Here is a 57671-nt window from a genome sequence, read left to right on the forward strand (position 1 = left end):
GATCGAAAAGCACGTCAGGAGGGAGAAATAATGCTGAACGAAATTGAAGAATTCAGGGCTTATACGGGCAAGCCCGTTTACAAATGCAGCGGCAAGCGGGACCTCTCCTTCCTCGGACGTTTCAGCTTTGAAATGATGAAGGACTTCACAGGTCTGAGCCGCGTGCTGACTATAATCGCCCGCGGATATATGTTCAGAAATGGTGCTCCCGATGTGGACTATGCACGGCGAGCTCTGTGTGCGTGGTGCAGTATCCCCGACAAAAAAACTGCCGCTCCGAAAGAGGCGTGGCAGTTCAAAACTGATTTCAGTGACCTTCATGAGGAGTTTCCCGAATTGGTGGATAAGACGGGAAAAGGCTGGTTTTACAGGCACGTTCACAAGGTCGAAAAGTTCATCACCAAGAACAGCGAAAACATGAGCAAGACTACTCTCTTCAACGCTGAGCCGTTGAAAAACAGATTTGACGCAGCATGGAGAGATAAGGTCAAGCAGTATCAGGTGTCACTCTATTCGCCCGAGACCAAAGGTGCGTGGGTACTGCGGTTTGATGATGTATTGGCGGACGCTCTGGAGCTCGGACCGCTGGCGGATAAGACAGTTTCCTTTTCTGATGATGAGAAGGCGCGTATACAGGCGCTTCTGCCTGACGGGCTGCCGTATGAGGTTGCGGAAAAAGTTATCGCTTACTGTATTGACAACAAGCCTGCTGATTCAGACTATGTTATCCTGCCTGTGTCCAACTTTGATGCTTACTTCGGAAATACCAGCTTCAGCCACAAGTGGCTCAATATGTTCCCTGACACTCTGCTTGAACGTGACAAGCAGTGCTTTGGGGTGTGTAGGGTGAAGGTTATTTTATAATAGCATGAACTATTATTCCAAGAATCTAAGTATATCCTTATAATCAGAATCAACCACTTGCTTGAAATTCACACATAATCTCGTTTTTAGCTGATTAATAAAAGAAGCTAAATTATCGTTTATGGTTGTAAACATATGATATGTGTTTTCAAGTGTGGTTTTCGCTTTCCCTTCCGGAATCTGGTCTATTTTTCCTTTATATTCTCTTGCTTTATTTGCCCAATATAGGTTATAATTGATACTGTCTGCATCATTAAAAATATGGGCTCCGCCTTGTTCTCTATTACAATATTTGTTTATATCGTCATCAGAAAGAACTATAAAAAGCAATCTATCCATATAATTGCGATCTCTCATAAGTTCACAAATTTCATACATACAATTCTTAGATTTTAAATATGCATCACTAATTAAGGATAAAACATAATCCTGTTCCTTAATCGTTTGCATATATTTCTCGATGCTATCTTTATATACTAATTCTCTGGTATCACGAACAATATTAATGCGCTTATTCTTAAATGGTAAGTCTCTATCAATGATATCGGCTATCTTACTGTCATTCCAGCAGTACGATAAAAATATATTTATATCTTTTTTTTCAACAGCTAAATGCGAATCATCGTCATAGTAATATGCTATGCCATTTAAAGCGACTTTATTTTTTGATGGCGATACGGTAATATAATCTATCTTTTCACCATATATACTACAATTTCCATATCTAATAAGATCACAATAATCCGGAAGCAATTTTTTTAGCTTTTCCGAAACGCCAGTTATATCATAATGTGAACCTTTTATTATGATTGAAACGCCAGTATCTTCTACTCCAAATACGATTGTTCCTCCATTTGAATTCATGAAAGAACATGTCAAACGTCCAAGATAATCTAAGTCTTTAGCAGGATAAACAAATACAGCATTCTTTATTTCACTATAGTCTTCTAAATACTTCATAATGACTTCATACATCTATTATTCCTCACTTATATAAATTCTTTAATGGGAAACATGTTATTCCTGTAGTTTTTAATAAGTCTTTTAAGGTGATTTGTTTAACACTTTTCCCGTCATCCGTCCATAATTCATATTCGTAATCATCTACTGCATCAAATTCGGCTTCTTCAAAGAAGATTACTTTATTATAATCTCTTGGTCTAACTATGATTCTTATGTCGTTACTTTCTTTTTTGGCAAAAAAAACGGTATTGGAGGCACGGCCATTTTTCCATTCTTCCAGTGTTTCACTCACACTATATTTGGGATTTTTCTTTAATTCATCGTAAACATTTCCGATACTTCTTTCAATCATCTCTTGAACTCTTTGTGCTGAATATGGACTATGAGAAGTTATGTGTTTGAGCAATTTCTTAGTTTCTTCTGGAAGTTCCTTATCTTCATTAAGCAGTTGGGCTAATTTTCCTATGCTTGAAATAATGGAGTCTAATTGATCCATGCTTAGATTGTTATTCTCCATAGCGGTTTCAACTTGATTGGCAATCTCTAATTTCTTTATTGTATCTTCTGGTTTGCATAATAAATGCTGTTTTTCATATATATCAGGGAATAATTGCTTTGCTTCTTCTGAATGCTTCAAAAACCAAATAATTAGTTTATTGAAAATTTGTTGCATTTCATTATCGCGGCTGTAATTTGTCTGACTGTTTTCTCTTGCTAATTCTTCTCTAATCTTACTACTGATTTTTTCAGCGATGTAATTGTTATTCCTTGATTCAAATACTGGGTAACGCATAAGATTTTTATTAATTAATTCTTCTTCCACATTACCACCTAAATTGCAAAGAATTTCTTTTAGTTCTTCATCTGTATCATCATAGTATAGATGGGTGAAAATATCATGCTCCTTAAATTCGTTTTTTTGATTCAAAAAAATCATCTTTTGACTGAAATCGTTTTTTTCTTGATTCCAACATAGTTTGTATAATTCATTAAGAATTAATGGCGTATCACTATTAATTTCCCAGTTCTTTATGCAGTTAAGCAACTTATTTAAAGTGAATACACTTTTTTCCATATTGTTAGGACAAACTTTTTTCCAGTTGATAAGCTCAGCTTCATTTGGAATTGGACAATTAACTGTTTTATGAACTAAAAACCAAAAGCCAGATGGATTTTGTTCGTAATATGGTATCAAAACATCATCAATGGAGTAAAATGACTCATCGCCATCTGGAGTTACGGCTTTAATTATTGGTGCTTGAAAATAAAGGTTTTGCACTTTTTTCTTATAGTTTAATAGTTCATTATCAATTAAGTCATCATCTATAATCTGACAAATATTAAATCCTTTTTCAACGTGATTCCTTGCTGCACCATTCAGTAAGTTTTCATATAGACTAAGAGCAGTGTTTAATATTCTAATATTACACTCTTGGTTTATTAGTATGTTATCGCGTTCTTTGGTTACATAAAAACTACTATCATTAATAATAATAGGAAAAGGAAAATTCTCCGTGCCAATCAACGGAAAAGCACAGAATAATTTGGGATGCCTTGATATATCATCGAAATAATGTTTTCCATCATCATTTCTTCCTAATAAACAAGCTATTGATGTTGAACCTTGAAATTCTACTCGAATAGTGATTGTTTTAAAACATTTATCATTTTCTCTATTAAAATTAATGTTTATTATTTTATAATTACTACATGATCTTACAATTCTTTTGTTTACAATAATATTGTTAAACTTAACAGTACCCAATTTATCTGAAAATGCGAGAACAAAAGGAATGGTGGACTCCCAGTCAGCATATGCTTCATTACATGCACGTTGAAATTCCTCTTTCGAAATACGTATTTCTGAATCATCATAATTATATTCAAAAATTGTATTATACAAATCATTGCCAATTTCTTCGTTATTCTCTAAATTATCAATATTATCAAGAGCTGTGCTGATTGAATTGCGAAGCTCATTATAATCTTGAGAACTACGATCTAGTAATATATTCAGTTTTCTTAACTTATTGTCATATGATTGATATGCACCTTTTATTCTGACTTTTGTAGCTAATAAATGTGTGGAAATAAAACCTGTACCAAATTTACCTGTTTTTTCTTCATTTGTCCTTTTGGCGGATATTTGAGTGAATAGATCAATTAAGTTTTCTTTATTGAAGCATTTTCCACTATGCATAAATGTTACATTAGACTCTGTAGAATTAATACAAACATTCACAGGTTTATCATCATAACAATCAGATGCGTTTTGAAGCAGTTCCCATACCCATCTTCTTCGATTTTTATTCTTATTAATGTCTGTATCATTAAAAATGGCTTCCATTTTTTCTGATATTGTATTAAGTGCAGAATCTAGTGTTTTTTGTTTATAAACGTCATTATCTGGCATTTTCTAATCTCCTTAATGAATTTCGAATAACGTTTAATTCAATTGAGCCTTCAAATCTTTAAAACTATCAAGTGCTCCTTGAAGATTTTCTATAATATCGTCCGCAAGTTCATCGGCAGGAGGCAGATTATCAAGGTCAGCAAGTGACTTATCTTTAATCCAGAAGATATCCAGACTCAACTTGTCTCGTTTCAATATCTTATCAATGCTGTATTTGCGGAAACGTCCTTCAGGATTATCTTCACTCCATGTTTCCGATCGCTCATATCGATTCTCAGGGTTATAGCATTTAATGAAGTCTTCAAGGTCTGCCTCTGTCATCGGATGCTGCTTTAATGTAAAGTGGATATTAGTGCGGAAGTCGTATATCCATACTTCTTTCGTCTGCATCTCCGGACTTGCCGGGCGCTTATCAAAAAAGATAACGTTAGCCTTAACACCCGGTTTATAGAAGATGCCTGTCGGTAATCTCAGAATCGTGTGTAAGTCCGTAGTTTCAAGCAGTTTTCTGCGGACTGTTTCGCCTGCACCGCCTTCGAAAAGCACATTATCAGGTACGACCACAGCAGCCTTACCGGTAGACTTCAGTATAGTATTGATGTGCTGAACAAAGTTGAGCTGCTTATTGGAACTTGTTGTCCAGAAGTCCTGACGATTATATACGAGATCTTCGTCCTCCTGTTCACCTTCCTCATTTGTAAAGGTAATAGAGGATTTCTTGCCAAACGGCGGATTAGTCAGCACATAATCATATCTCTCGCCCGAATCCATAAGAAGTGCATCTCCGAGAGTAACAGGGATATTACCATAAATATCGCCTATATTATGAAGATACAGATTCATCAGGCAGAGTTTGAATGTAGTAGGAACTATCTCATTACCATGAAAAGCCTCGGATTTGAGGAACTCCTTTTGCTCACGATCAAGAGAATAATTATCAGGATTAGCTATATAATCCTGTGCTGCGAGCAAGAAACCGCCGCTTCCGCAGCAAGGATCCGCAACAGTTTTCATTGGCTCGGGGCGAATACACTTTACCATAGCTTTTATAAGCGGACGGGGAGTGAAGTATTGTCCGGCACCGCTTTTTATATCCTCGGCGTTCTTCTGGAGAAGTCCTTCATAGATCTCGCCCTTGACATCAGAGGACATGGACACCCATTTCTCCTTGTCGATCATTGCAACGATGCGGCTGAGGATAGCAGCGTTGCTTATTTTGTTTGTAGCACCTTTGAATATCTTACCGAGGATACCGCCTTGTTCACCGAGTTTTTCAAGTATTTCACGATACTTGTCCTCAAGCTCAGCACCTTTCAGCAGGCTCATGTCATTCCAGCCGTATCCTTCTGGGATACCTGTATTGCGCTTATATGGCGGGCGTGAGTATTCATCGGACATTTTTAGAAATATAAGATATGTAAGCTGTTCCAGGTAGTCGCCGTAGGAAACGCCGTCATCACGTAAAGGGCCGCACATTCCCCATACTTTTGATATTATGGTTGATGAAGTTTCTGACATAATTTACTCCTGACTATTTTTTCGCATTTTTTCTAAATAATGTTTACTCAATTCAATTGTTTTCTTATAACACTTTTCAGAACCAATAACTTTTCCTTTAGAAGTCGATAAATAATTAAATTCCCACTTTGAAATCTCTTCATTAAATATGAACTGGATTTTATATGTTGGTTCGTCAAATATCGATTTGAATTGGTCAATGTTTTCATCAACAGATGAAATAACTTCAGTTGATAAAGCATGAAATAGTATATTAGTATCATTAGTTCGAATTATTAATTCTAAAATATAGCCTCTATTCTCTTTGAGAATATATGTTATTGGTCTATTTTTAGGAATAATTCGACTTGAGGCTAAGACTAAAAGTTCCTTAATTTTATTATATGTATTTGAAATATCTTCAGAAATATTATCCGATAATCTTTCAGCCGTTTTTTCTAATGTTTTCTTTCCGCACAAAACAAGAAAAGACCCAGCAACAAGATTAAGAACAATTTCAGGATCAGGAATTAGCGATTTTCGCATCATTACTTTGCATTCGACATCCTTTTTTTGTTCCAATTCTGTACAGACATCTTTAAAATCTTTATATTCAAAATTTACAGGGTCTAACTCGATTCTATTTTTTTCATACTCAAATGGCTCAGTATCTGCAAATGGTCTATTATCATATTCTGAAGAAGTAATATATACATTCCCAAGTTGAGAAATAGAGAGTCTTTCAAATTTCTCAAATGTCTCCTGCTGAACCATAACTGCAAATTCACCATCATCAAGTTCCACGATTTTGGCATTTATAGTCTTTCCAATAGGCATTAAAGTACTGTCATGTTCAATGCCAACTGATGGAACGTATTTTCCGTTATTTATTTGACTTGCAAAGTTTTCAAGAGCTTCTTTTGTCAATCTACAGTTATGACGATCTTCATGAGTTGTTGCACCTATTCCTTCAATAATCATTTTATCACTCCTTAAAGTTTAATAAACTCAAAAGCTTTTAATTATCAATAATTATTTAACTCACAGTAGAATTTTGTCTTTATTCATGAAGCTCTTTATGAGCAATCCAGAATGCTCTATCATGCTTTATAACCAGTATATCAATTGGACCGCCAACAGTTTTAACACAGTTTTGAAATGCCATAGTTTTTATTGTTACATCGATAGCATATTTAGCAAAATCAATAGCATCTTGCAGTGTAAAATACTGCCAATTGATTACATTTGAAGGTAAAGGAATATAATCATCCTGATTCTTTATGTACATAGGGGTTAATAACTTCGATAGAATTAAAAATTCACCATCCCATACAGCACCAGGTGAGCCTGAATTTATTTTTTCAATTACAGGAAGTCCCGCATTTTTGTTTTCGAGTTTAATATGATTAATAAATATTTTATAATCTTGATATCCCGCAACTAAAAAATGCAAATTCAAGCAAGGTGCAATAGAATCAAAAAAGGTGACTAAATCTTGCGATATTGTTTCAATAGTTGATTCCTGATTGGTTTTTTCAGAGATAAAATGTTCTATATATTTTGATATTGGAATTCCATTTATTGAACCATCTCCGCAAGTAGATATGCCTATTTTGTCATTAATTAAAAATGTTTTATAAGTTGTATCGGTTATTTGTGAACCCAAAGCATGTCTTATACTTCCATCAGGATATGCTTGAGTTAATGAACCAGTTGAACGGCTATCACTTGCCATGACTATACCTTCATATGTGTTTATTGCTATAATTAATGACATTATAATCCTCCTTCAAAAGCCTGTTTCAGAATGCTCTGCCTGAGAGCCTCGGCTTCCTGTAAAGCTGTATCTATTGTTTTTTCTATGCTGTCGCAGACGGACAGGCGGGATTCTATTTCTTGAATTACTTGAACCTGTTCGCTAATTGGGCACCATGGAAAAGGTAATTCCTGAATCATTTTTTTGTTTAGCACATCCATTGTTGCACCATGAGCTTTTTCTTTGTATAATGCCCTTAAATAACTACTCTCAAAATAATACTTAAAAAACATAGGCATCATTTTACTTTTATCCAGAGAAACCTTTATTAATCTTGGATTGATAATGCCAGGTTTACAATTATTGGATAGAACAAGTATTTTTCCGACAGTTCCTACAAGGCTAATAAGAACATCTTGCGGTTTAACTTTACATGTAATTAATTCCCGATATTTTTCTTCGCTTATGTAGTAATTTCCGATTTCTTCATCACCTGCTATAACTTGTTCTTGACCATATATTTTAAAACCATTTTTAGTATAGCACTCTTTTTTTAATGAAGAACCAAATGGACCTGCTTTTAATGCGTTTTTGTCTTTTTCGATTAAGTCATTTATATCTGTTTTTTTCCAATTATTATTAAGTTTATTCTCTTTTCTCCATTGTTTGGTCAATTCTCCTTCAAACGCCTCTTTCAGCACCGCCTGCCGATACACTTTCAGCTGTTCCTTAGTCTTTTTCAGCGTTTCAACGCCGCTGTCAAGCTGAGAGAAAAGCTCCTCGATTCGGGTAACTATGCGGTGTTGGTCTTCGAGGGACGGAACATACAACTCAAAAGACTTTAGTAACTCCTGATTAAGATGAGGAGTTCCAGTTCCTTTAATACTTGTATTGAGCTGTATATATTTTCCTTGAATAAAATGATAAATATATTCCGGAAGAACAGATTTATCAATATCTATTCTGGCAAGAGTAGAACCAACGTAACCTTTAACAGCTCTGCCTACCAATCCTGAACGAGAACCGTCGCAAACAATAAGCAAATCACCATATTCACAAGGTAGGCACTTCTCACCATCAGTATAATTATCAATTATTTTTTGCTCAAATGCTTTTATATCAACATAAGGCATAAGCCCTTTTTCAAGAACTTTTGAGATTAGCTTTGGCTTTTTTCCTTTACTAATCTGGATTATTTCTTCTATTTTTTTCATCATATAGTTATCCTTAGTTTTTTTCATGCAATTCAACTTCGGCAGTATTTATAGTTGTTGGAATCTTAAATTCTTGTTTCAAAGGATAAAGAAGCACTTCTTCGATGTTATTATTCAATGAATAATTATCACTTGAATCTATTTCAAATTGATAATTATACTCTTTCTTTTTATTTAGATAAGAAATGATAATTTTCAAATCATATTTACTTATTTCCCAAAAGAATTCGGTGGTTACCTTTTGTTTTGCTTCGTTATAAAAATCACTTGACTTATACTCCTTTTCGCATTCTTCGTAGTTTTTTTCACTGTTTATAATTGTTTTCACACTACTATATAAATCCTTGGTATTAAGGTTAATGCTTTTCCAACTTGACTGGAATTCATCTGAAAACTCTGTAAAAGCACACGAAATACTATTTTCAGGAATTCGAAAAGGGTGTGCAACTTCGGTAGTTTGTGTGAAATTGCCTATAAAGTTCTGATTGATCGGAGATATAAAACTCGACCATGTAAGATTCTTTTTCTTTCCGTCTTTTGTCCTTGTAATAACAGCGTCTATCCTTTTAATTGAAACAGGCTGGTTCATCGCTTCAATTACTCCATTTATTTTAATATAAGATCCGCTTCGGTTAAAGAAAATCATTGATTTTTCATCAGTGTAATACTTTATCTTAGGTTTTTGAAATACTTTCTTCCATATCATTTGAAAAAAAGGAATAAGTATTGCTACTACAGAAATAACAAGTGAAATTATTTCATATATTGTCATGATAATCCTCCTCTATGATGTCAAACCTCATCTACTCTAATTGATAATTATTCAAAACAGGAAATGAAGCCATAACAGATAAGACATCATCTTCTTGTAGCTTCAAGCCACTTTCTATTGCATTCATAACATCCAGTTTCAGTTTTAGGTATTAGTTTGTGGTTTAATCCCCAGCAATTTGAACAATAATGTATCTCCTCTGCATCATCTTTAAGAGTGATGTAGTTCTCTTTATGCATTATTATTCTGCTTTCTATATCATTAGCCTTTTTCAATTCTTCGTTTTCTTCTTTAAGCTTTCTTATCTCATCCTGCATTTCAAGAGCTTGTGCGCCTAAATCAAGAAGCTGTTTAATCAAATCTGCGTTATCAGCTTTTTGAGCAAGACCTATCGCATCTTTTATACCTTCATATAGTCCCATAATAATCCTCCTTTATGCTACCAATACCTCATTCATTTCTATCAAAATCTCTTCATAGCTGTCTCCGAAAACCTCATAGAATCTGCCGAGACCGCCTTTATGGTCAAAGGGGTTGAGGTCAAGGTCGTCGGGCTCAATGCTGAGAGAAGCTATGATATGGTCTTTTATAAGCCTGAGCCACTCCATTTGCTCCTCTGTGAAATGAACCGCACCTGCATTCCTGCGGAGAGTCCATTGCATGAAATTATAGTTGACCTTGTCCGCAAAAGGCTGCAAATTATCGGCATATCCCATTTCAAAGCGTATTATGGATATAAGATCAGTAAGTTGAGCCATAGTGCCACGCTTTACCTTATCAGGCTTCTTTATGGCGTAGCAGTCCCACAGGCGCTCGACAGTGATGCCCTTGTTTTTCAGCTTTTCATACAGCTTTTTCAGGCTTGCTATCGCCATAGGACGATTTTTGTAGCTCTCGTTATAAATGATACGGAGTGCAATAATCTCGTCCTTGTTTTCTTCTATAAATTCATGGAATGTCTGGATAGTCCTGTCAACGTTCTTTTCCTGCTCGGAATCAAAATCTGCGAACAGAACAGTGTCAAGGTTTACATTATCAATTATCTGCTCATGACTTCTGCGTATGTTTTCGATGAAGTCCCTTGTATCAGGATCATAGAAAGGCTTTACCGTGTCAGCGATCATTGCTTTCTTAGCTTCATTCAGCTGTTCTTCATCAGGTTCAGCGACCTGAAATGTGTCGACCGCTGTTTGTTTTATTACCTCTTCGTCAAAGGCATTGAGGAGAGCTTCAGCGAGTTTACCTGCAGGTGTTCCGACATTCTCCTCAAATTCCTTACGCTCACCCGGAGTCATCTGACTGTTAAGACGTACAAGACGATTGGCAAGAGATGTCAGAGTATCTTCGTCCTTTGATCCCAATGCGACATTGAGCATGAGCTCTTTCATAGAAACAGTAGGCTTACGTTCAAGTGTTCTTGTTTCAGTTTTCTTGGACTTTGTAACACCAACAGCATCAATGATAACAAAATGATCCTTATTCTCAGTCGCAGACGGTGATACCTTTTGGAGATCGTCCTTGCCGAGAGTTCTCGTTCCACGACCTTTCATTTGCTCGAAATAGTTCTTGCTGCGTACATCACGCATAAATATAAGACATTCAATAGGCTTGACATCGGTGCCTGTTGCGATCATATCAACGGTAACAGCTATTCTCGGATAGTAACTGTTTCTGAATTCTGCAAGAACAGTTTCAGGGTTGGAGGCTGAATAGGTTACCTTTTTGCAAAATTCATTTCCCTCGCCAAACTCTTCACGAACTATCTGTATGATATCATCAGCGTGGCTGTCTGTTTTGGCGAATATCAAGGTCTTCGGAACTTCCTTACGCCTTGGAAACAGCTTTGTATACAAGTTTTCCTTGAATGTCTTGATAACAGTCCTTATCTGGCTTGGGTTTACGATATCACGGTCAAGCTGAGTCGGCTTATAGTCAACATCTTCATCAAGCTGCTTCCAGCGTTTTTCTCTTGACATACGATTGCGTGACTCAATAAGCTGCTTCATTATATGAGCACCATTTTTGCCAACATTGGTCTCAATAAGGAATATATCTTCGCCGACATTTACACCGTCAATAATAGCCTGTTCCCTTGAATATTCACTTACAATATTCTGATTGAAATACGCAAAAGTGCGTTTATCCGGAGTTGCAGTTAGTCCAACAATAAATGCATCGAAGTATTCAAGCACCTGATTCCAAACATTATAAATGGATCTGTGGCATTCATCTACAATTATGCAGTCGAAAAATTCAGGAGGATATTTCTCATTATAAACTACTTCTTTTGGTGACTTCTTTTCCATTGAAGTCACTTCTTCAAGTGAGATCTCATCTATAGATTCATCAGTTTCTTCTCCGCTGAGAATGGAGTACATTCTTTGTATTGTACTGATACAAACTTGTACATCGGACGGTATGTATGAACTTTTTAGCCTGCGAACGCCATATATTTCTGAAAAAGAACGATTATCATCATTCGGACGATATGCAAGAAATTCACGTTCAGCCTGCTCACCAAGACTCTTGGTATCAACAAGAAAGAGAATTCGGTTCATTTTGCCAAATTTAAGCATACGATATGCTGCTGTTATTGCAGTAAACGTCTTACCTGCACCTGTAGCCATCTGAACTAATGCTCTCGGTTTATTCTCAGCTAAAGACTTGTCCAGAGTTTTTATAGCAGTAATCTGACAATCTCGAAAGCCTGCGCCATCGAACTCTGGGAAATGCTTCATATTGTTTCTGATAGTGTCGTTTCTTCTTATAAGACTGGCTAATGTTTCTGGTCTATGGAATGAAAACACTGTCCGTGAACGGTATTTCTCATCGTTGTAGTCAGTAAAGCGAGTGAGCTTATCTGTAGCTTCATAAGCAAATCTTATCTTGTACTCGCACTTGATCCACTTAAATGTGCTGTTGGCATAACGAGAAGACTGTCCTTCAACAGTTGTTATATTCTCTCCTTCTTCACTTTTCTTAGCCTCAATTACTCCGACTGGTGTTCCGTTTACGAAAAGTGCGTAATCAACAGGACCAGTATCTGTCGGAAATTCGCGTACAGCGACGCCGACAGCAGCATTAGGATTTAATCTTTTAACATCTTGAATTGTCCAACCAGAAGTTAGTAGCTTTTCATCAATTATTTTTCTTGCTTTCTGTTCGGGCGTCATAATTTCTGCACTCCTTTACAAAAAATTACAATTTACCAATTATAATTATAGCACAATTTGCTACAAATGTCAATTAAAATCTATAAACAGTCTTACAATAAAATATAAAAAAATTAATGTAAGTTCAACGATACCTGCACTTCGTTTTCATATTGAGTCATTATCAGTAGGAGTATTCCTGTATATATACTTAATAACAGACAGTTTATTGTCAACCAGCTTGATATTCAAGCTGCCTTTTATGCTATCATCAATGAAGTTATTTTTCGATGTTTCGTTTCTATAGTAATAATAAATCAGTGTTTTATCATTAACAAAGAGTTTTTCTGAAACAAGATTATACGGATCGCATTTTTATACTCGTATACTACAATATCACAAGAGAACATACAATTGCTATAGCTTTCGGTAATATTATATTGTCGAATAATACACTCTGTTTATGGAATGTTTGCCGAGAAATCTCTTGAAAAATAGGGCTAAGTATGGTATAATAGGTGTATCATCAGGAAATGAGGGCGAACCCTATGGATAATGAAATCATAAAATCTGAGAGCAATTCAGAGGATATATATACTTCCATACGTTCTTTTGTTATAACAGCGCAAAATAAAGTGTATGCCGCTGTCAATACTGCAATGGTAATTGCTTACTGGGAGATTGGCGAGCAGATATACAAGGCTTGCGGAGAAAATGACAGAGCTGAGTATGGCAAAAATCTTTTGAAGTACCTATCTGACAAACTTACCGCCGAATTCGGAAAAGGCTTTACAGAGCGAAATCTGCGTGCAATGCGTCAGTTTTACAGCTGTTTCCCGAATCGGCACACACTGTGTGCCGAGTTGAGCTGGTCGCATTATCGCATACTTATGAAGATAGCCGATAAGCCTGCCCGTGATTTTTACACAGAAGAATGTGCAAAATCAGCGTGGAGCGTCCGCCAGCTTGAAAGGCAGATCAATACGATGTACTATCAGCGGCTGCTTGCAAGCAAGGACAAGTCCTCGGTGGCAGCGGAAATACAAACCAGCACGCCAAAGCCAGAGTATGAGAAAGCGATAAAAGACCCGTATATCATGGAGTTTTTGCAGATAAAGCCCGATACTCATGTGTATGAGAGCGACATTGAACAAGCTCTGATAGACCACTTGCAGCAGTTCCTTTTAGAGCTTGGACGCGGCTTTTCCTTTGTGTCAAGGCAAAAGCGATTTACGCTTGACGGTCAGGACTTTTTCATTGACCTTGTGTTTTACAATTATATCCTCAAATGCTTCGTGTTGTTTGACCTCAAAACTGACAAACTCACACATCAAGATTTGGGACAGATGCAGATGTATGTCAACTACTACACAAGAGAACTTATGAACGAAGGCGATAATCCGCCTATCGGCATTGTGCTGTGTGCAGAAAAGAACGATGCTGTCGTGAAATACACTCTGCCTGAAGGCAACAACCAGATATTCGCTTCAAAGTATTTTACCTATCTGCCGACTGAGGAAGAATTGAAACGTGAGCTGCGAATCGATGAGTTTCATAAACTTGAAGAAGAGTAACAATATGATATATCATTTGTGAATACTACCGGCACTAAACGTAAGATTTGAACTCATGAGAACTCTTAAAAAATAATTCGACCGCAATAATTGATAAGGTTTATGCAACCGCTATATTTAGCAGAATTTGGGCAGCCGTAATCCGTGCAATAAAAAAGCAAGCAGCTATTCTTGATACAAGCTGCTTGCTTTGCTTTTATCTGACCGCCTTATAGCAATGACGTTTCACTTCTCGTTTATCGGGCTCGCAAATCAGTTCACCATGTTCGCACAGCGGTTTCAGCAGGTAGTCCCGGCAAAATCCTGCACCGAGATTGAGATGCTGTGCTATCTCGGTTATCGTTCTGCGAGTGCGGCAGTAGCGGAGCACTTCACGCTGATAGTCACGGACATTTGGTTTATCGCTGACAGCGTAGACCGCAAGGTACTCAAGCACCCATTCTTTCGGATATATCAGGCGATTGCCTAAGTTATAGTGACGCAGCATACCACAGTTTTTCAGGTTCAATACAGTAGCTCTGCCGACTCCCAGCATCTTCATTACGTCCTTTGTACCGAGTGCGTCAGGGTAATTTGAATACAGCTTTCGGAGCTTTACGACCGTCCTTATCTGTGCTGAAGTTAGCTCCCAATCGGTGTAACTTATGTCTTTCATTATACTTCCTCATTCCTCAGATTTTTTTGTTGCTGAAGCGGAATTATACATATTTCGTTAACGGTGTACACAAAAACCGTTCACAATCGTATCTAACACTTTTCTAACACTTTTGAGACTTTTTTTCACGATTTTTGCTCAGATGTTGCTATCAGTCAAATACGTTAACACAGGCATTAGCGGAGCTTCGATTGTTACACTTGGCTAAACACAGCCATTTATCGCCTGACAGGCTGATGCGTTCCGACACCAATTGGAATGTGCTGACACGTCCTGAAAAACGTCGGGCTCTGCTCCAAAACCGCGTGCCGAGGGTTCAAGTCCTTCTGCCCCTGCCAGAACGACAAAGCCTGTATTTCGAGGAAAGCACCGAAATACAGGCTTTTCTCTTACCTGTATGAAACAGTTTTAAATGCATTTTTGCAGATTCGTGTGCAGCAAAAAAAGGTGTTATGCACACGGAATGCACATGAAATGCACACGACGAAAGGCAGTATAACGATACGAAAGAAGACAGCTCCCGCGAGGGAGCTGATCTTTTTATAATGAATTAAATGGAAGCATTAGCAAAACGGGATATATACGTGTATTCAAGGAAAGGACAATTACGCAAACCAAGCTTCATGGTCTCAAGTATCTGAATAAGCTCGGATTCGCCTATCACATAAGGAACCATCGCATACATATATTTCAGGAAAGTTCTGCTGAATATTCCGTGTTCGTATGCGAACTTCTTGAATCCTTCAATGTCAATCATTTCCTCCGGTCAATATTATAGCACTGCATATCATAAATATCAACCATTCTGTACTTAAAAGGTTGACAACTAAAACTTAATAGATTACAACTCTTGTAAAATCACGCGTTTTATCGCTATTACGCTATATACCGAATGAATTGTCTATTACAGTATCTCACGGATGTCTTCAAGTCAGTTTCAAAAGTTTAATCATAAAAAAATATTTGAAACCTCTTGACAAATACCCCATGAGGGTATATAATGATATTTAAGAGATACCCTGTAGGGGTATATAAAGGAGTGATAATCATGAAAGATAAAGAATGTAACTGCTCATCAGAGCAGAAGGCTGAAGTTGTTTGCTGTGAGCGCAAGAAGAAACGAAGTGATGATGAATTCAAGTCTCTGATGAACCGTCTGAAAAGAATAGAGGGACAAGTTCGTGGAGTTGAAAGGATGCTGGAAAATGATGCCTATTGTCCTGATATACTTACACAGGTATCGGCTATAAACAGCGCACTGAACAGCTTTAACAAGGAGCTTCTCGCTTCACATATGAAAAGCTGCGTGGTCAATGATATTCGTGCAGGTAAAGACGAGGTCATAGATGAGCTTGTAACTACATTGCAGAAGATAATGAAATAATTTGAAAGGAGCTCAAATGGAGCAATATAATGTAACAGGGATGAGCTGTGCAGCTTGCAGTGCAAGAGTTGAAAAAGCAGTATCAGCTGTTCCGGGAGTTCAGAGCTGTGCGGTCAGTATGCTCACAAATTCAATGGGAGTTGAGGGCACAGCATCGGAAGCAGACATAATAAAAGCTGTTGAGAATGCAGGCTACGGTGCTTCAAAAAAGGGAGCACAAGCTAAAACAGTGGCAGCCAATGATGATATGCTGAAGGATACGGAAACGCCGAAGCTGAGAAAACGTCTGATAAAATCCGTGATAGTGCTTTTAATTCTGATGTACTTCTCAATGGGACACATGATGTGGGGATTCCCTGCACCAGCGGCATTTGATAATCATGTATTTTTAGGCGTATTCGAGATGCTTCTAGCTATCATCATCATGATGATAAATGCTAAATTTTTCACAAACGGCTTCAAATCACTTTTCAGTGGACATCCTAACATGGATACTCTTGTTGCCTTGGGTTCAAGCGCTTCATTCGGGTATTCTCTGGTCGAGTTGTTCATCATGATTCTTGCACAGGGCAACGGTGACCATGAGACTGTCATGAAATACGGGATGAATCTGTATTTTGAGTCTGCAGCCATGATACCCACACTTATCACAGTGGGAAAAATGCTCGAATCCATGTCAAAGGGACGGACGACCAATGCGCTGAAAGGACTTATGAAGCTTGCCCCGAAAACAGCCGTTCTCTATCAGGACGGCGAGGAGCATGAAGTTGGTATCGAGGAAGTCCGTGAGGGCGACATTTTTGCAGTTAAGCCCGGTGCAAGTATTCCCGCTGACGGAGTTGTTGTGTATGGAACATCTTCGGTAGATGAATCCGCACTCACGGGCGAAAGTATTCCTATTGACAAGGAAGAAGGCTCCGCGGTATCGGCAGCTACAATAAACAAGTCGGGCTATATCCGCTGCCGTGCTACGAGAGTCGGAGAAGATACTACACTCTCGCAGATAATAAAAACAGTTTCTGATGCAGCCGCTACAAAGGCCCCTATCGCCCGAATAGCAGATAAGGTATCGGGGATATTCGTTCCGGCTGTTATGGCAATAGCTACACTGACGCTGATCGGTTGGCTGATTGCAGGAAAGGAGTTCAGCTTTGCCATAGCAAGAGCAATATCCGTGCTGGTTATAAGCTGTCCATGTGCTCTCGGACTTGCAACTCCCGTTGCTATAATGGTAGGAAGCGGTGTCGGTGCGAAAAACGGTGTGCTCTACAAGACTGCCACTTCACTCGAAGCAGTCGGCAGGGCGAATATAGTCGCACTTGACAAGACAGGAACTATAACCGAAGGCAAGCCCGATGTTACGGATATTATCCCAAACGGCATCACCGAAAAGGAGCTTCTCACATACGCTGCGGCTCTTGAAGCAAAAAGTGAACACCCTCTTGCTAAAGCGGTAATTGCAAGAACAACTGGAATGACCATTCCTGAAGTCACAGACTTCAAGGCTCTTGCCGGAAATGGCCTTTCGGCTGTCCTTGACGGGGAAGTCCTCGAAGGCGGCAACTATAAGTATATCTCGCAGAAGTATGAGATTCCTTCGGACTTTACCGCAAAAGCTACCGCACTTTCCGACGAAGGAAAGACTCCCCTGCTGTTTGCAAAGAGTGGTAAGTTCATAGGTATCATCGCTGTTGCAGATACGATAAAAAGCGACTCGGCAGAGGCGATAAAAGAGCTGAAAGGCATGGGAATAAACGTGTATATGCTCACCGGCGACAACGAGCGCACAGCTAATGCCATAGGAATACAGGCAGGCGTTGACAATGTCATCGCAGGCGTTCTTCCCGATGGCAAGTCAAACAAAATATCCGAACTGAAAAAGCATGGCAAGGTCATAATGGTCGGTGATGGAATCAACGATGCTCCTGCTCTGACGACTGCTGATACGGGCATTGCGATCGGTGCGGGCGCGGATGTTGCCATAGATGCGGCAGATATCGTTGTTATGAAGAACAGGCTGACCGATGTTTCAGCGGCGATACGTCTCAGCAGAGCAACCATAAGGAATATTCACGAGAACCTGTTCTGGGCATTCATCTACAATGCCGTGTGCATACCGCTTGCGATAGGCTTGTACGGTATTGAAATGAAGCCTGCATACGGTGCGGCAGCTATGGCAATGTCGAGCTTCTGCGTGTGTATGAACGCTCTCAGACTTAACTTAGTCAAGATTCATGACGCAAGTCATGATAAGAAAATAAAAAACAAATACCAAAAATGGAGGAAAAAGCTATGACAAAGACATTAAAGATCGAAGGTATGATGTGTGGACACTGTGAGGCAAGGGTAAAGAAAACTCTTGAAGCAATCGACGGAATCGAGAGCGCTGCTCCAGACCACAACACAGATACCGCTGTTATCACACTCAGCAAAGATGTATCCATTGACGTTATCAAGGCAGCTATCGAAGCTCAGGATTATACGTTTATTGGAGAGGAATAAAAATGGGTAACGTTATTATCGTTGCTGTATTGGCTATGATTCTTATCTTTGCTTTAAAGAGTTCGCTCAAGCACCTGAAAGGTGAAGGCGGTTGCTGCGGTGGTGGTTCAACTATAAAAGAACCTGATAAGAAGCTTTCCGGAACTGTCATCAATACGAAAGTGTTCAAGATCGACGGTATGCACTGCGAAAGCTGCACAAGTCGTGTGAAACGTGCAATCAACAGTATTGACGGCGTATCTGCAAAGCTTGATCTCAGAAAGAAGCAGGCAGTTGTAAAGTATGATAAAGAAGTAGCCGATGAAACTTTGGTGAAAGAGATCGAAAATCTCGGATACAAGGTTATTGCAGTCCAATAAGCTGCGGCTATAATAAAAAGCCTTGCTCTTAATAATAATGAGAACAAGGCTTTATTTACGGACATTACAGGAGATGTGTCAATGGAGAAGATAAATGATATAACAAGCCAGATAGATAGCTATGTGTGGGGACTTCCGCTTATCATCCTCATTATGGCTTGTGGTATTCTGCTTACGGTAAGGCTGAAATTTCTACAGATTCACAAGCTTGGAAAAGCATTAAAGTACATGGTGAAGAATGAGGAAGACGGAAACGGTGAAGTCTCCAGTTTCGCAGCTTTGTGTACCGCACTTTCCGCAACAGTCGGAACAGGAAATATAGTCGGTGTAGCAACTGCTATTGCAGCAGGAGGTGCAGGAGCACTATTCTGGATGGAGCTTGCTGCATTTTTCGGTATGGCAACAAAATACGCTGAGGGACTCCTCGCTGTAAAATATCGTGTCAAGGACGAAAACGGAAATATTCTCGGCGGTCCTTTCTATTATATTGAAAATGGACTCGGTAAAAACTGGAAATGGCTTGGAAAAATGTTTGCACTGTTCGGGCTACTTGCCGGTATCATGGGCATCGGTACGATAACGCAGATAAACGGTATAACCTCTGCCGCAAACAATTTCTTCGATCCTCAGCAAAGCCATACGGTTTCAATATTTGGTATGGATTATACATGGACAACAGTAATTGCCGGCGCTCTCATAACTCTGCTGTCTGCACTAATCATTATAGGTGGCATCAAGCGTATTGCTACGGTTTCAGAAGTCGTAGTACCTGTCATGATAGTGGCATATGTGGGCTGCTGCATGACTATTATTTTCTGTCATATCACAGAGATTCCTTTGGCTATTGCTTCAATCATCAAGGGAGCTTTCAGCCTGAAAGCAGCTGCAGGCGGTGCGGCCGGTACTGTGATGATGTACGCAATGAAGAATGGTGTAGCAAGAGGTATCTTCTCGAATGAAGCAGGTCTCGGCTCAGCTCCCATAGCAGCAGCTGCTGCAAAGACCAATGAGCCTGTTCGTCAGGGACTTGTTACAATGACAGGTACTTTTATTGATACCATCATAGTATGTACCATGACCGGACTTGCAATAATCATGTCAGGCAGCCATAACACATCAGAACTTAAAGGCGTAATGATAACGATGGACGCCTTTGATTACGGTCTGCCGTTTAGCGAGAGAGTATCATCTTTCATACTGATGTCATGTCTGGCTGTATTCGCATTCACGACTATTCTTGGCTGGAACTACTATTCTGAAAGATGTCTTTCTTATCTTACAGGGGCAAATAAGAAGATCGCTTCGATATACAGATGGATCTACATCGCTGCTGTGTTTATAGGACCGTATCTTGCGGTTGAAGCTGTATGGAACATTGCTGATATTTTCAACGGACTCATGGCTATCCCGAATGTAATTGCGATTATACTTCTCTCAGGAGTTGTGTCTTCCGAGACGAAGGATTACCTGACAAGGCTTAAAGAAGGAAAGGTCAAAGAATGATAGTGTTAATTCTTCTGCTCCTGCAGGAACGATAAAGCCTGTAGAAAACAGTTTTAAATGCATTTTTGCAGTTTTGTGTGCAGCAAAAACAGGTGTTATGCACACGGAATGCACATGAAATGCACACGACGAAAGGCAGTATAACGATACAAAAAGGCCAGCTCCTCACGGAGCTGGTCTTTTATAATAAAGCAAGTACTACTGCTGTCAGAGCATTGAGAAGCGGAAGTCTGAAGAGAGATTTCTTTCTGCTGATTGACCTTTCTCCGGTGGTATGGTATAATTGACCTATATTACACTGGATAAGTATCTTGTAGGAGGCGCAGAAATGAACGAACGAAACGACAATATTGAGATCATCGGCGCACATGAAAACAACCTGAAGCACATCAGCGTAACCATACCGAAAGGACAGCTCGTGGTATTCGCAGGCGTTTCGGGCTCAGGGAAAAGCTCCCTCGCCTTTGATACGATAGCGGTGGAAAGCGCAAGAGAATGGCAAAGCTCCTATCCGCTGTTTCTGCGTAACAAGATGCCGCACTACGAACGTCCGAAAGTAGAGGAAATACGAAACCTCACACCGTCAATCGTTGTCGATCAGCGGGCTATGGGCGCAAGTTCACGCTCAACGGTCGGCACTGCGATCGACGTTGCTCCGCTTGTGCGCCTGCTGTTTTCCCGTATCGGTCAGCCATCGGCAGGCGGTTCAATGGCGTACAGCTTCAATCACCCGATGGGTATGTGTCCCGACTGCACCGGTATCGGTGAACAGCTCGTTCTGATCGAGGATAAAATGTTCGATCCGGACAAAACTCTTGCGGAGGGTGCTTTGCAGTTCAGTCAGTTCTCGGCGGGCTGGCAGACTTACCTGTATCAGAATAATCCGCTGCTTGATCCGCACAAAAAACTGCGTGACTTCTCAGCGGAGGAAATGGAGATACTCAGATACGGCGCAAAAGAGAAAGTGCAGGTCGAGATACGCTCCAACAACACGGGGCGTGTGGATAAGGTGGATTATGAGGGCGTTATCCCTCGTTTCTATCGGCTGTATCTTCGCCGTGACATCACAAAGCTCAAACAGAGTTTGCAGGACGAGATCATGTCCCTTGTTGAGAAAGGGCATTGCCCGACCTGCGGCGGTACAGGCTTGAATCCTGCCGCACTCGCTTCAAAGATCAACGGACGGAATATCGTGGACTATATGGATATGACAGTTACCGAGCTTCTGCCTGTGCTTGATGAGATCACCGAGCCGAGAGGGATTTCCCTTGCAAAGCAGATCAGGGCGTATATCCAAAGAATGATAGATGTGGGCATCGGATATCTTTCATTTTCAAGAAGAACAGATACGCTTTCCGGCGGTGAATTACAGCGTATCAAAATGGTGCGCAACCTCGGCAGCAGCCTTTCCAACATCACCTACATCTTCGATGAGCCGACTGCCGGACTTCACCCTGCCGATGCGGAGCGCATCGGGAAACTGCTCATTGATCTGCGCGACAAGCACAACAACGTGTTCATCGTGGAGCACAGCCGTCAGATGATAGAGCTTGCAGACCATATCATCGAACTTGGCGAAAATGCAGGAACACAGGGCGGCAGGATCGTGTATGAGGGCGATCTGAACGGCTTGAGATCTGCGGATACTCTGACAGCGCAGATGATACAGCAGAAGATGCAGCTCAACACCTCACCGCTGCAATGGTCAGAGGGCTTCCCGATAGAAAACGCCCATTGTCACAATCTGAAAAATGTGACCGTGACCATACCAAAAGGCGTTCTGACTGCCGTTACGGGCGTTGCAGGTTCGGGCAAAAGCTCGCTTGTATGCCATGAATTTGTACGCCGTAATCCCAATGCTATCGTCATCGACCAGAAAGCGATAGGCACTTCGATCCGTTCCACGCCTGCGACATACACAGGCGTTATGGATGAGATCAGAAAGCTGTTCGGCAAGGAAAACGGCGTTGCTGCGAGCTGGTTCAGCTACAATTCAAAGGGAGGATGTGCGGTCTGCAAAGGTACGGGACAGATCACCTACGATATGGCGTTTGCCGAGCCTGTTGTCGTTCCCTGTGAAGAGTGCGGCGGTCATCGCTATAACCCGACTGCGCTTTCCTATACCTACAAAGGTATGAACATCGAGGAGGTCATGAGCCTGACGATCGAGCAAGCTATGGACTTCTTTGACAGCAGGAAGATACGCTCTGCACTGCAAAGTATGATTGATGTAGGTCTTGGTTATCTCACCCTCGGTCAGCCCACAAGTACGCTTTCGGGCGGCGAGGTACAGCGTGTGAAACTCGCAAGCGAGCTGCACAAACAGGGCGAGGTCTATGTCCTTGATGAGCCGAGTACGGGACTTCACGGCAAAGATATCGAAAAGCTCCTTGCACTCCTGCGAAAGCTCGTTCAGAACGGCAACACGGTCATTATTGTAGAGCATCGCCTTGAACTCATCGCACAGGCTGACTACATCATCGACATGGGACCGGAAGGCGGCTCAAACGGCGGTCAGGTCATGTTCTGCGGTACGCCGGAGGAACTGCTGAAATGTGAACAGTCGAGAACGGCGGAGTATCTGAAAAAAGCAATGGCACTTTGATGCTTGTGGATGCAAAGGAAAAGAATTTCACGGAAACGACAGCATCATTAGTTCTGCTGATTGACCTTTCTCCGGTGGTATGGTATAATGGTAAAAACAAATGACCGAGGTGTTACCATGAAACGCAAGACTGCCAAAGAAATACTCGCCGAGTCCTTCCGTGAGCTTGCCGAGACAGTGCCAATAGATAAGATCACCATTAAGGATATCGTGTATAACTGCGATTATTCTCCCGCGACATTCTATCGCCACTTCAAGGACAAGTATGATCTGATCGCCTTTGATTACGTTCAGCGCACCTCGGAGATCATGGAGAAGGTCGGCAAGAATGGTTATGAATGGAAGGATACTCTGACAGATGGAATGCGCTTTTTTGATGAAAACAGAAAGTACATGAAAAATCTTCTTCTGCATACAAGCGGTATGGATTCATTCGTGCGGTATTTTGCAAGTGCCAATATCAAACATTTGTCCAACTGCATACTTCATAACTCGGAAATTACGGAGCTAACATCTGACCTTGTAATATATGTAAAGGTGTATGTGTTCGGAACGGTGCAAACTGCATGTGAGTGGCTGCTCGGCGAGATCGACTGCACTCCCGAACATCTTGCAAAACTGTTTGAAAATTCAGTTCCCGAACCGCTAAAAAAGTATCTGGATATAAAATGAGAGGATTTTGCCTGAATGTCTCATTATGAGATGTTCGGGCATTATTATAGCTTGCATCTGCTATGTTTTGAGGATATAATAGAATCATAGATTGCATACAGAATGACGATATGCGATAAATGAAACAGGAGGTATATATCATGAATGAAAAGCAGCAGATACTCGAAGCAATGAAGAAGGCAGGCGAACCGCTGAACGCAGGAAAGATCGCAGAGTTAACAGGTCTTGACCGCAAGGTCGTTGACAAGACCATGACCGCAATGAAGAAGGATGCTTCTATCGTATCTCTCGTGAGATGCAAGTGGGAGCCTGCTGAAAAGTAAGAACGATATGGGGCTGTCGGTCGGTTGTCGGCAGCCCTTTGCACAAAAATGATCTGGAAGGAGCTATATTATGGAAATCAAAGCAGTTAAATTCAGAAAAGACGGATTCTATTCTCAGCCATTCGTATTCGGCGGCGAGGACGGTGCAGATAAGTTTGACAAGAATATCCGCTATCGCGGCAGCTTGCAGAACTACCTGATTGACACAGGCGATGAAGTTATCCTTGTTGATACAGGTCTGCCAGCCGGAACACCCGAAGAAGTACCCGATGAGAACAGTCCTATCTTTACAGGCAAGGATATTTGCAGTTACATGGACGCTTTCAAGGCACTTGGCTACAAGCCCGAACAGGTCACGAAGATACTGCTCACACACAAGCACGGCGATCATTCGGGAGAACTGAGATCTTTCCCGAATGCTAAGATATATGTGAACGCCGATGAAGTTTCCGCCGATGAATTGCAGGGACTTGATAACATCGTGCCTGTTAACTTTTCGGACGGAGCGTATCACAACTTCCCCGAAAGTCAGAAGATCGCTGAGGGTGTTTATCTCATCAAGGCTAAGGGACACACCAACGGCAACAGCATTATTATAGTCGAAAGCGACGGGCTGTTCTATATGCTTCACGGCGATATTACCTATGTGGACGAAGCTCTCTATGAGAACAAGTTGTCCATAGTATTTGATGATCTCTCAGCGGCAAGAGAAACACTTGACCGTGTGCGTGAGTTTGTCAGAAACAATCCAACCGTTTACTGCGGTACGCATACGCCGCAGGGCTATGAGAACCTTGAAGCAAAGCGTGTTATGGATTTGGATAATCCCGTTCCGACAGTGCTTGCAGAGGTCGATTTCTCGGCACAGCAGGCAAGCGGCAAGTATATCTGCTCCATCTGCGGATATGTGTATGATCCTGCTGAACATGACGGCGTTGCATTTGAGGATTTGCCCGATGACTGGAAATGTCCAAGATGCAAGCAGGGCAAGGATAAGTTCAATAAGGCTTAACAGCCATGCATAAAAATCTTAGCAAAAGGTGGCTGAATGCCTATGAGTAATGAATTATCAGAAGTATCAACTGTAAACGATTCATCCAGAGAAAAGACCATTGTCAAAACAAGTATCATCGGAATCATAGCAAATGTGTTCCTTGCGGCGTTCAAGGCTGTGATCGGTATTATGACGCACTCAATTGCCATAGTTCTTGATGCGGTCAACAACATTTCCGATGCCGGAAGTTCGCTCATCACGATAATCGGTACAAAGCTTGCAGGCCGTGAACCTGATAAAAAGCATCCTTTCGGTTATGGTCGTATCGAATACCTGAGTGCGATGATTATATCTGTCATCGTATTGTATGCAGGTGTTACGTCGTTTATTGAATCGGTCAAGAAGATCATATCGCCTCAGACTCCCGAATACAATGTTGTTTCACTTGTAATAGTAGGAGTTGCCGTAGTAGTAAAGATCGTGCTTGGCAGATATGTGAAAAGCGTAGGCACAAAGGTCAATTCCGATTCCCTCGTAAATTCTGGCGAAGATGCAACACTTGATTCGATCATCTCTGCTTCTACGCTTGTAGCAGCCGTGATATTCATGATCTTCGGTCTGTCACTTGAAGCATGGCTTGGTGCAATTATTTCACTGGTTATTATCAAATCTGGCTTTGAGATGCTGAAAGATACGATCTCGCAGATACTCGGTGAACGCAGTGATCCCGACCTTGCAAAGAGCATCAAGCAGACAGTTACCGAGTTTGAGGGCGTTGAAGGTGCTTATGACCTCGTGCTGAATAACTACGGTCCGGATGCATGGAACGGTTCTGTTCATATCGAAGTTCCCGATACCTATTCAGCAGATCAGTTAGACCGCCTTATTCGTGAGATACAAATGAAAGTATACAGCCAGCATCAGGTCATTCTTACCGCAATCGGCGTGTATTCGATCAACACCAAAGACGATGAAGCAAAAGCCATTGAGCAGCAGGTTCGTGATATAGTATTCTCACACGAACACGTTTTGCAGATGCATGGTTTTTATCTGACAAGAGAGACTAACAACATCCGCTTCGATGTTGTAGTCAGCTTTGATGCCCCGAACCGCAGAGAAACATATCAGGCGATAGTTTCTGATGTTCAGAAAGCATTTCCCGATTATCAGTTACAGATTACTCTTGATACTGATTTTTCTGAGGAATAATGCACAAGACGAAAGACAGTATAACGATACAAAAAAAGGCCAGCTCCTCACGGAGCTGGTTTTCTTATTATAATAAATCGACTATCTCCTCATAGAAATCAGGTGTGATGTTCCGCATTGAGAAGTGAATAGATAGAGCATCCATCAATGTATTAGTGGTACGATGATGTTTTTATTTTATATGCTTTTCAAACCTGAACATTCCCGCAGGAAACTGAGGATCATCGCTATCAAATTCATTCGCAGGGAAATCTCCCGGATGATGCTTGTTGAGATATTCTACGATATGGAATCCGCAGCGGTTGACGTAGAAATGGATATTCCGTGTTTCAAAGTAGGGAGTGAATGTCTCCCAGACAGTTACCTCCGGATGCAGTTTCTCTATCGCACACCATGCCGCATATCCGATACCTTTGCTGTGGACTTCCGGCTTTATGAAAAGCAGTTCAAGGTCTCCGCGAGTGCCTGAAACTTTGATAACTGCGCCACCGACAATTTTACCGTCAGCAATGATGCGGTATGCTTCACCCGTATCAATGCAGGCTTCTATGGTTTTGCTGGAAATGATCTGCTCGTCGTCTTTGTCTTCAAAGTGAGCGTCCCGAAGGCCGAATTCCTCCATTGCACCATAATTGAAGGCTTCCTGATTATCCTTAATAAAATGCTCACGGTCTGATGTCTCCAACGGAACAAGCTTTACTTCTGTCATGTTTATATCTCCTTTTCTTTTTTATAGTAAAAATACGGTTGCCAGTTATAATCCAAGCCCATACCCTGCTCCGACTCCGACAACTGCCGCAAGCAGTATTATTTTTATCGGGTTCATCTTCTTAAATGCAAGAACAGCCGAAACTGCGAATAAGCAGAGGAATATCCAGAATGATACATCTGAAAAGTAGCTTAACTGCAATCCATTCGGGAAGAACACAGTTCTGCCGACCGAAAGAAATGCCGTACCGATCATTCCGACAACAGCAGGCTTTAAGCCAGACATCACGCCTTTGACCGCTTTGCTGTCTTTAAACTTCTCAAAGCACTTCGCAATGATAAGGATAATGATGAAAGACGGAAGTACGATACCAAGTGTTGCGATAACAGCTCCAAGGACACCTCCTGTCCTGATACCTACGAATGTAGCCATATTGACTGCAAGCGGTCCAGGAGTACTTTCGCTGAGAGCTACAAAGTCAACAAGCTCTGCCTGTGTAAGCCAGCTGTGCCGTTCAGCTTCATACTGTATCATAGCGATCATCGCATAACCGCCGCCAAAGGTGAACGCTCCTATCTTCAGAAAGGTCAGGAACAACTTAATCAGTATCATGGCTCTGCTCCTTTCTGTTCAGCAGCGACCAAATCAAGCCGAACAAACCGCAGCCTATGATAACAAATACAGCATCTATCTTTAGAAACGCTGTAAGGATAAACGCCGCACCCATGATAACGTAAGAGATCACTTTCTTCTTTGCTGATTTGAACATCATCCACAATGCTTTCAGTATCAATGCAAGAACGGCTGCACGAATGCCCATGAACGCATACTGCACAGCCTTGAAGCTCTTGAATTCATTCAGAATAAAAGAAATGAGCGATATGATAAGGAATGACGGCAGAACTACGCCGAGCGTAGCAACACAAGCTCCGATGAAACCATTTGTGCGATAACCAACAAAAGTCGCTGCGTTTATCGCTATCGGGCCGGGTGTCGATTCGGAAATTGCCACAATATCGCTTATCTCTATTTCATCAAGCCATTTTTTATTCGTGCAGACCTCACGTTGTATCAGCGGTATCATAGCGTATCCTCCACCGAATGTAAATGCTCCAATCTTCATAAAGGTAAGGAACAGATCTAGGTTTTTATTCATAGTTGATCACCATTAATCAGTATATCACGACAAACTGTACGTGTCAATTATTTCTGCCCTATGGTATATGAGTATACCAATAGACTACGGTCTATTGACATACCGAAAAACTGTGTCATATAAGTCGTTTTTTCACTTTTGAAATATTTCAGAAAAAATGAACACGTTATTGGAATATAAATTGAGCCGGTTATCCCGGCTCCTTCTTATTTATGTATACTTTTTCTCATAATCTCTGAGCCGACGATAGAATGTATTGGCTTGTAGTCCCATTTCTTTTTGAAACCATACAGCTGTAATAGCGCCAGACTTCCACTGCTCATACAGCTGTGCGAATTTCACCCAGTCTGTCGGTACTACAGATCTTGTTATCTTTACAGAGGGCATCTTCCCATCATCATTCGGTGAAGCCGCAATGGAAAGCTTACAGAGTCACAGGAAGGCTATGAGTCTCTTTTCCGGGATAAGAACAAGTATAACGCTATAATGAGTGCTCTTGCAGGAGTAATATACCGTGAGATGCGTAAACAGAATTTAAACAAGCAGTAATAGTGAACTACCCATCACGGGCGGTTATGTTTTATGTATTTACATTATATCGGTATTATGCTATAATAGGAAATATGAGAACCGAAAACCAGCTACATACGGCAAATCGGGAGATTATTGACAGAGATACCTATAAAAAGATCAAGAAGATGAACCGAGAGGAGCTTACAAAGTTCATTCTTCAGTATGAAGATGAGCCTCCCGGAGAAAAGGGCAAAACCATTGACTTCCCTGCTCTTGAGGCTGAACTCAGCAAGTTCAAAGGTATCGGCGGTAAGCGCCTTTAGGAGATAATGGCCGTTATAGTGTAATTTTAAGATATCAAATAGGAGCAATATTATGGACAGCGAATTAGAATTAATATTTTCCCTTGCGAATGAGAGAAAATACGACGAAACCCGAAAGACTATCGAGGCTCTTGACATATCTGCATCACGTAAAGCCACTCTTAATATGCAGATATGGCAGATGCAGCGTAATGCCGAATTTGCCGGTTACGATCCGGAAAGGATACCGAAATTTCCTGTTATCTCAATGATACTCGGATTTGTCCTGCTGATATCAACCGGCTTTCTCTTCAAAGGCTCATTGCAGGACTTTTTCTTTGTGATAGGACTTATCATGGTAGGAGCCATTCCTGCATATTACTGCATAAAAGAAAAAAACTTAATTGACAGCGTTACTCACAAGCGCGACAAAGAAGCGCAGATGTACGCCGAGGAGAACGCCGATATCAACTTTTCAAGACCTTTGCCAGCTCCGCACATTGTTTTGATGGGCATTTCGGCAGGTGTTTTGTTCATCATCGGACTATTAATGACAAATCTCTTCAATGGCACAGCTAAAGTACTGGCTGCAAGTATATTTTTCCTTACCGGCTTCATGCTCATGTATTTATGCTGTAAAAAGAACAGCAACCACAATGCAGCTGTCTCGTTTATGCTTCTCTGCGCGAGTACTTTTCTTATTCTTATCTACAGCCTTTTTTCACTTACCATAACTGACAGTGATACACTCAGCCGACTGGTATTTTTACTTCCTTCCTCAATCATACTTCTGTTCTTTCCTGTTTTTTTCAGGGTTGTAAAGCGTTTTCAATGCACTGAATCCTTAGAAGCCGAATGTATTGATATACTCAGCATAGGCGGCGGATACATTCGCAGCAGTCACCGTCCTCGTTATCATGCCATATGGAAGTATTCATATCACGGAACAGTCTATATCCACAAGGATATGGCTTCATACAAAAGCCCCATATACGGTGAGCACACGGAGCTCCGAATAGATCCGAACGCGCCGCATAACACATACCGTGGGAAATCGCCGATAATCAGTATATGTTTTATCGTTGCGGGGCTTTTTATTGCAGTTTACGCGTTAGCGCCGCTGATAGAGAAGCTGCCGTATTAAGAAAGGAATAACTATGGATCACAGAACTGTTTATATGCTGATACGGGAACTAAGTGATGGAGAAGCAAGAAAAGGCCTCATGACCGACGCAAAATTTGCTATGCTTACGCCCGACGAGCAGCTTAACGAAGTAAACAGGGCGGTAAATGCGGCTCATATCGACCGTTCACTTTTGCACATGGCTTATTCAACACCGCCGCAAAATGAAGAGAAAGCAAATTCTTCAAAAAAAATCATGATAATTACAGCCGTGTCAATGATAATCGGATTTATTATTATCTGCTCGGCTTTCTTTTTCCATGAATCCAACAGCGAGCTTGCAGGACTCATAGCTGCAGCAGGACTTATCCTCGCAGCAGGAGTTCCTGCTGTATGCTACGCCGTCGATAAAATACGCACCGAACTGGCACAAAAGCGTGCGAGAAATAATGCATCGTTTTCCAAATATGACGCAGACACCAACTTTTCCTCTGACACTCCACCCAAAAAAGTATTGTGGACAGGAGCTCTGGGTATCACAATGGTAATGGCTTCATTATTAACAGCAATCCAGCTGCGCGACAAGGCTTTCGGTTTAACATTCGGAGCTCTCATATTCGTCGGATTCGCTCTGCTGTCTGTTAGTTTCAAATGGAACAAAAAACGCGATACCGCAATAATACTCAATCTACCGTCGCTGCTCGGACTTTTTCTTCTGATGATCCGGACAGCCGATACGACAAAGCTTGATATAATCCCAAATTTCAGCGAAAAATGCACCAATGCATATTATATTATCATCGTGCTCATGCCATTGATATACAATATCGTCAAGCTGCTGCGATGCAGAGCAAAAGTTGACGCCAAGTGTATCGATGTAGAGGTCGTCAAGCTAAGACGCTATTCCAATAAAGACAATTACCGACTATACTGGTCATACAGCTACAATGAAAAAGGATATGTGCACAAGGACCTTATTTCACTCTGGGAAAAACATGTTGGCGACGATATAAGGCTTCGTATAAATCCAAAGGATCCACATGATATCCACAGAGTAAAACTGCCGTGTTTCTGTGTATTTACGATGATGTTCTGCACCATGCTGGCGTTGCTTGCTTTTTAAGCAGCGTCGTGAAATCCTGTCAACCGAATAGAATGATAATCAAAGCCTCCCTCGTGAGGCTTTGATTATATTAACTGTATTCAATTATAATGATAAATAATAACCAGCTCGATTACAGAGCTGGTTTTAGCTTGCAGCATTATCGTCTGTTCAGTCAATAGGCCTGCTTGGCGAGAAGCCTGGCTGGCGTGGATATATGAATCAGAAAATGGAGCTGCTGTTCGGTACGATGGGCACTTGTCTGCCCGGTGGTATCTTGTGGAGCTTATGGCAGCTTCCAATGGATCTGGCAGGCCGGCCTGACGGCGAAGGCGCACTTTCCGATTCTCTGATGATGTGCGGCGGAAGAATGCTCCTGCTGACGTGCTTCGGTACATTCCTGATGTGGTTCACGAAAATGACGGACAACGTATTTTCTGCGGTGGTGGCTCATTCCATGTTCAATCAGAGTCAAGGTGCTTTGGGTAGACTTCTCTCGCAGGGCAATATCCCCAAAAACGCATAACGGAAACAACGCTCTCAGTGTGCCTGAGAGCGTTATTTATTCCATTATAAGAGGCCTGTTCCGGCTCATTTACTCAGAACAGTGTTTTTGGCTCATGCTGATCCCCGGGATCATTTTAATTGAAGTTAATGAAGCTTGCGTCTACCCAGCCATAATAGTCATTGTCATCGGTATCATACAGTTCGTACCAGAGTATACCCTTTGAGTAGCAATAGTTAACGGCTGTTACATGCCAGCCATGATCCAGAGTCTTTCTTATGAGCTTTGACGGACCTCCGTCTACTACATAAGAAGAAGCAAATCCCGCGACCTCACCGTTGGAAGCATTTATAGTACCCCTTCTGTTGCAGGATACTACCTGCACTCTTTCATTTGTATTTGAAAGATACTGCTTATTGGCATAGCCGTAGTAAGTGGTCCCGCCTGCGGTGTAACTGATGTAACTCCATACATGGTTATGACCGTACTCATAAACGGTAGCTCCCTTGGGCATAAGCACGATGACCTCGCCGCTCATTGAAGGAGCAGCTCTCAGATTCAGCTCGCCCGACTCAATATTTATCCTGCATTCGCTGGTACCCTGACTGAACGAGAAATCACTGCCCGCAGCGCTGGGGTCATAGCTGGTATATTTATCTGTTTTACTCTTGTCAACATGAGTCTTTATCTCCGGTATATCTGTAACAGGCGTCGAAGAGAAGGCTACTTCCTTTCCGTACTGAGCCGTGATCTGTTCAAATTCTTCCTTTGTGATGGCCTGACCGTTATTTGTATAGTTCCATACTTTTGTATCAAGATTGAAGGTATTGACAACAACAGCTTCAAGTCCTTCAGTTCCGTTAAATCTGTAATAAGTGGTGCTTCCTTCACCGTTGCCTGAGATATTCGTCATACCGATGTAACCGTTTTCATAAACAAATATACCCTTGACAAGAGCTCCGCCCCAGAATGGCGTAAGCTCCGCTGCGTCTCCGCTGCGGATAGTATATATGTCAGGGCTGCCTGCCAGTATCACAAGCTCGGGTGTATTGTCTGAATTGATATCACACAAAGCGTATCCCACTTCGGATACGTCGAGGGCACCTTTGAATTTGACGGAATTGGAAGCTGTATACAGATTATCCTTCAGCACCTTGATATACTGCGGATATTTAGTTATATCCCCGGCAGGGTATTCCTTTACTATCTTCTGCACCGTAACGGCTGTGGTGGTGGCTGACGCCTCAGTAGCAACAGCGGAAGCCTCTGTGGTGACGGCTGCTGCGGTCAATGCTTCGGTGGTATCTGCCTGTGCTGTGGTATCAACTGAAGACCTTTTTCACTGAGCTTTGTTATATCTTCGCCGTCGAGCAGTATCTTACCCGAAGTTGCGGTATCCATACCTCCAAGCAGGTTGAGAGTGGTGGATTTTCCCGAACCCGAGGGGCCGAGAATTACCGTAAACTTGTCATCAGGTATTTCAAAGCTTATGTTATCAATTGCTTTTATCTCTTCTTCGCCCATATGATATATTTTGCTTACTGAATTGAATTCTATCATTATCATTCTCCTTACATGATATAAATAGCAAAAGTATACTTGTGTTATTGTTTTACTGCGCAGAATGCAAAGCATTCAGACAGCTTCAAAAAGCATGGCCCGCAGATGACCGCCGTATCCGTATGACACCACCGCCTGTTTCCTGCCTTTGGTGAAGCGCCCGTTTTTCTCGTACAGCAGGATATTACCGGGGATATCAGCGGACAGTCCGTGCGCAAGTTCGGCTATGGTACTTTCTTCATAACGGCACTCCAGGTGATTATGCTGTACGAATGCGGTTCAGATAACTCTGCGAACAGGGGATGCCCTGTGAGCCTTTGAAGTTCTCCATCAGTTCAGCGTCGGTAACAATCCCCGTATCGTCCAGAACAAATCTGAGCACAGTAGGAAGCTTCAGATCGGTTGTTTTAAGCCTTGCCATATTGCACTGCCATGCCGTTATGACTATTTCGCTGCCGATCTGATACATATCTATGGAAATGGTTCTCTGCGCCAGTATATCATCAAAGAACAGAGCATCAAGCTTAGCTTCAACATCTATAAGCCGCATTCTTTATTTCCCCGCAATATAGTTTATGAACTTTTCAGGGGTATCTATCTCTGTCATATCATCGGTGTCTACCTTTACTCCGAATTTTTCCTCGCATTCCGTAACAAGTGAGTAAAGACTCAGAGAATCCAGACCGAGAGCTTCAAAGCTCTCAGCCTCCTTTATTTCCTCATCTGTCCAGCCGTAGCGCTCAGACAGAAAACCCGTCAGCTTTTCTCTAATATCCATTCCGAAAAATCCTTTCTCCTTTTATTCCGCAAACAGTATCTGCTTATCCTCTGGTATACCGTTCACAGCCCATTCAGACAGCACCTTCTTGTCGATCTTTCCTGCAAGTATAGCAGGCATATCGCTAATGAGGTAAATATGATCCGGCAGCTTGTAATTGGCAAGATGCTGGAATACATAACGGTTTATATCATTGGTGCTCAGAGTCTCTCCTGCGCGTACAACAACAAATGCGATAAGCTCCTCTCCGAGAACGTCGTGAGGTCTTCCCACAACAGCAGCCGTCTGAACCTGGGGTATCTGAAGGATAACCTCCTCGATATCGCTGGGATAAACATTATATCCGCCTCTTATGACCATATCCTTGCATCTTCCTACAATGCTGATATTCTCCTTGTCATAGTATCTTGCAAGATCACCTGTATAGAGCCAGCCCTCGTCGTCGGTTATCTCGGCTGTCTTTTCCTCATTGTTATAATAGCCTGCCATTACATAGCCTCTTATGGCAAGTTCTCCGATCTCACCGTGAGGAACAGGCTTTCTGTTCTCATCAACGATCTTTATCTCAACTCCGGGGATAGGACGTCCTACGGTATTGCGGCGCACTTCCTCACTGTCGCCGTAACGGGTCATGGTGACTACACTGGTGCCTTCAATAAGTCCGTAAGCGTTCAGAAGATCACAGCCAAGTCTTTCTTCTATCCTCTTTGCAAGCTCGGGACTGCAAAGCGAGCCCGAGACAACTATTTTGTTGAGTCCGCTGAAGTCAGCAAAATTAATAGCTCTGCTGTTCAGCAGCATTGTCCACATGGTAGGCTGTGTATGGAAAATGGTCTCGTTCTTTTTGGATATCTCGCGAAGGATATCATTGGTATTAAAGCTGGATATCATCTTGAAACGAGAACCTGTAGCGAAATTAATGAGCAGACTGAGGAATCCCTGTGCGGAATAAAGCGGCGCAATGGAAAAAGGCTGATCGTTTTCATCGGTCCATATCTGCTGGGTATAGAGTGAGATCTTTGCTATATCCGAATGCCTCAGCATTACGCCCTTAGGCGTTCCTGTAGTACCGGAAGTATAGGATATCATGGCGATATCGCTGCCTGAGAGGGGGTCAAGCACTGTTTCCGTATCATCGACAGCGATCCTGTCAAAATCGGATCTTCCGCTCTCATCAGGATCGCACAGGATCACTCTGTCAATAGTGACGCCGTCATTTTCCAGCATTTCACGCAGCTGTGAAAAACGAAGCTTGCCCGAATGCTCCCGTGCGATAAAGTAACTTGCACCGCTGTCCTTGATTACCTTAACAGCTTCAGCAGGATTCCATCTGGTATTTATCGGCACAGGAACTGCTCCGATATAGAAAAGCGCAAAATAAGAAAGAATGTATTCCATACAGTTATCAAGAATTATCACTGTATGAGTTCCTTTTTTTATTCCTTCGTTGATGAAGCCCGCTGCAAGCCTGTGTACACGTTCCGTAAGGTCACTGTAATTATATGTAACATCGTCAAACGTAACAGCAGGCTGTGAAACATCTTTGCTGCATATCTCATCGAACAGCGTCCTGAGTGTAAGAGAAGCTGCACCTTTCATATTATTCACAGTATCCGCTATCATTATCGGTGAATCGAACAGCTTCAGATCCAGATCTTCAAGGTCGAAATGAACATCGAATTCCGTTTCTATCTCAAAAATAAGTGTGACGATATCAAGAGATGTCAGCAGTCCGCTCTGAGTGAACGACATGGTCGCAGGCACATCATTGATATCAGGAAATGTCTTTTTTATAAGCTCAACAACTTCTGTTTCTGTAATCAATTTCATGGTGATCCTCCAGTATCAGATATAAAGCGACATAAGCGCCATGCTTACACCATTTCCGAATCCGAAGATCACGATCTGCTGGCCGCTGCCGAGCTTTATCCTGCCGGATTCGATATTCTTTGCAATAGCAAGCGGTATGGATGAGCAGCCAATATTACCGTGATCGCCAATTATGTCAACAGTACGGTCAATGGGCAATCCGAGGACCTCGCAGGTCTTCAGAGTGAGATACTTTGTGATCTGGTGAGGGATAAAAAGCGCAACATCGTCGATGTTGATATTGAACTCCTTCATGGCCTTTGCATAGAATTCCGAAGCCTTGGCAAAATTCGTTTTTATCATTTGTCTGGATTCGTTCTGGAAATAAGCCATTTCAGGCTGATGAGCATAATGAGTTCCGCCACCCCAGAGAATACCGTCGTTCCAGAATTCGGAAGATGTACGGAATATGCTTTTGAGTCTGTCCTTATCGTCTGAACACTCCCTGGCAGTTACAACGATAGCACCGCCTGCGTCGCCGAGAGAGAAGGTAGCGTTAGCATTGGCTATCTCATGAGGATCGTTATACTTCATTCTAAGGTAACGGCTCAGTATCTCTCCAGAGCATATAAGAATGTTCTTTGCTCTCCCCGTCTCTATGTACATATTAGCGATCTCCACTCCTGTAAGGAATGCGTTGCAGGCATTTTTCAGGTCATAGCAGTTTGCATTGCAGCAGCCCAGATCCTCGCGTATCTTCATTGCGGTAGCAGGCTCAAGGAAATCGGATGTGATAGAGCAGAAAAGCAGAAGATCAATATCCTCGGGCGCCAGTCCCGACGATTCGATTGCCATTTTGCCCGCTCTTACGGCATAATCCGAGGAGTCCTCGTTATCCTCGGCAAACCCTCTTTCATTTACGCCGCTAAGAAGCTTTGACATTCCTCTGCGGATATTGAATTTCTCAAAATCCATCATAGTTTCGAGCTCCTCGCTTGTAACCTTACGCTTGGGTACAGAGTAACCTGCACCTATGATTTTCATACAATAATTGGCCATTTAAAACTTCCTTTCAAAATAATAATAGTACTATTAAGGCTAAAAGTAATACAGAGACTTCTTATAGAGATATTAAGTACATTGTTAGCACAAACTAATATTAGCATAAACAAACACTATTGTCAAACAGTATTTGAAAGTTCTCCCTTTTAAACAAATAACCGATGTTAACACTTTGTTATATGGTGCAAACTGATATAATGGCAAAGTTGAAAACAGTCACCTCATTTCGTGAGGATAACTGAATGATATACCGTGAATATAAATTTTCTCCGTAGTTTTTGTGAGAAATGTGCAAAAACAGACGTCTTTTTTGTCGCAAAGGCGGATTTTTTGCAACAGCCTGATATGATATAATGTAAGTATAAACGGCCCTGTACAGGGAGATAGGAGTGATGTAATATGAAAAAAGGAAAGCTGTTTGCATTTACGGCAGCTGCGGCCATGACTGTATGCCTTATGCCTCAGAGCGTTTCCGCTGCAGGACAGACAAGCGCTGATGTTTCGGTGATCGGACAGAACAAGACCGCAGCCGATAACTACTGCAACAAGCAGGACAACAAGGAATCCCCCTATGACAGCTCATACTGGATCCAGCCCACAAAGTGGATGTCGGATCCTATTTCTCCCGATGATTATGAGGGAAATGTCAGGCTGTGGTTCGATAAGTTCACTCTTTCCGCATCGGAAGCCAAAAGTCTGATAAGCGGCAACAAGACCGTGCCCGTAAAATTCCATGTAAAGGGTGCGGCAAAAAAGGCGTCGGTGCTCGCCTTCCATGTCATTTACGATACCAGACTGACTCCCGTAAATCAAGGCTCGTCGAAAAACTCGAAGATGAAAGCAGGCTATGCCATAGAAGGCAAATTTTCCAGTTTGGAAACTCAGATCGATAACGGCTGCATTTCATGGGCATCCAGCGCAGCAGATGACATTCTGTATGACGGAGTTATATTCAGCATGGAGTTCAGGCTCCCCGACAATGCAAAGGCAGGAGACTTGTACCCCATAGGTATAAGGTATGATTATGACGGCATAACAAGCGATCTGTTCTATAATTCGAGGCAGGATTATGAAGGTAAACAGATGATGACCTACGTTTTCAACAAGGGCATCGAAAACGGCTATATCAAAATAGAAGGCGGCGGTCTCGGCGACGCTAACAGCGACGGCAATATAGACGCTATCGACGCGTCGAGGATACTTGCCATGTACGCTAAGTTCTCGACTACTGGCGGAGGCTCTCCCACAACTCATGATTATGAGGTCTGCGATGTGAACCGCAATGGCAATATAGACGCGGTGGACGCTTCAAAGGTACTTGCCTACTACGCCTTTATGGGCGGCGGCGGAACAGGCACCTTCGAGGAATACCTGAAGAAAAAATAACAAAAAAACAGCTTCTTCATTACAGAAGAAGCTGTTTTGTTATTTCATTATAATGTATTTTTTAGGAGGTTATACACTAAATGCTTTCAGCTAAAAATTGTTTACCGATGCAACATCGTCCTTTGCTGCACATTCGGTCTGTCCCCCTTACGATAGAGCGGAGCATACCATGCATACAGGATATTCTGTTTTTCATTTTCACCGCTCCTTTCGTTTGGTGTGACTTTATTATATCACAGGAAAAGGAGCCTGTCCAATGCCAAAAATCCATTGCAGATTATAGAAAAAAGCTATATCCGACGCCCTTGAAAAGCTGATGTGTATATGCTATACTTATTAAACACACAGGAGGCCCTTACAGCCCGTTCCCTGCCAGACTTACGGTATATGCGGCATGACCGCCCTCAATATTGTATACGTCATATCCGCGGTCTTCAAGTATCTCGGCTACTTCTTCGCTTAGGTCGCCTGTTCTGCACAGGACGTAGACAGGCTTGTCCTTCGGCAGCTTTGAAAGTCCCACAGATATCTCGTCAAAGGGAACATTAACCGAGCCTTTTATACCGTTATTTTCAAATTCATCGCGGCTTCTTATATCGAGAAGAAGCACCTTTTCCGTATCAAGAGCGGATATTTCCGCTGCATTTATACTTTTCATATCAATTTCCTTTCGGGAGGCAAAAATGGCTTTGACAGACCAACAGCTCGAACGCTATTCGAGACATATCACATTAAAAGAAATAGGCGTGAGAGGACAGAAGAAGCTCCTCGCAGCAAAGGTGCTCATAATAGGTGCAGGCGGTCTCGGCGCCCCTGCCGCAATGTACCTTGCAGCCGCAGGTGTGGGAACTATCGGCATTGCCGACTGCGACAGCGTGGAGCTCTCAAACCTGCAAAGGCAGATAATACATACAACCGATGATATCGGCAAGCCAAAGGTGCAGTCCGCCGCCGAGACCATAAAAGCCCTCAATCCCGATGTTGATGTTATAACTTATCACGAATTTGTGAGCAGCAAGAACATCGCGGATATGATAGCGGACTACGACTTCATTATAGACGGCGCGGACAACTTCCCCACCAAATTTCTCATAAACGACGCCTGCGTTCTTGGGCATAAGCCCTTTTGTCACGCAGGAATCCTGCGATTTGAGGGACAGCTTATGACCTATGTCCCCGATAAAGGTCCTTGCTACCGCTGCATTTTTGAAACTCCGCCGCCTAAGGACGCAGTCCCAAGCTGCCGCGAAGCAGGAGTCATCGGCGCTATGGCCGGGATAATCGGTACAATGCAGGCTCTTGAAGCTGTGAAGTACATCACAGGTCAGGGTGAACTGCTTATCGGAAGTATGCTGATATTCGACGGGCTGAAAATGGAATGGCGCAAGGTAAAGCTGCCGAAAAGAGTACCGACCTGTCCGATATGCGGCGATAATCCGACAATAACCGGACTTTTTGACGAGGAACGGCAGGCTTGCTCACTTTGATGAAGTCAGATCATTTACGATCTCCCCTGCTATGAGCAGTCCTGCCACCGCAGGCACAAAAGCCGTACTGCCGGGGATATCGCGGCGTTCCGTACATTTGTGCTGAGCCCCCGGAGGGCAGATACAATGAGTGCGGCAGCTTATGGACATATCTTCCATAGGCCTTATGGGCTGCTCGTCAGAGTAAACTACTTTAAGCTTTTTCACGCCCCGCTTTCTCAGCTCATGGCGCATGACACGGGCAAGAGGACAGACCCGTGTATCATAGATATCTGCTATTTTCAGCCGTCCCGCATCAGTCTTATTGCCTGCGCCCATTGCGCTGATTATCGGCACTCCCAGGCTTTGTGAGCGCATTATCAGCTCCAGCTTTGCAGTTACGGTATCGACTGCGTCAACAACGTAATCATATTCATCGAACTGAAAATCATCGGCATTTTCAGGCAGGAAAAAGCACTTATGTATGCGGATATCCGCATCGGGATTTATCTCCTTCATACGTTCAGCCATGACCTCCGCCTTGTATTTGCCCACTGTTTTTCGTGTGGCTATTATCTGACGGTTCAGATTGGTCAGGCAGACCTTGTCATCGTCGATAAGGTCAAAATGTCCAACGCCGCTGCGCACCAGAGCTTCGCAGACGTATCCGCCCACACCGCCTATACCGAATACGGCAACTCTCGACTCCGAGAGCTTTTTTATTGCTTCTTCACCGTAAAGAAGCTGCGTCCTTGAAAACTGATTCAGCATTTATATCACCTGTAATCATAGTAATTTTATAGTTATAATATGATTATATAATCCATAAGAGCAAAAGTCAATAGCTAACGCACAGAAATCCTATTGACAAAGTATGTAAATTATAGTATAATATAAACATAGTAAACTGGTATGTATTCATGGAGGTGTTTGTTATGCAGGTACATATGTGTAAAATGAATATTTGTATAACGGGTCCCGCGCTTTCTGTGTCATAGGCTTTTTCTGCCTGTAAGCAAGCAGTCTGCCGCGGAGGCAGGCTATTTTTATTTACAGGAGGGATAGTATGAAAAGAATTGAAGTAATATCACTTGACAGGATAGGGCTCGTTGGCGAAATATCAAACGTCATCAGACGCCTGAACGGTAACATTGTAACTCATACAGCCAATGTGGTGACAGACGAAAAGAATACCCTCGTTTCGCATTTTACTGCCGATATTCACTTTGAGACCGCTTCAGAAGACGAAGCTGTTTCCCGCAGGCTTCGCAGGATAAAAAATGTGCGGCAGGTAAGAATTACAGATATCTGAGGTGATAGCTATGAATGAAAACATAAGAAAAGCGATATACGATAAATACATAGCTCCTACCAGAAAAGAGCGTCCCGACTATATCGGCGTTGAGATAGAAATGCCCGTTGTGAACCTCAGCGGTCAGCCTGTTGATGAGGCTGTTTCCATTGAAACTGCCGAAAGCTTCATAAAGAACTTCGGTTTTATTGAGTCGGGAAAGGATTCGGGCGGCAATATCACATCTGCAAAGCATGAGAAAACTGGTGATATCCTCTCCTTTGACTGCTGCTATTCAAATCTTGAATTGTCATTCGGCAAGGCTGTTGGACTGTTTGAAATAAAGGACAGATTTGAAAGATACTGCCGCTTTCTCAATACCGAATTTGCGAAGCACGGCTATACTCTCACAGGTATGGGCGTAAATCCCAATGCGGATATCAACCACAATCGGCCCATTCAGAACGAGCGCTACCGTATGCTTTACCACTATCTGCACTCCTATCCTCAGCATATCAACGAGGTGGCAATGCGCTTCCATGAACGTCCCGATTTCGGTACATTTACCAGCGCCTCACAGGTGCAGCTGGACGTAAGATATGACGAGCTCACAGACGTTATCAACGTTTTCGGACTCCTCGAACCCTACAAGGCTCTGTTGTTTGCAAACTCCTATCTGCCAGATTATCCCGATTTCCTCTGCGTGAGAAATATGCTGTGGGAGCACAGTATGCAGGGCTATAATCCTCATAATGTGGGAATGTTCGGCAAAAAGGTCTCAAGCATTGACGAGCTTATCGACTATATCGGTACGCAGTCCGTTTACTGCACTATGCGGGACGGCAAGTACATTGATTTCACTCCCCTGACTTTAGACGAGTTCTTCTCCCGCGGATCTGTTGAGGGCGAATACTTCGACGGCAAACAATATCAGAAGATAACATTTGTCCCGGAGATAAGCGACCTTGAATACCTGCGGACATTCAAATTCGAGGACCTTACATTCAGGGGAACTATCGAATACAGAAGCTCATGCTGTCAGCCCCTTTCGGAGGCTCTCACTGTGGCGGCGTTCCACACAGGTCTGAAGGAAAAGCTGTATGAGCTGAAGGAGATACTCGAAAACGACGACGTTATCTACTCTCACGGCTTCAGCGCCTTAGAGCTCCAGAAGCTGCTTTCAAAGCGCAGTCATCCCTATTTCATTGACGAAAACAAAATAGAAAAGCAGCTCACACGCATACTCGACCTTTCTGCAGAGGGACTGAAACAGCGAAAGCTCGGCGAGGAAACTCTGCTCGCTCCGCTGTATGAAAGAGCGCAGAGGCACACCAACCCGGCCAGAACAATGCTTGACGGAATAAAAAACGGCGTTCCCATGATAAACTACATTGAGCAGTACGCTGCTATATGAGGTGATATACATGATCACAAGCAAATATTATTACGGCGGAAAATTCGGCATTGAGCGCGAGACCCTCCGCGTTGACAGTCAGGGCAGACTTGCACAGACGCCCCACCCTTTTGGCAATGACGAGCATATCACCCGCGATTTCTGCGAGAACCAGACCGAGCTTGTAACACCTGTCTGTCATAGTGTTGACGAGGCTGTTGAAGCCCTCGGGAAGCTGGACAAAAAAGTCCGCAATGAGCTTGCAAAAAACGGCGAGAGCATATGGCTCTACAGCAATCCTCCCCACATTGACAGTGAGGACGAGATACCCATTGCCGACTTTACAGGCGACCATTCCTCGAAACGCGCATACCGTGAGGTCTTACAGCAGAAATACGGCAAAAAGCTAATGCTTTTCTCGGGAATACATTTCAATTTCTCATTTGCAGAGGAGTTCCTCCGCGAATTGAATACAAACAACGAGGATCCCGACGCATTCCGCGACCGGCTTTACCTGAGACTTTACAAGCAGCTTATGACCCATAGCTGGCTGATCGTGCTGCTTACTGCGGCAAGCCCGTACTATGACGCTTCCCTTGACAAGGAGGGAAAAAGTGGTATAATTATGAGTGAGTATTCGTCCCTGAGAAACAGCAAGCGCGGCTACTGGAACAAGTTCCTGCCCATACTCGACCACAGGAGCCTGAAGACCTTCACGGGCAGTATCAAGAAGCATATCGTGACAGGTTCGCTGTACTCCGCAAGCGAGCTGTATCTTCCCATACGTCTGAAACCAAAGGGCGTGAACAGCCTTGAAAATCTTGCGGCAAACGGTGTTGACCATATAGAGCTGAGAATGTTCGACCTCAATCCGTCAGCACCTCTCGGCATCGACAGCAGAGACCTTGAATTTGCACATCTTCTCATGCTTTATCTGCTTTCGCAGCCCGATTTTGATTTCACTCCCGAATTGCAGGAAAAGGCGGTACGGGACCATAAGAACGCAGCACTCCTTGAACCCGATACAAAGCTTTTAGAACAGGGACTTGAAGTCGCGGAAGAAATGGGAAAACATTTCTCAGGCAACGAAAAAGCCATTGAAATAATCACATTTGAAAAAGAAAAAATACTCGGCAGAAATCATTTCAGGACCTCAATCGTTTCGGCTTCTGCAAAGTAATTACATATCAGACAAGGCGGTGAAATAAATGTGCGAGCTTCTGGGCTTCACTTCAGAAAAAAATACGGATATATCGGACTATCTGCGTACTTTTTTTGCCCACAGCAGGAATAATCCTCACGGCTGGGGAATGATGTACGAAAGCGGCGGCAGAGTGATTCTGAAAGAACCTGTCTGCGCCAGTGAGAGCAGCTTTCTCGGCGATATAACAGATAGTCTTGCTCCGCAGAAAACCCTCCTCGCTCATATAAGATTCGCCACTGTCGGTTCTATAAACGAGAATAACTGCCACCCATTCACGGGAAAGGATATTTCGGGCAGAGAATGGACGCTTATCCACAACGGTACTATCTTCAACAGCAGACATAACCATCGTTATGCTGCCGTACAGCAGGGAGATACCGACTCAGAGCGCTTTTTTCTTTCGTTTCTTGACTATATGAACGAGCATATCTCACGCTCCGTTCCCAATGAACGCGAACGTTTCGACCTTGTCAACAGCTTCATTGTTGATAATGCTCCGCGAAACAAGCTGAACCTGATGATATACGACGGCGATATGCTCTATGTACACAAAAATCTGAAAAATACCCTTTGCTTCAAACGCCTTGAAAACGGCATGATATTCTCCACAAAGCCGCTTGATAACGGAGTCTGGATACCTTTTCCCATGGCTCAGGTCATAGCCTACAAGCAAGGACACGAGGTCTATCGCGGCGACCGTCACAAGGGTACTTTTGTACCGACTTTAGAGTATATCACGGCTATGGACGCAATGTATATATGAGACGGATAACAAATCGAGTTCTCTGCGTTCGTGGAAAGCGCTCTGAAACCGCCTGTCAATAACGGCTTCATGAGCATAGATACTCCGCAGAAGCAGATTTTATACTATCAAGACAAAAGGCCGGCAACACTATAGTTGCCGGCCTTTTTATTATACATAGTTTTGCTTGAGGAAATCCTTCAGACTCTTGTCTCCGTTTGTTGCGGTATATGCGTAATAGGCAAGGATACGGGAAGCGTCAACAGCGTTTATGTCCCCGTCCTTGTTCACGTCACAGTACTTATAATCATCCTCGGTATATTCCAGCTGATTTGTGGAACCCATTGCGTAGAGACTGAGAATTTTCGATGCGTCGATCGCGTCGATATTTCCGTCGCCGTTCATATCTCCGGGAGAACGCGCTCCCGAAACCACAACAACGATATCAAAGGAATCATGTCCGTAGACTTCAGAACCATCTTTGTTGGTGAGTCTTACTATTACGGCATATGTGCCTGCCTTTGACGTATCTACCTTTGAGCGGTCGAAGGTCACAACATATGTTTCCGAATTGCCGTCCAGAGTTCCGAGAACATACTCCTCGCTGAAAACGTCATCTGCTATATCAGATAAATAATGCTCTTTTCCTCCCAGTGTGTGAACCGCACCTGATTCATATTCTGCATAATAGTGGAATTTTGCATCTTCGTAGTTAACAGTCTCCCCTACATTGTACTCGGTCTTTTCGGGATCATTAAAGAATACGGAACCGAAAAATCTTGCGGCGTTTGAGCTCGTAGTTGCAGTGGTTGTGGTGGTGACAGCAGATGTGGTAGCGGTAGTCGTAGGCTTCTTTGTGGTGGTAGTTGCTGCGGATGAAGTTGTAACGCTTGATACCGGTATTGGTATTACAGGTAAAAGAATAACATCTGATGAAGTAGTTGTTGTAGTTGCGGCAGGAGCGTTTTTTTCATCAGACGCAGCTTTTCCCGTACCTGCGCTGTTCTCGGCCACAGCGGTAAAGCTGACGGGAGAATAATAGCTTGCTGTTTGAACTGTGCCAAATGACATTGCTATTGCCATTGCCGCAGCAAAGAATCTCTTTATTTTCATCTGGTAATCCTCCATAACAATTATAATGTATTAATTATATCACTTGCGTCCTTCCCTGTCAACCAAAGAGAAAGCTCTCTGCTGTTGCTTTGGCAATTGATAACTCACCTTCCCTGTATGCTAAAACAATTACCTTATAAACGTATCCCCATGACTATTGAAATTGCGGATCATAATATAAAACTTTTCATTTTTATGCCTGAAAGCCTGTTCCTGATTATATCATTTCGACAAAAAAGAACATTGACATACGCAAAAAAGTATAATATAATTATAATATATATAAGCCACTGCAATTATTGGAGGGGATCAACAAATGCTTGCAGCACATATTTCTAAAGATTTGAAACGCGAACAGTCAGTACAGGAGCATTGCAAGAATACAGCCGTGCTTTGTATGGAATACTGCGCTTTGTTCGGAGCTGAAAACATAGGATATCTTGCCGGATCATTACATGATACGGGTAAGCTTTGCACAGACTTCGACAGTTATATCAGAGGTGATACCAAATTCAGGCGGGGCGAAATAGACCACAGCTATGCAGGAGCAAAATACATTACCGAATTAGCCGGACATGAATACAGTGATATCGCCAGATTTATTGCAAGAGTAATCATATCTCATCACGGGCTTCATGACTGGATAGGTGATGATTGCAGAGATTACTTCAAACAACGAGTTTCAAATGATAAGAACTATGAGCAGATAAAGGACAATATCAGCAAAACAGCTACCGAAAACGATTATCTCGGCCATTTACAGAAAGCAGACTGTGAATACAAGGAAATACGCCGAAAAATAAAAAGCATATCCAGAACTCAGGAAGAAGCAGCGTTCTATATGGGAATGCTCGAACGTCTCGTCGAATCGGCTCTTATAGACGCCGACAGAACTGATACTGCTTCATTTATGACTGATACCGAGCTCCCCGAATTCTTTTCCGATCCCGGATCATGGCAGAAAATGAAGCGTAATATGGAGCAAAAACTAAACGGATTTGCTGATAAAACAGATGTTATTTCCGTCCAGAGAAGAAGTATTTCCGCCCGATGCGAAAGTTTTGCTTCTGAAAATGTGAAAATATGCAGACTGATAGTTCCAACAGGCGGAGGCAAGACATTGTCGTCTCTGCGTTTTGCTATCAATTACTGCATAAAACACGGAATGGAAAAAATAGTCTATACTGCGCCGTTTATGTCCATACTTGAACAGAACAGTGCTGAAATAAGAAGTATTGCCGAAGATGATAATTTTCTGGAACATCATTCAAATGCCATTGCAGAAAAAGCAGATAATTCAGAAGAACTGTCAGATTACGAACTGCATACTGAGCGCTGGGACAAGCCTGTTATTGCAACAACAATGATACAGCTGCTGAATTCAATGTTTTTAGGCAAAACGTCCTCTGTCCGCCGTTTTCATCGGATTGCAAAGTCGGTTATTATAATCGACGAGATACAGTCACTGCCTCTGAAATGCGTGAATATGTTTAACCTTGCAATTAATTTCCTGGCCTATATATGCGGTTCAGCTATCGTACTGTGTACGGCGACACAACCATCCACAGAAGATGTTCCGCACCCTGTGATACTTGATAAAGCAGAAAGTATCACAGGTGATTATAGTGCTGATTTTGAAGTATTCAAGAGAACCGAGATCATACCTGTCATTACGCCATACGGCTATTCCTATGAAGAAGCTTCCGATTTTTGTATGGATAAATTTGCCGAAGCGGGAAATCTTCTTGTTATCGTAAATACAAAATCAGCTGCTTTGAAGCTCTATAGGCTTTTAAAGGAGAGATGCGGCAGTGAAGCAGAGGTATTGCACCTCAGTACAAATATGTGTCCTCAGCACCGCCGTGAGAAGATAGAATATATACGTTCTATGCTTGATAAAAAGCCTGTGATATGTGTAACCACACAGCTTATAGAAGCAGGTGTGGATATATCATTCAAATGTGTTGTGCGTTCCCTTGCCGGACTCGACAGCGCTGTACAGGCGGCAGGCCGCTGCAACAGGCACGGCGAAAACAATGAAATATGCCCCGTATACCTTATAAAGCTTAAAGAAGAAAGGCTTGGCAATCTAAGGGAGATATCCAAAGCACAGGGAATAACTCAGATGATGACTGAGAGCGGAAGATATAACGACCTTTCTTCGCCGGCAGCAGTCTCGGATTATTTCAGAAAGCTTTATCTTGATGAAAAAAATGCTCTGTCCTATTCGGTGCCCGAAAACGAAACTCTGCTCAATTATCTTGCATTAAACAAAAAACGTTACGAAGCAAGTCCTCAGACAAGCTGCAAATACGAATCACAGGCTTTTAAAACGGCAGGAACGCTGTTCAGGGTCATTGATGACAATACACAGGACGTAATAGTTCCCTATAACGATAAAGCTATTGAAATAATACAAGAGCTGGAGAGAAATGAAGGAAGCTTGTCAGAACTGCTAAGAAAAGCGCAGAGATACACTGTCAGCATTTATAACGGAACAGAACGCAGATTATACGAAAACAATGCTTTACGGAAGATCGCAAACGACGTTATCATTCTTGATAAGACGTATTACAGTGACGAATTCGGTATTGACATAAACGGTGCCGAAAATGAATTATTGATATTCTGAAAGGAGGCTTGAGAATGTCAAAAGAAATCTACAGAAACACCGTAGAATTTGCTGTCCGCGGACGGTATGCACTTTTCTCGGATATCCTGACAAGGGCAGGAGGTGAAAAGTCAAGCTATCCCATTCCCACCTATGAGGCTCTGAAAGGTATCCTTCACAGTATCTACTGGAAGCCTACTATTGTGTGGATAATTGACAGTGTAAGGATAATGAATCCCATACGCACAGCAAGAAAAGGCATACGTCCAATAAAGTACGGCGGCGGAAACGACCTTGCGTATTACACTTATCTTGAAGATGTGTACTATCAGGTCAGAGCACATTTTGAGTGGAATATGAATCGTCCCGAGCTTGAAAAAGACAGGAATGAGCATAAACACCACAACATAGCAAAACGCATGATAGAACGCGGCGGTCGACGGGATATCTTTCTCGGCACAAGAGAGTGTCAGGGTTATGTCGAGCCATGCAGATTCGGCGAGATCACAGGCGCATACGACAACTGCGGCTCTATCCCCTATGGACTCATGTATCACGGCATAACCTACGCAGACGAAGCCGTCAGCAACGATGATAAGGATATGCTTACCGTAAGACTCTGGAATCCTGTTCTGGAAAACGGCGTTATTGAGTTCATACGTCCCGAAGAATGTACGCTGAAGCGTCATATCAGAAAAATGCCGATTAAGCCTTTCGGTGAGTTATATGATAACTTTACAGGACTTGATGAATTTGTCGGAGGTGATATTGGTGAGCTGGACTAATGAATTATACCAAATATACGAATATAACAGTAATCGTGAGTTTGAGCCTAATGAGCCTGTTATGCTGCCTGTAGCACATTCGACCGCCAATGCACAGATAGAGCTTACCATCGGATTTGACGGTAATTTCAAAAGTGCACGAGCCGTTGAAAAGTCCGAAGCGGTTACTGTTATACCTGCAACCGAAAACTCTGCCACAAGAAGCAGCGGCATATGCGCTATGCCGTATGCCGATAAGCTGATATACATAGCAGGTGATTACAGTCAATACGCCGAGGGCAAAAAAGCTGATAATTCAGGGCATTTCACCAATTATATGAATCAGCTGAGAGCATGGCTTGCAAGCGAATATTCTCACCCGTTTGTCAGGGCGCTGTATTCATATCTTGAGAAAAAACACCTTATCGCCGATCTTGTTGAAGCCGGAGTCATAAAAACTGACGAGACTACAGGCAAATTCAAGGACAAGGAAAAAATATCAGGAATAGCCCAGGAGGACTGCTTTGTCCGCATAGTCATAAACACTTCCGAAGACCGCATTGAGACCTGGAAGGACAAGTCATTGCAGGAGAGCTTTATTTCCTTCAATAGTGATCTGATGGGCGAAAAACAGCTTTGTTATGCGTCGGGAGAATATGCTGCCGCAACATATAAACACCCGTCAAAGATACGCAACAGCGGCGATAAAGCAAAAATAATGTCAACAAATGACGAAAGCGGTTTCACCTACAGAGGCAGATTTTCTGACAAAGAGCAGGCTGTTTCAGTCGGATATGAGTATTCGCAGAAGATCCACAACGCACTGCGGTGGCTAAGAGAAAAGCAAGGCAGAACTATCGACTCCCTGACTGTTATAGTCTGGGCAAGCGCAATGCAGGATATTCCCAAGTGCTCTGAAAGCCTTATAGACGATTCAGACTTTGATGATCTTCCTGCCGGAAAAGAGGCTGAAATACCTTCTACTGTGCCTAAATATATGGACCTGCTCAAAAAGAGGATATTTGGCGTAAGAGAAAAACTTGAACCCAATACCAAGGTAATGATAATGGGCCTTGACGCAGCAACTCCGGGAAGGATCAATATTTCGATGTATTCCGAGCTTGAAAGCTCTCAATATCTTGCAAATATCGAAAAATGGCATTCTGAAACGGCATGGCTGAGATTCAGCGGAAAACTCAAAAAGAAAATGGTAAATTCTTTCAGCGTCTACGATATTATCAAATATGCTTTTGGTACGGAGCAGGGAGCCTTTGTAGACTGCGACAAAAGAGTAATGCGGGATAATATCATCAGACTGCTTAATTGCATTACTAACGGCGCAAGGCTGCCCAGCGATATAGTTAACGCCTTGTACCAGAAAGCGTCAACTCCCCTTGCTTATGATAAAGACTATAATCACCGCGCAGTTCTCGAAACTGCCTGCGGTATGATACGCAAACAAAGAATCGAAAACGGAAAAGGAGATGTTTCAATGGCTTACGATCCGAGTATTAATGACAGAAGCTACCTTTACGGCTGTCTGCTGGCTATAGCTGACAAAGCTGAAAACGAAGCTTTTGATCCCGACGAAAGAAATGTCAGAGTGACAAACGCAAGAAGATACTGGAATTCATTTTCACAGCGTCCGTACACGACATGGTGCATAATCGAGGAAAGACTCAGACCATATCTTAATAAACTCGGAAAAGCACAGGTCAGGTACGGCAAATGGATCAACGAGATAACTTCAAAAATGGACGCAGCAGGCTTTGCTGACAACACTCGCCTTGAACCAATGTATTTACTTGGTTATCATAATTTTACCGAATATATGTATAACGGCAATACAAATAAGGAGGATTAAAAAATGGGAGTTTTACAGAATAAGATCGATTTCACACTGCTTATTACAGCAAAAAACGCAAATCCGAACGGTGACCCGCTCAACGGTAACCGTCCCCGTGAGAATTATGACGGTCTGGGCGAGATATCCGATGTTTGTATCAAGAGAAAGATACGAAACCGTTTGCAGGATATGGGCGAAAAGATATTCGTTCAGTCAGACGACAGATGCGATGACGGATTTGACAGCTTACGTTCAAGGGCAGACGCAAATGAGGCACTAAAGAAAATAAGCAACGGCAAAAATACCAACAGAGATGAGTTTGCAAGAACTGCCTGTGAAGAATGGATCGATGTCCGCAGCTTCGGTCAGGTATTCGCGTTTAAAGGCGATAATGTATCAGTAGGCGTAAGAGGTCCTGTTTCTGTTCAGCAGGCTGTAAGCATATCCCCTGTTGACATCGTAAGTATGCAGATAACAAAGAGCGTCAACAGCGAGGGCGGAAAGGAAGGCAAAGCTTCCGACACTATGGGTATGAAGCACCGCGTTGAATTCGGACTTTACGTCGTTAACGGCAGTATAAACTGTCAGCTGGCGGAAAAAACAGGCTTCTCCGACGAGGACGCCGAAAAGATAAAAAATGCTTTGCTTACTCTGTTTGAAAATGACTGCTCATCTGCACGTCCTGACGGAAGTATGGAAGTTTGCAGACTATACTGGTGGAAGCATGAGGGAAAGACTCCTAAGTATTCATCAGCAAAGGTACACAGACAGCTGGAAGTGAAGCTTAAAGACGGCGTCAGCCGCCCGACAAGGTTTGAGGATTACCAGGTATCCCTCAACGAGCTCGACGGGCTTGCCTGCGAAAAATACGAAGACCTGATATAATGTACAGCGAAGACGAATATCTCATGCTGTCGGGAGTTCAGCATTTTGTATTCTGCCGCAGGCAATGGGCACTGATACACATTGAACAGCAATGGGCTGAAAACTCGCGTACTGTTGAGGGAAACATCATGCACGAAAAAGTACATGACGCCGAGGCCCATGAAAAGCGCGGCGAGCTTGTAATAACCAGAGCTATGGCTGTCTCGTCTGCAAGGCTGGGCATTTCGGGCGAATGTGACGCAGTTGAGCTGAGAAAGTCAGAAAACGGCATAGGATTACACGGACTCGAAGGGAAATATACAGTTACTCCCGTTGAATACAAAAGAGGAGAACCCAAAGAAGACGACTGTGATGTCGTTCAGCTTACGGCTCAGGCGCTTTGCCTTGAAGATATGCTCTGCTGTGATATCCCCTTCGGTTACCTGTACTATGGCGGGATACGCCGGAGAGTCAAGGTCGTGTTCGATGATGCTCTGCGCAAGCGTACCGAAGATATGATAGCTGAAATGCACGATCTATACAAAAAGCAGTATACCCCGAAAGTTAAACGCAGAAAAAGCTGCAACGCCTGTTCACTGAAAAACATATGCCTTCCCGTCATTTGCGGAAACAAAAAAGCTTCTGATTATGTCAATGAAATGCTGAGCGAAACGGAGGATATATGAAAAAACTCCTTAATACTGTTTATGTGAATAATCCTGACAGATACCTGTCACTTGACGGCGAAAACGTTGTGATAAGTCAGGACGGCGAAGAAGTCGGCAGAGTCCCGCTGCATAATATCGATCGTATCATGACCTTCGGTCACGCCGGAGCAAGCCCTGCACTAATGGGCAAATGCGCACAGAATGGTATAGAGCTTGTTTTTATGAGCCGAAACGGTCGCTTTATTGCTCGCGTCGAGGGAGAAGTCAAAGGAAATGTCCTCCTGCGCAGACAGCAGTACCGCTATTCCGATAATAAGGCGCAAGCACTTGATATTGCAAAGAATATGATATCCGCAAAGCTTTTCAACAGCCGCTGGGTGCTGGAAAGAATGATCCGCGATCATGGTGAAAGAATAGATACGGATTTATTCAGCAGAAAATCCGAATTCCTGAAAAGCTCTGTAAATCAGGCCAGACGGAGGGAGTGGATTGAAACCTCATAATAGCAAATATAATCAATGTGGGTTCGAGTCTCCCTCCACACGGAGGGAGTGGATTGAAACGATATCGTCGGTTGTAACACCCATTCCCGCGCCTGTCTCCCTCCACACGGAGGGAGTGGATTGAAACAACCCCGTTGTATTGTCCGTCGGTTATCTTGTCAAGTCTCCCTCCACACGGAGGGAGTGGATTGAAACGGGTATACGCAAATTGTTATTGATACCAACAACGGTCTCCCTCCACACGGAGGGAGTGGATTGAAATAGGCAAAGCATATCAAATGAGAAACTGGACACAGGTCTCCCTCCACACGGAGGGAGTGGATTGAAATGTTGAATAGTCGCCGTAATAACATATCAAGACGGGTCTCCCTCCACACGGAGGGAGTGGATTGAAATACAAGCTTGGTCTCAAGCTGCTGCACACCGAAGTGTCTCCCTCCACACGGAGGGAGTGGATTGAAATACAAGACGGAGGAAGAGTTCATCGACTCTCATAAGTCTCCCTCCACACGGAGGGAGTGGATTGAAATGCCTTCATCACTCATCATTCCCAGAGGGTGAGAGTGGTCTCCCTCCACACGGAGGGAGTGGATTGAAATTCGGCGGAGTATGAGCTGATAACTCTACTCCCTACGTCTCCCTCCACACGGAGGGAGTGGATTGAAATCACTGTTGGATTTGAGCCTGTAGCTTCTGCTGTTGGTCTCCCTCCACACGGAGGGAGTGGATTGAAATGTTAACGGCGCTTACCTTATCACCGAGATTATAGTCTCCCTCCACACGAAGGGAGCTGATTGAAATCTTTGCTACATCATTGACACGCAGAAACGTCATAAAAGGCAAAACCGCCTCTTACAGGTATTATCCGTAAGAGGCGGCTTTTATTCTATCTTTATCACTTCATGCTTTCCAGCTCATGTATGAAGTTGCTATTCACTGCGCCGAGTGAATAGCAGATCTCCTTCAGGTAGTCCTGTATCTCCTCACAGTCTATCCATTCAAGGCAGTCTCCATCGGAATAGATCTCCAGAAGCAGAGGCTTACCATCGGTATCCTTTCCGATAAGGTATACAGTCTCCTGACCTGCATCACACATCTTCGGGATATATGGCGCCAGTTTATCGTCCTTATGCTTGTAAAGCTCCGATGACATTTTTCTTGTCCTTCCGACTATACTGTCAGCAAGACGCTTCTTCTCGGCGTTCCCGTTGTTCATGATACCGACAAGTGCGTCATACCAGTCTGTATTATCCTCATCATATAATCTGACGATCTCATCATATACATTCTTGTCAGTTTCTTTCACAGGATCTCCGAGGTACATATAGTAGCCTGTTCCGTTCTCGTCGTATACAGTTATATCCTGATGCACTCCCCATGCGTGGTTCTCATATACAACTGCAAGCATTGGCTTTGGATCCTCAACGATACCGCTGCTGTGCTCAGAGGCCTTTATGACCTCCTTCTTCAGCCTGATAAGATCGAATACATCGATAACACCATCGCCGTTGATATCGGCATTCTCCTCCTTGATCATCTCTCCCGTACCAAGCAGCCACTGCTGAAGTGCCACAACGTCTGAAATGCCCAGAACTCCGTCATAGTTGCAGTCGCCGGGGATAAGGGGATCGCACTCCTCACTGCTTATTATGCTTGCTTTAAGATCATTGTCAAATCTGAAGGAGCAGACTGCTTCATCCTTTGGCTCATATACATCAGTTCCGCCGGAGTAATGGAAGTCCACGGTTACTGTACCGGGGCGTTTGGCGCCAAAGACGGTTACCTGACCGTACACTCCGCCCAGAACATCAATAACGTTTGCGGATTCAAGATAATACTGGTACATCTGTTTTATGGAGGTCATGCCTTCCTGAGTGGGATCGATTCTGAAGTTTAGTCCCACAGAGCAGAATATCACGAACTCATCGTGTACGGATATGTTTCCGTTGGTCTTGATGAATTCCTGTGCCTCTGTAATACAGTCGGGCACCCAGCCGAAAAGATCGGTCTCGGTGATATTGCCTTCCTCATCGCATATGAAGCTGAGAGCACAGTCCTCGGGGTGAGAAACATCGTAATTACCGCGGAACTTGTTCCAGTAGACGTCGACTCTCGACGACGGCAGAGGCTTGAACACGTCAACACTGTAGCGGACGTCGGTCTTTGCATACTCCAGATCGCGCTCACTGAGGCCCAGATTCTTAATGGCAGCGATATACTCATCATAGCCTTCCTCATCGTTTCTTACAGCCTCGGGGAAAGTGAAAACTCTTGAATATACACGGCTGTCATAATAATCATTTACATCAAATTGATCGGAACCGATAAATCTTGTATACGGTCTTTCGGAACAGCCCTTGCCGTTGTTCACCATTCTTCGTACACAGCAGATATAGCCGTCCTCAACGTGGGTAGCGCCGTACTTATTGTCAAAGACAAGTGCCGACTTCAGATCTGTGGGCACCCACTCGGGGAGATCCTTGTGGTTCTCCACAAGGCACAGATTGTTATTGTAGTCTCTCTTCAGAGTGAAGCATCTTGTGTCGATATCCTCGGCCTTGGGCGTCATGCCGCGTGATACCGCAAAGTCGATATACACCTCGCCGTCAGTCAGGGGCTCGTAGACCGCTACCGTCCTCTCAGTGCGGAGGCCGTCAACCGGTTCTCCGAACATAACGGGAGAACGCTCCTCCACATTGTAGGTCATGAACGTCTTTACCTTGCCCACGCCGTGCTGCTCCATGAAGTACTTCTCACCTGCCGCACGGTTCACGTCTCCGCAGAAGATGACATAGTTGTTGAAGGCGCATATATTGCCGTGCTCCTTAATGAAAGCGTCGTACTCCTCCACCGAATCGGGCAGGAACCTGAACACATCGCGCTGCACCTTGTTCAGCAAGGATTGGTTATAGCCGAAGGTGTAGGTCTGCGAATCATCAATACTGAGGACGCCGTCCTCGTAATGTCCGCTTCTCAGGGTAACATCAAGGTCCTGGAACAGGGTGGTGTAGACCTCTACCCTGAAGTAGTTGTCCAGCTCCTGTGCGTCCTCGGATATGCCTGCGGCCCTCAGCCTTGCCATATAGGCCTCATAGGCCTCGGCGTCCTCCTCTGAGGGAGCGTCGGCGGGACTGAACTCCATATCCTTTGAAAAGGCATAGCTGAGCTCTTTGTTCTCCACGCACTTTCCCGAGCACACTATATCATAGAACAGATCGTCGTTATGGAGCGGCCTCTGCTGTACTACGCATATGTATTCGCCCTGAACATAGGTGGCGCCGTGCTTGTTGCTGAACTCCAGAGCCTCAAGGTAATTGTCAGGTACCCAGTCGGGGCAGTACCTTGCAGTTACGTTTTCGGCGGTAAGAGCTCCCGTATCGGGCGGGCTGACCACCGCGGCAGATGTGATGGCAGGAGAAGCTGCTGTGACCATGAGAGCAGACGCAGCCGCTGCACTGAGTATTTGTTTTAATAATTTCATGAATAAACCCTCCTCTCGGAAAAAAATCCGTTTTACATATATATTAACGTTTCAGAATGAAAAATGTGCGGCAGATTTTGTAAACAATCTGTGAATTTTTGCACTGAATACAGGAAAAAAATGTTAAACATCATCTTGACAATCCTACCAGTATATGTTATAATCCAGATATACAGTTTTATTGAGAAAAAAAGGTTTATACAATAGGGGGGCGATGTTTATGCTTAATTATTCAGCTAAAGCATATATAAAGGAATATACTGCCTTCCCGCTCACAAGGTACATAAAGGCACATTATGCCCACAGGGCGTAGTGTGCCTTTTTATATTTTTTTATAAGGAGAGATGTTTATATGAAGAAAATCTGGAAAAAAGCCACTGCGGCAGCTCTTTCACTTGCCCTTATGGCGGGAGCTGTGCCTGCAAGCCTGTATATAACGGCCAATGCAGACACTTCAACTGTTTACTTTGAAGGTAATCCTACAGATAGCTGGTGGGGAGAAGAGGAAGATATAATGCTTCCCGGCAGTATTATAAATGGTTGGAGAGCCACTGAGTGTACTTTTGAGAGCCCATACGATTCAGAATCCTTCGATGACCCATATTATTTCAAAGACTTTTATCAGGAAAATGATATCTGGATAGCTGAATTCTTTAAACTAAGATTTGACACGGAGTCAGGGGGATTAATCTATAGCAGTGGGAATGAAATGTTCACATTAGCATTCCCTATACCCGCAGATCATGAAAATGATACTCCTATAGGCATTTGCTGCGAAAACTTTGAGGAAGATAGTTTTCAACCTGATCCTGATGAATTTGACCCGTTGGAATACTATTATACATGGTCATTCAGCCTTGCATATGCTGAGCCTTTTAGAGCTGACTTTGATGCTAACGGCGGTACAGGCACAATGGATCCCATTACGGTAAACGAGGAAGGTTGTTATACTATTCCCGATTGTACCTTTACTCCTCCCGAGGGCAAGGTATTCGATTACTGGGACTGCGACGGCTTGTTCAATCCCGGCGATTATGTACAGCCCTATGAAAATCGCACCTACACAGCAATCTGGAAGGACAAGGAGGTAGCTTTCATAAGCAACTCCATGACTCTCGGCGGCGCTATCAGCCTCAACTTCTACGTTGATTTCGCCAACGTGCCCGATGAATACCTTGACGAAGCATACGTTGAGTTCTATGTTAACGGCGGCACCCAGACCGTTCCACTCAACAGAAACAAGATGAACAGCAAGAAAACAGCTTACTGCTTCACCTGTATGCTCAATTCTATCTCAATGGCAGATCAG

At 43.0% G+C, this 57671-nt stretch carries 49 protein-coding genes, 3 pseudogenes and 1 CRISPR repeat array (1 of these 53 running past the window's edge); of the genes and pseudogenes, 29 read left to right on the forward strand and 23 right to left on the reverse strand.

Going from position 1 to position 57671, the window contains the following annotated elements; translation table 11 throughout:
* Nucleotides 1-30 precede the first annotated feature (30 nt).
* On the forward strand, nucleotides 31-864 hold the full coding sequence (locus Q0Y65_RS03455; protein WP_297957091.1) for a hypothetical protein: 834 nt from the start codon (nucleotides 31-33) through the stop codon (nucleotides 862-864).
* Nucleotides 865-876: 12 nt separating this feature from the next.
* Here the strand turns inward: Q0Y65_RS03455 and Q0Y65_RS03460 are convergent, their stop codons facing one another.
* The 9 genes from Q0Y65_RS03460 to Q0Y65_RS03500 form a co-directional block, all read right to left on the reverse strand.
* The gene (locus Q0Y65_RS03460; protein ID WP_297957096.1) at nucleotides 877-1839 is read right to left on the reverse strand and encodes a TIR domain-containing protein; all 963 of its coding nucleotides are present in this window, start codon (nucleotides 1837-1839) and stop codon (nucleotides 877-879) included.
* A 10-nt stretch (nucleotides 1840-1849) separates the two neighbouring features.
* A complete protein-coding gene (locus Q0Y65_RS03465; protein ID WP_297957099.1) occupies nucleotides 1850-4240 on the reverse strand; it encodes a sacsin N-terminal ATP-binding-like domain-containing protein in 2391 nt (796 codons plus the stop codon).
* 33 nt (nucleotides 4241-4273) lie between these two features.
* The gene (locus Q0Y65_RS03470; protein WP_297957102.1) at nucleotides 4274-5758 is read right to left on the reverse strand and encodes a class I SAM-dependent DNA methyltransferase; all 1485 of its coding nucleotides are present in this window, start codon (nucleotides 5756-5758) and stop codon (nucleotides 4274-4276) included.
* A gap of 3 nt (nucleotides 5759-5761) precedes the next feature.
* Nucleotides 5762-6718, reverse strand: coding sequence for a hypothetical protein (locus Q0Y65_RS03475; protein ID WP_297957105.1), 957 nt, complete (start codon nucleotides 6716-6718; stop codon nucleotides 5762-5764).
* Nucleotides 6719-6797: 79 nt separating this feature from the next.
* On the reverse strand, nucleotides 6798-7514 hold the full coding sequence (locus Q0Y65_RS03480; protein WP_297957108.1) for a hypothetical protein: 717 nt from the start codon (nucleotides 7512-7514) through the stop codon (nucleotides 6798-6800).
* The gene (locus Q0Y65_RS03485) at nucleotides 7514-8734 is read right to left on the reverse strand and encodes a restriction endonuclease subunit S (protein ID WP_297957111.1); all 1221 of its coding nucleotides are present in this window, start codon (nucleotides 8732-8734) and stop codon (nucleotides 7514-7516) included. The genes Q0Y65_RS03480 and Q0Y65_RS03485 overlap by 1 nt, the downstream gene beginning before the upstream one ends.
* Nucleotides 8721-9479, reverse strand: a complete 759-nt coding sequence (locus tag Q0Y65_RS03490) for a hypothetical protein (protein ID WP_297957113.1) — start codon at nucleotides 9477-9479, stop codon at nucleotides 8721-8723. The genes Q0Y65_RS03485 and Q0Y65_RS03490 overlap by 14 nt, the downstream gene beginning before the upstream one ends.
* A gap of 86 nt (nucleotides 9480-9565) precedes the next feature.
* Nucleotides 9566-9901, reverse strand: a complete 336-nt coding sequence (locus tag Q0Y65_RS03495) for a hypothetical protein (RefSeq protein WP_297957116.1) — start codon at nucleotides 9899-9901, stop codon at nucleotides 9566-9568.
* Between the two features lie 12 nt (nucleotides 9902-9913).
* Nucleotides 9914-12652, reverse strand: coding sequence for a type I restriction-modification enzyme R subunit C-terminal domain-containing protein (locus tag Q0Y65_RS03500; protein WP_297957118.1), 2739 nt, complete (start codon nucleotides 12650-12652; stop codon nucleotides 9914-9916).
* A 527-nt stretch (nucleotides 12653-13179) separates the two neighbouring features.
* Between Q0Y65_RS03500 and Q0Y65_RS03505 the strand changes: the two genes are divergently transcribed.
* Entirely contained in the window at nucleotides 13180-14205 is a 1026-nt protein-coding gene (locus Q0Y65_RS03505; protein WP_297957120.1) for a YhcG family protein, read from the forward strand.
* 196 nt (nucleotides 14206-14401) lie between these two features.
* Here the strand turns inward: Q0Y65_RS03505 and Q0Y65_RS03510 are convergent, their stop codons facing one another.
* Complete coding sequence (locus tag Q0Y65_RS03510) at nucleotides 14402-14860, reverse strand: helix-turn-helix domain-containing protein (protein ID WP_297957123.1); 459 nt, start codon at nucleotides 14858-14860, stop codon at nucleotides 14402-14404.
* 1048 nt (nucleotides 14861-15908) lie between these two features.
* Here Q0Y65_RS03510 and Q0Y65_RS03520 point away from each other — a divergent pair.
* From Q0Y65_RS03520 to Q0Y65_RS03565, 10 genes and pseudogenes are all read left to right on the forward strand, one after another.
* The gene (locus Q0Y65_RS03520; protein WP_297957125.1) at nucleotides 15909-16244 is read left to right on the forward strand and encodes a metal-sensing transcriptional repressor; all 336 of its coding nucleotides are present in this window, start codon (nucleotides 15909-15911) and stop codon (nucleotides 16242-16244) included.
* A gap of 16 nt (nucleotides 16245-16260) precedes the next feature.
* A pseudogene (locus Q0Y65_RS03525) lies at nucleotides 16261-18746 on the forward strand (heavy metal translocating P-type ATPase).
* Between the two features lie 2 nt (nucleotides 18747-18748).
* Nucleotides 18749-19105, forward strand: coding sequence for a heavy-metal-associated domain-containing protein (locus Q0Y65_RS03530; protein WP_297957128.1), 357 nt, complete (start codon nucleotides 18749-18751; stop codon nucleotides 19103-19105).
* An 81-nt stretch (nucleotides 19106-19186) separates the two neighbouring features.
* A complete protein-coding gene (locus Q0Y65_RS03535) occupies nucleotides 19187-20608 on the forward strand; it encodes a sodium:alanine symporter family protein (RefSeq protein WP_297957131.1) in 1422 nt (473 codons plus the stop codon).
* A gap of 328 nt (nucleotides 20609-20936) precedes the next feature.
* Nucleotides 20937-23213: an excinuclease ABC subunit UvrA gene (locus tag Q0Y65_RS03540; protein ID WP_297957134.1), complete on the forward strand. Its 2277-nt coding sequence runs from the start codon at nucleotides 20937-20939 to the stop codon at nucleotides 23211-23213.
* Nucleotides 23214-23330: 117 nt separating this feature from the next.
* Nucleotides 23331-23885 carry a TetR/AcrR family transcriptional regulator C-terminal domain-containing protein gene (locus Q0Y65_RS03545; protein WP_297957136.1) on the forward strand — a complete coding sequence of 185 codons (555 nt, stop codon included), beginning with the start codon at nucleotides 23331-23333 and terminating at the stop codon, nucleotides 23883-23885.
* Nucleotides 23886-24025: 140 nt separating this feature from the next.
* The gene (locus Q0Y65_RS03550; protein ID WP_297957139.1) at nucleotides 24026-24208 is read left to right on the forward strand and encodes a transcriptional regulator; all 183 of its coding nucleotides are present in this window, start codon (nucleotides 24026-24028) and stop codon (nucleotides 24206-24208) included.
* Between the two features lie 70 nt (nucleotides 24209-24278).
* Nucleotides 24279-24968 (forward strand): annotated as a pseudogene (locus Q0Y65_RS03555) (MBL fold metallo-hydrolase); the annotation flags it as partial.
* A gap of 126 nt (nucleotides 24969-25094) precedes the next feature.
* On the forward strand, nucleotides 25095-25220 hold the full coding sequence (locus Q0Y65_RS03560; protein ID WP_297958076.1) for a rubredoxin: 126 nt from the start codon (nucleotides 25095-25097) through the stop codon (nucleotides 25218-25220).
* Between the two features lie 42 nt (nucleotides 25221-25262).
* Complete coding sequence (locus Q0Y65_RS03565) at nucleotides 25263-26411, forward strand: cation diffusion facilitator family transporter (protein ID WP_363293504.1); 1149 nt, start codon at nucleotides 25263-25265, stop codon at nucleotides 26409-26411.
* 172 nt (nucleotides 26412-26583) lie between these two features.
* Here the strand turns inward: Q0Y65_RS03565 and Q0Y65_RS03570 are convergent, their stop codons facing one another.
* Genes Q0Y65_RS03570 through Q0Y65_RS03580 form a run of 3 tightly spaced genes read right to left on the reverse strand, consistent with a single transcriptional unit; the run spans nucleotide 26584 to nucleotide 28276 of the window.
* The gene (locus Q0Y65_RS03570) at nucleotides 26584-27120 is read right to left on the reverse strand and encodes a GNAT family N-acetyltransferase (RefSeq protein ID WP_297957145.1); all 537 of its coding nucleotides are present in this window, start codon (nucleotides 27118-27120) and stop codon (nucleotides 26584-26586) included.
* 45 nt (nucleotides 27121-27165) lie between these two features.
* Nucleotides 27166-27732, reverse strand: a complete 567-nt coding sequence (locus tag Q0Y65_RS03575) for a chromate transporter (protein WP_297957147.1) — start codon at nucleotides 27730-27732, stop codon at nucleotides 27166-27168.
* Entirely contained in the window at nucleotides 27719-28276 is a 558-nt protein-coding gene (locus Q0Y65_RS03580; RefSeq protein WP_297957150.1) for a chromate transporter, read from the reverse strand. Before Q0Y65_RS03580 ends, Q0Y65_RS03575 begins: the two co-directional genes overlap by 14 nt.
* A 623-nt stretch (nucleotides 28277-28899) precedes the next feature.
* Between Q0Y65_RS03580 and Q0Y65_RS03585 the strand changes: the two genes are divergently transcribed.
* The 4 genes from Q0Y65_RS03585 (at nucleotide 28900) to Q0Y65_RS03600 (ending at nucleotide 31842) form a co-directional block, all read left to right on the forward strand.
* Nucleotides 28900-29112: a hypothetical protein gene (locus Q0Y65_RS03585; RefSeq protein WP_297957153.1), complete on the forward strand. Its 213-nt coding sequence runs from the start codon at nucleotides 28900-28902 to the stop codon at nucleotides 29110-29112.
* A 52-nt stretch (nucleotides 29113-29164) separates the two neighbouring features.
* A complete protein-coding gene (locus Q0Y65_RS03590) occupies nucleotides 29165-30235 on the forward strand; it encodes a hypothetical protein (protein ID WP_297957156.1) in 1071 nt (356 codons plus the stop codon).
* Between the two features lie 13 nt (nucleotides 30236-30248).
* A complete protein-coding gene (locus tag Q0Y65_RS03595; RefSeq protein ID WP_297957159.1) occupies nucleotides 30249-31337 on the forward strand; it encodes a hypothetical protein in 1089 nt (362 codons plus the stop codon).
* A gap of 163 nt (nucleotides 31338-31500) precedes the next feature.
* A complete protein-coding gene (locus Q0Y65_RS03600; RefSeq protein WP_297958079.1) occupies nucleotides 31501-31842 on the forward strand; it encodes a CPBP family intramembrane glutamic endopeptidase in 342 nt (113 codons plus the stop codon).
* A 115-nt stretch (nucleotides 31843-31957) separates the two neighbouring features.
* On the opposite strand, the gene Q0Y65_RS03605 is transcribed toward Q0Y65_RS03600, so the two are convergent.
* The 6 genes from Q0Y65_RS03605 to Q0Y65_RS03630 all read right to left on the reverse strand — a co-directional run bounded on the left by Q0Y65_RS03605 (nucleotide 31958) and on the right by Q0Y65_RS03630 (nucleotide 37027).
* On the reverse strand, nucleotides 31958-33112 hold the full coding sequence (locus Q0Y65_RS03605; RefSeq protein ID WP_297957162.1) for an SH3 domain-containing protein: 1155 nt from the start codon (nucleotides 33110-33112) through the stop codon (nucleotides 31958-31960).
* Nucleotides 33109-33381: an ATP-binding cassette domain-containing protein gene (locus Q0Y65_RS03610; RefSeq protein WP_297957165.1), complete on the reverse strand. Its 273-nt coding sequence runs from the start codon at nucleotides 33379-33381 to the stop codon at nucleotides 33109-33111. Before Q0Y65_RS03610 ends, Q0Y65_RS03605 begins: the two co-directional genes overlap by 4 nt.
* A 259-nt stretch (nucleotides 33382-33640) precedes the next feature.
* Nucleotides 33641-33931: a hypothetical protein gene (locus Q0Y65_RS03615; RefSeq protein ID WP_297957168.1), complete on the reverse strand. Its 291-nt coding sequence runs from the start codon at nucleotides 33929-33931 to the stop codon at nucleotides 33641-33643.
* Between the two features lie 3 nt (nucleotides 33932-33934).
* Nucleotides 33935-34159, reverse strand: a complete 225-nt coding sequence (locus tag Q0Y65_RS03620; RefSeq protein ID WP_297957170.1) for an acyl carrier protein — start codon at nucleotides 34157-34159, stop codon at nucleotides 33935-33937.
* A 21-nt stretch (nucleotides 34160-34180) separates the two neighbouring features.
* On the reverse strand, nucleotides 34181-35989 hold the full coding sequence (locus Q0Y65_RS03625) for an AMP-binding protein (RefSeq protein ID WP_297957173.1): 1809 nt from the start codon (nucleotides 35987-35989) through the stop codon (nucleotides 34181-34183).
* Between the two features lie 15 nt (nucleotides 35990-36004).
* Complete coding sequence (locus Q0Y65_RS03630) at nucleotides 36005-37027, reverse strand: 3-oxoacyl-ACP synthase III family protein (RefSeq protein WP_297957176.1); 1023 nt, start codon at nucleotides 37025-37027, stop codon at nucleotides 36005-36007.
* Nucleotides 37028-37429: 402 nt separating this feature from the next.
* On the opposite strand from Q0Y65_RS03630, the gene Q0Y65_RS03635 reads away from it, so the two are divergent.
* Nucleotides 37430-38416 (forward strand): dockerin type I domain-containing protein, encoded by a 987-nt coding sequence (locus tag Q0Y65_RS03635; protein ID WP_297957179.1) that lies wholly within the window; start codon nucleotides 37430-37432, stop codon nucleotides 38414-38416.
* Nucleotides 38417-38771: 355 nt separating this feature from the next.
* Here Q0Y65_RS03635 and Q0Y65_RS03640 read toward each other — a convergent pair whose 3' ends face one another.
* Nucleotides 38772-39074, reverse strand: a complete 303-nt coding sequence (locus Q0Y65_RS03640; RefSeq protein ID WP_297957182.1) for a rhodanese-like domain-containing protein — start codon at nucleotides 39072-39074, stop codon at nucleotides 38772-38774.
* Between the two features lie 25 nt (nucleotides 39075-39099).
* Here Q0Y65_RS03640 and moeB point away from each other — a divergent pair, with 25 nt between their 5' ends.
* The gene (gene moeB, locus Q0Y65_RS03645; RefSeq protein ID WP_297957185.1) at nucleotides 39100-39903 is read left to right on the forward strand and encodes a molybdopterin-synthase adenylyltransferase MoeB; all 804 of its coding nucleotides are present in this window, start codon (nucleotides 39100-39102) and stop codon (nucleotides 39901-39903) included.
* On the opposite strand, the gene Q0Y65_RS03650 is transcribed toward moeB, so the two are convergent.
* Nucleotides 39895-40653, reverse strand: coding sequence for a tRNA threonylcarbamoyladenosine dehydratase (locus Q0Y65_RS03650; protein WP_297957188.1), 759 nt, complete (start codon nucleotides 40651-40653; stop codon nucleotides 39895-39897). The two genes, moeB and Q0Y65_RS03650, sit on opposite strands and share 9 nt — an antisense overlap.
* 295 nt (nucleotides 40654-40948) lie before the next feature.
* Here Q0Y65_RS03650 and Q0Y65_RS03655 point away from each other — a divergent pair, with 295 nt between their 5' ends.
* The 4 genes from Q0Y65_RS03655 to Q0Y65_RS03670 are packed head-to-tail and all read left to right on the forward strand — an operon-like array spanning nucleotide 40949 to nucleotide 44533.
* Nucleotides 40949-41194, forward strand: coding sequence for an ACT domain-containing protein (locus Q0Y65_RS03655; RefSeq protein ID WP_297957191.1), 246 nt, complete (start codon nucleotides 40949-40951; stop codon nucleotides 41192-41194).
* Between the two features lie 10 nt (nucleotides 41195-41204).
* Nucleotides 41205-42587 (forward strand): glutamylcysteine synthetase, encoded by a 1383-nt coding sequence (locus Q0Y65_RS03660; RefSeq protein ID WP_297957193.1) that lies wholly within the window; start codon nucleotides 41205-41207, stop codon nucleotides 42585-42587.
* A 10-nt stretch (nucleotides 42588-42597) separates the two neighbouring features.
* The gene (locus tag Q0Y65_RS03665; RefSeq protein WP_297957195.1) at nucleotides 42598-43746 is read left to right on the forward strand and encodes a glutathione synthase; all 1149 of its coding nucleotides are present in this window, start codon (nucleotides 42598-42600) and stop codon (nucleotides 43744-43746) included.
* 28 nt (nucleotides 43747-43774) lie between these two features.
* Nucleotides 43775-44533 (forward strand): class II glutamine amidotransferase, encoded by a 759-nt coding sequence (locus Q0Y65_RS03670; RefSeq protein ID WP_297957198.1) that lies wholly within the window; start codon nucleotides 43775-43777, stop codon nucleotides 44531-44533.
* Between the two features lie 150 nt (nucleotides 44534-44683).
* Here Q0Y65_RS03670 and Q0Y65_RS03675 read toward each other — a convergent pair whose 3' ends face one another.
* Nucleotides 44684-45625 (reverse strand): dockerin type I domain-containing protein, encoded by a 942-nt coding sequence (locus tag Q0Y65_RS03675; protein ID WP_297957201.1) that lies wholly within the window; start codon nucleotides 45623-45625, stop codon nucleotides 44684-44686.
* Between the two features lie 316 nt (nucleotides 45626-45941).
* Between Q0Y65_RS03675 and cas3 the strand changes: the two genes are divergently transcribed.
* The 6 genes and pseudogenes from cas3 to cas1 form a co-directional block, all read left to right on the forward strand.
* Nucleotides 45942-48257: a CRISPR-associated helicase Cas3' gene (gene cas3, locus Q0Y65_RS03680; protein ID WP_297957204.1), complete on the forward strand. Its 2316-nt coding sequence runs from the start codon at nucleotides 45942-45944 to the stop codon at nucleotides 48255-48257.
* A gap of 14 nt (nucleotides 48258-48271) precedes the next feature.
* The gene (gene cas5c, locus Q0Y65_RS03685) at nucleotides 48272-49021 is read left to right on the forward strand and encodes a type I-C CRISPR-associated protein Cas5c (RefSeq protein WP_297957207.1); all 750 of its coding nucleotides are present in this window, start codon (nucleotides 48272-48274) and stop codon (nucleotides 49019-49021) included.
* Nucleotides 49008-50864 (forward strand): type I-C CRISPR-associated protein Cas8c/Csd1, encoded by a 1857-nt coding sequence (gene cas8c / locus Q0Y65_RS03690; RefSeq protein WP_297957209.1) that lies wholly within the window; start codon nucleotides 49008-49010, stop codon nucleotides 50862-50864. Before cas5c ends, cas8c begins: the two co-directional genes overlap by 14 nt.
* Before the next feature lie 3 nt (nucleotides 50865-50867).
* A complete protein-coding gene (gene cas7c, locus Q0Y65_RS03695; RefSeq protein ID WP_297957211.1) occupies nucleotides 50868-51731 on the forward strand; it encodes a type I-C CRISPR-associated protein Cas7/Csd2 in 864 nt (287 codons plus the stop codon).
* Nucleotides 51728-52396: a CRISPR-associated protein Cas4 gene (cas4, locus tag Q0Y65_RS03700; protein WP_363293518.1), complete on the forward strand. Its 669-nt coding sequence runs from the start codon at nucleotides 51728-51730 to the stop codon at nucleotides 52394-52396. Before cas7c ends, cas4 begins: the two co-directional genes overlap by 4 nt.
* A pseudogene (gene cas1, locus Q0Y65_RS03705) lies at nucleotides 52393-52821 on the forward strand (CRISPR-associated endonuclease Cas1); the annotation flags it as partial. The gene cas4 and the pseudogene cas1, both read left to right, overlap by 4 nt.
* Nucleotides 52822-52841: 20 nt before the next feature.
* A CRISPR array of direct repeats spans nucleotides 52842-53681; the repeat unit is 32 nt; unit sequence GTCTCCCTCCACACGGAGGGAGTGGATTGAAA.
* Between the two features lie 95 nt (nucleotides 53682-53776).
* On the opposite strand, the gene Q0Y65_RS03710 reads toward cas1, so the two are convergent.
* Nucleotides 53777-56362 carry a dockerin type I repeat-containing protein gene (locus Q0Y65_RS03710; protein ID WP_297957218.1) on the reverse strand — a complete coding sequence of 862 codons (2586 nt, stop codon included), beginning with the start codon at nucleotides 56360-56362 and terminating at the stop codon, nucleotides 53777-53779.
* Nucleotides 56363-56714: 352 nt separating this feature from the next.
* Here Q0Y65_RS03710 and Q0Y65_RS03715 point away from each other — a divergent pair, with 352 nt between their 5' ends.
* On the forward strand, nucleotides 56715-57671 hold the 5' portion of the coding sequence (locus Q0Y65_RS03715) for a hypothetical protein (RefSeq protein ID WP_297957221.1). 675 nt of this gene lie beyond the right edge of the window; 957 of the gene's 1632 nt are visible here — the first part of the coding sequence; the start codon lies at nucleotides 56715-56717; the stop codon falls past the right edge of the window.

It is taken from the genome of uncultured Ruminococcus sp. (genome assembly GCF_947301925.1).
Classification (GTDB): Bacteria; Bacillota; Clostridia; order Oscillospirales; family Ruminococcaceae; genus Ruminococcus.

Bases quoted from the DNA above. Each gene is read 5' to 3' on its own strand.
- Q0Y65_RS03455 (WP_297957091.1), top strand. From the start codon at position 31: ATGCTGAACGAAATTGAAGAATTCAGGGCTTATACGGGCAAGCCCGTT.
- Q0Y65_RS03460 (WP_297957096.1), bottom strand. From the start codon at position 1,839: ATGTATGAAGTCATTATGAAGTATTTAGAAGACTATAGTGAAATAAAG.
- Q0Y65_RS03465 (WP_297957099.1), bottom strand. From the start codon at position 4,240: ATGCCAGATAATGACGTTTATAAACAAAAAACACTAGATTCTGCACTT.
- Q0Y65_RS03470 (WP_297957102.1), bottom strand. From the start codon at position 5,758: ATGTCAGAAACTTCATCAACCATAATATCAAAAGTATGGGGAATGTGC.
- Q0Y65_RS03475 (WP_297957105.1), bottom strand. From the start codon at position 6,718: ATGATTATTGAAGGAATAGGTGCAACAACTCATGAAGATCGTCATAAC.
- Q0Y65_RS03480 (WP_297957108.1), bottom strand. From the start codon at position 7,514: ATGTCATTAATTATAGCAATAAACACATATGAAGGTATAGTCATGGCA.
- Q0Y65_RS03485 (WP_297957111.1), bottom strand. From the start codon at position 8,734: ATGAAAAAAACTAAGGATAACTATATGATGAAAAAAATAGAAGAAATA.
- Q0Y65_RS03490 (WP_297957113.1), bottom strand. From the start codon at position 9,479: ATGACAATATATGAAATAATTTCACTTGTTATTTCTGTAGTAGCAATA.
- Q0Y65_RS03495 (WP_297957116.1), bottom strand. From the start codon at position 9,901: ATGGGACTATATGAAGGTATAAAAGATGCGATAGGTCTTGCTCAAAAA.
- Q0Y65_RS03500 (WP_297957118.1), bottom strand. From the start codon at position 12,652: ATGACGCCCGAACAGAAAGCAAGAAAAATAATTGATGAAAAGCTACTA.
- Q0Y65_RS03505 (WP_297957120.1), top strand. From the start codon at position 13,180: ATGGATAATGAAATCATAAAATCTGAGAGCAATTCAGAGGATATATAT.
- Q0Y65_RS03510 (WP_297957123.1), bottom strand. From the start codon at position 14,860: ATGAAAGACATAAGTTACACCGATTGGGAGCTAACTTCAGCACAGATA.
- Q0Y65_RS03520 (WP_297957125.1), top strand. From the start codon at position 15,909: ATGAAAGATAAAGAATGTAACTGCTCATCAGAGCAGAAGGCTGAAGTT.
- Q0Y65_RS03530 (WP_297957128.1), top strand. From the start codon at position 18,749: ATGGGTAACGTTATTATCGTTGCTGTATTGGCTATGATTCTTATCTTT.
- Q0Y65_RS03535 (WP_297957131.1), top strand. From the start codon at position 19,187: ATGGAGAAGATAAATGATATAACAAGCCAGATAGATAGCTATGTGTGG.
- Q0Y65_RS03540 (WP_297957134.1), top strand. From the start codon at position 20,937: ATGAACGAACGAAACGACAATATTGAGATCATCGGCGCACATGAAAAC.
- Q0Y65_RS03545 (WP_297957136.1), top strand. From the start codon at position 23,331: ATGAAACGCAAGACTGCCAAAGAAATACTCGCCGAGTCCTTCCGTGAG.
- Q0Y65_RS03550 (WP_297957139.1), top strand. From the start codon at position 24,026: ATGAATGAAAAGCAGCAGATACTCGAAGCAATGAAGAAGGCAGGCGAA.
- Q0Y65_RS03565 (WP_363293504.1), top strand. From the start codon at position 25,263: ATGAGTAATGAATTATCAGAAGTATCAACTGTAAACGATTCATCCAGA.
- Q0Y65_RS03570 (WP_297957145.1), bottom strand. From the start codon at position 27,120: ATGACAGAAGTAAAGCTTGTTCCGTTGGAGACATCAGACCGTGAGCAT.
- Q0Y65_RS03575 (WP_297957147.1), bottom strand. From the start codon at position 27,732: ATGATACTGATTAAGTTGTTCCTGACCTTTCTGAAGATAGGAGCGTTC.
- Q0Y65_RS03580 (WP_297957150.1), bottom strand. From the start codon at position 28,276: ATGAATAAAAACCTAGATCTGTTCCTTACCTTTATGAAGATTGGAGCA.
- Q0Y65_RS03585 (WP_297957153.1), top strand. From the start codon at position 28,900: ATGAGAACCGAAAACCAGCTACATACGGCAAATCGGGAGATTATTGAC.
- Q0Y65_RS03590 (WP_297957156.1), top strand. From the start codon at position 29,165: ATGGACAGCGAATTAGAATTAATATTTTCCCTTGCGAATGAGAGAAAA.
- Q0Y65_RS03595 (WP_297957159.1), top strand. From the start codon at position 30,249: ATGGATCACAGAACTGTTTATATGCTGATACGGGAACTAAGTGATGGA.
- Q0Y65_RS03610 (WP_297957165.1), bottom strand. From the start codon at position 33,381: ATGATAGAATTCAATTCAGTAAGCAAAATATATCATATGGGCGAAGAA.
- Q0Y65_RS03615 (WP_297957168.1), bottom strand. From the start codon at position 33,931: ATGCGGCTTATAGATGTTGAAGCTAAGCTTGATGCTCTGTTCTTTGAT.
- Q0Y65_RS03620 (WP_297957170.1), bottom strand. From the start codon at position 34,159: ATGGATATTAGAGAAAAGCTGACGGGTTTTCTGTCTGAGCGCTACGGC.
- Q0Y65_RS03625 (WP_297957173.1), bottom strand. From the start codon at position 35,989: ATGAAATTGATTACAGAAACAGAAGTTGTTGAGCTTATAAAAAAGACA.
- Q0Y65_RS03630 (WP_297957176.1), bottom strand. From the start codon at position 37,027: ATGGCCAATTATTGTATGAAAATCATAGGTGCAGGTTACTCTGTACCC.
- Q0Y65_RS03635 (WP_297957179.1), top strand. From the start codon at position 37,430: ATGAAAAAAGGAAAGCTGTTTGCATTTACGGCAGCTGCGGCCATGACT.
- Q0Y65_RS03640 (WP_297957182.1), bottom strand. From the start codon at position 39,074: ATGAAAAGTATAAATGCAGCGGAAATATCCGCTCTTGATACGGAAAAG.
- moeB (WP_297957185.1), top strand. From the start codon at position 39,100: ATGGCTTTGACAGACCAACAGCTCGAACGCTATTCGAGACATATCACA.
- Q0Y65_RS03650 (WP_297957188.1), bottom strand. From the start codon at position 40,653: ATGCTGAATCAGTTTTCAAGGACGCAGCTTCTTTACGGTGAAGAAGCA.
- Q0Y65_RS03655 (WP_297957191.1), top strand. From the start codon at position 40,949: ATGAAAAGAATTGAAGTAATATCACTTGACAGGATAGGGCTCGTTGGC.
- Q0Y65_RS03660 (WP_297957193.1), top strand. From the start codon at position 41,205: ATGAATGAAAACATAAGAAAAGCGATATACGATAAATACATAGCTCCT.
- Q0Y65_RS03665 (WP_297957195.1), top strand. From the start codon at position 42,598: ATGATCACAAGCAAATATTATTACGGCGGAAAATTCGGCATTGAGCGC.
- Q0Y65_RS03670 (WP_297957198.1), top strand. From the start codon at position 43,775: ATGTGCGAGCTTCTGGGCTTCACTTCAGAAAAAAATACGGATATATCG.
- Q0Y65_RS03675 (WP_297957201.1), bottom strand. From the start codon at position 45,625: ATGAAAATAAAGAGATTCTTTGCTGCGGCAATGGCAATAGCAATGTCA.
- cas3 (WP_297957204.1), top strand. From the start codon at position 45,942: ATGCTTGCAGCACATATTTCTAAAGATTTGAAACGCGAACAGTCAGTA.
- cas5c (WP_297957207.1), top strand. From the start codon at position 48,272: ATGTCAAAAGAAATCTACAGAAACACCGTAGAATTTGCTGTCCGCGGA.
- cas7c (WP_297957211.1), top strand. From the start codon at position 50,868: ATGGGAGTTTTACAGAATAAGATCGATTTCACACTGCTTATTACAGCA.
- Q0Y65_RS03710 (WP_297957218.1), bottom strand. From the start codon at position 56,362: ATGAAATTATTAAAACAAATACTCAGTGCAGCGGCTGCGTCTGCTCTC.